The 55240-nt window shown below is 56.3% G+C and carries 58 protein-coding genes and 1 pseudogene (2 of these 59 running past the window's edge); 27 read left to right on the top strand and 32 right to left on the bottom strand.

Annotated elements, in window-relative coordinates; translation table 11 throughout:
- Both dgcA and dgcN read right to left on the bottom strand, forming a co-directional pair.
- A protein-coding gene (gene dgcA / locus MHM86_RS13645; RefSeq protein ID WP_239200559.1) for an N-acetyl-D-Glu racemase DgcA crosses the window boundary here: on the bottom strand, positions 1–580 show its 5' portion. Its footprint begins 386 nt before the window's first position; only the first 580 of its 966 coding nucleotides appear in the window; its start codon is at positions 578–580; the stop codon falls past the left edge of the window.
- Between the two features lie 85 nt (positions 581–665).
- Entirely contained in the window at positions 666–1667 is a 1002-nt protein-coding gene (gene dgcN / locus MHM86_RS13640; protein ID WP_239200558.1) for an N-acetyltransferase DgcN, read from the bottom strand.
- 275 nt (positions 1668–1942) lie between these two features.
- Between dgcN and MHM86_RS13635 the strand changes: the two genes are divergently transcribed.
- On the top strand, positions 1943–2902 hold the full coding sequence (locus MHM86_RS13635) for an L-malyl-CoA/beta-methylmalyl-CoA lyase (RefSeq protein ID WP_239200557.1): 960 nt from the start codon (positions 1943–1945) through the stop codon (positions 2900–2902).
- A gap of 104 nt (positions 2903–3006) precedes the next feature.
- On the opposite strand, the gene MHM86_RS13630 is transcribed toward MHM86_RS13635, so the two are convergent.
- Together MHM86_RS13630 and MHM86_RS13625 are read right to left on the bottom strand one after the other, a co-directional pair.
- Entirely contained in the window at positions 3007–4119 is a 1113-nt protein-coding gene (locus MHM86_RS13630) for an S-(hydroxymethyl)glutathione dehydrogenase/class III alcohol dehydrogenase (RefSeq protein WP_239200556.1), read from the bottom strand.
- A 66-nt stretch (positions 4120–4185) separates the two neighbouring features.
- Positions 4186–4620 carry a cytochrome c gene (locus tag MHM86_RS13625; RefSeq protein WP_239200555.1) on the bottom strand — a complete coding sequence of 145 codons (435 nt, stop codon included), beginning with the start codon at positions 4618–4620 and terminating at the stop codon, positions 4186–4188.
- 127 nt (positions 4621–4747) lie between these two features.
- On the opposite strand from MHM86_RS13625, the gene MHM86_RS13620 reads away from it, so the two are divergent.
- Positions 4748–5092, top strand: a complete 345-nt coding sequence (locus MHM86_RS13620; RefSeq protein ID WP_239200554.1) for a DUF2794 domain-containing protein — start codon at positions 4748–4750, stop codon at positions 5090–5092.
- 1 nt (position 5093) lies between these two features.
- Here the strand turns inward: MHM86_RS13620 and MHM86_RS13615 are convergent, their stop codons facing one another.
- The 3 genes from MHM86_RS13615 to MHM86_RS13605 form a co-directional block, all read right to left on the bottom strand.
- Positions 5094–5951: an NlpC/P60 family protein gene (locus tag MHM86_RS13615; protein ID WP_239200552.1), complete on the bottom strand. Its 858-nt coding sequence runs from the start codon at positions 5949–5951 to the stop codon at positions 5094–5096.
- A 10-nt stretch (positions 5952–5961) separates the two neighbouring features.
- Positions 5962–7347 carry a M17 family metallopeptidase gene (locus tag MHM86_RS13610; RefSeq protein WP_239200551.1) on the bottom strand — a complete coding sequence of 462 codons (1386 nt, stop codon included), beginning with the start codon at positions 7345–7347 and terminating at the stop codon, positions 5962–5964.
- A gap of 137 nt (positions 7348–7484) precedes the next feature.
- Positions 7485–7907, bottom strand: coding sequence for a hypothetical protein (locus MHM86_RS13605; protein ID WP_239200550.1), 423 nt, complete (start codon positions 7905–7907; stop codon positions 7485–7487).
- A gap of 168 nt (positions 7908–8075) precedes the next feature.
- On the opposite strand from MHM86_RS13605, the gene MHM86_RS13600 reads away from it, so the two are divergent.
- The 3 genes and pseudogenes from MHM86_RS13600 (at position 8076) to MHM86_RS17170 (ending at position 13425) form a co-directional block, all read left to right on the top strand.
- Positions 8076–8726, top strand: coding sequence for a carbonic anhydrase (locus MHM86_RS13600; RefSeq protein ID WP_239200549.1), 651 nt, complete (start codon positions 8076–8078; stop codon positions 8724–8726).
- Between the two features lie 367 nt (positions 8727–9093).
- Positions 9094–11279, top strand: a pseudogene (locus MHM86_RS17115) (TonB-dependent receptor domain-containing protein).
- A 616-nt stretch (positions 11280–11895) separates the two neighbouring features.
- The gene (locus MHM86_RS17170; RefSeq protein WP_239200548.1) at positions 11896–13425 is read left to right on the top strand and encodes a tyrosine-type recombinase/integrase; all 1530 of its coding nucleotides are present in this window, start codon (positions 11896–11898) and stop codon (positions 13423–13425) included.
- Positions 13426–13467: 42 nt separating this feature from the next.
- On the opposite strand, the gene MHM86_RS13585 is transcribed toward MHM86_RS17170, so the two are convergent.
- From MHM86_RS13585 to MHM86_RS13575, 3 genes are all read right to left on the bottom strand, one after another.
- Positions 13468–14415: a hypothetical protein gene (locus tag MHM86_RS13585; protein WP_239200547.1), complete on the bottom strand. Its 948-nt coding sequence runs from the start codon at positions 14413–14415 to the stop codon at positions 13468–13470.
- The gene (locus tag MHM86_RS13580) at positions 14412–15314 is read right to left on the bottom strand and encodes an ion channel (protein ID WP_239200546.1); all 903 of its coding nucleotides are present in this window, start codon (positions 15312–15314) and stop codon (positions 14412–14414) included. Before MHM86_RS13580 ends, MHM86_RS13585 begins: the two co-directional genes overlap by 4 nt.
- Positions 15315–15616: 302 nt before the next feature.
- The gene (locus MHM86_RS13575; protein WP_370644160.1) at positions 15617–16201 is read right to left on the bottom strand and encodes a recombinase family protein; all 585 of its coding nucleotides are present in this window, start codon (positions 16199–16201) and stop codon (positions 15617–15619) included.
- Positions 16202–16428: 227 nt separating this feature from the next.
- Between MHM86_RS13575 and MHM86_RS13570 the strand changes: the two genes are divergently transcribed.
- On the top strand, positions 16429–17157 hold the full coding sequence (locus MHM86_RS13570; protein ID WP_239200545.1) for a hypothetical protein: 729 nt from the start codon (positions 16429–16431) through the stop codon (positions 17155–17157).
- Here MHM86_RS13570 and MHM86_RS13565 read toward each other — a convergent pair whose 3' ends face one another.
- A complete protein-coding gene (locus MHM86_RS13565; RefSeq protein ID WP_239200544.1) occupies positions 17158–18177 on the bottom strand; it encodes a recombinase family protein in 1020 nt (339 codons plus the stop codon).
- 250 nt (positions 18178–18427) lie between these two features.
- On the opposite strand from MHM86_RS13565, the gene MHM86_RS13560 reads away from it, so the two are divergent.
- Positions 18428–18613: a hypothetical protein gene (locus tag MHM86_RS13560; RefSeq protein ID WP_239197424.1), complete on the top strand. Its 186-nt coding sequence runs from the start codon at positions 18428–18430 to the stop codon at positions 18611–18613.
- Between the two features lie 636 nt (positions 18614–19249).
- Here the strand turns inward: MHM86_RS13560 and MHM86_RS13555 are convergent.
- The 3 genes from MHM86_RS13555 to MHM86_RS13545 form a co-directional block, all read right to left on the bottom strand.
- Positions 19250–19648, bottom strand: a complete 399-nt coding sequence (locus MHM86_RS13555) for a hypothetical protein (RefSeq protein ID WP_239200543.1) — start codon at positions 19646–19648, stop codon at positions 19250–19252.
- Positions 19649–19953: 305 nt separating this feature from the next.
- Positions 19954–20238 (bottom strand): hypothetical protein, encoded by a 285-nt coding sequence (locus MHM86_RS13550; RefSeq protein WP_239200542.1) that lies wholly within the window; start codon positions 20236–20238, stop codon positions 19954–19956.
- Between the two features lie 316 nt (positions 20239–20554).
- Positions 20555–20851, bottom strand: a complete 297-nt coding sequence (locus MHM86_RS13545; protein WP_239200541.1) for a hypothetical protein — start codon at positions 20849–20851, stop codon at positions 20555–20557.
- Between the two features lie 171 nt (positions 20852–21022).
- Between MHM86_RS13545 and MHM86_RS13540 the strand changes: the two genes are divergently transcribed.
- Positions 21023–21445 carry a helix-turn-helix domain-containing protein gene (locus tag MHM86_RS13540; protein WP_239200540.1) on the top strand — a complete coding sequence of 141 codons (423 nt, stop codon included), beginning with the start codon at positions 21023–21025 and terminating at the stop codon, positions 21443–21445.
- A gap of 149 nt (positions 21446–21594) precedes the next feature.
- On the opposite strand, the gene MHM86_RS13535 is transcribed toward MHM86_RS13540, so the two are convergent.
- Positions 21595–23076 (bottom strand): NAD-dependent succinate-semialdehyde dehydrogenase, encoded by a 1482-nt coding sequence (locus tag MHM86_RS13535; RefSeq protein WP_239200539.1) that lies wholly within the window; start codon positions 23074–23076, stop codon positions 21595–21597.
- A gap of 113 nt (positions 23077–23189) precedes the next feature.
- Between MHM86_RS13535 and MHM86_RS13530 the strand changes: the two genes are divergently transcribed.
- A complete protein-coding gene (locus MHM86_RS13530) occupies positions 23190–23981 on the top strand; it encodes an alpha/beta hydrolase (protein ID WP_239200702.1) in 792 nt (263 codons plus the stop codon).
- Positions 23982–24054: 73 nt separating this feature from the next.
- Here MHM86_RS13530 and MHM86_RS13525 read toward each other — a convergent pair whose 3' ends face one another.
- A complete protein-coding gene (locus MHM86_RS13525) occupies positions 24055–25056 on the bottom strand; it encodes a P1 family peptidase (RefSeq protein WP_239200538.1) in 1002 nt (333 codons plus the stop codon).
- Positions 25057–25259: 203 nt separating this feature from the next.
- On the opposite strand from MHM86_RS13525, the gene MHM86_RS13520 reads away from it, so the two are divergent.
- From MHM86_RS13520 to MHM86_RS13505, 4 genes are all read left to right on the top strand, one after another.
- On the top strand, positions 25260–26468 hold the full coding sequence (locus tag MHM86_RS13520; protein WP_239200536.1) for an aminopeptidase P family protein: 1209 nt from the start codon (positions 25260–25262) through the stop codon (positions 26466–26468).
- Between the two features lie 170 nt (positions 26469–26638).
- On the top strand, positions 26639–27160 hold the full coding sequence (locus MHM86_RS13515) for a hypothetical protein (RefSeq protein ID WP_239200535.1): 522 nt from the start codon (positions 26639–26641) through the stop codon (positions 27158–27160).
- Between the two features lie 14 nt (positions 27161–27174).
- Positions 27175–28263, top strand: a complete 1089-nt coding sequence (locus tag MHM86_RS13510) for a sirohydrochlorin chelatase (RefSeq protein WP_239200534.1) — start codon at positions 27175–27177, stop codon at positions 28261–28263.
- A gap of 161 nt (positions 28264–28424) precedes the next feature.
- On the top strand, positions 28425–29033 hold the full coding sequence (locus MHM86_RS13505; RefSeq protein ID WP_239200533.1) for a LysE family translocator: 609 nt from the start codon (positions 28425–28427) through the stop codon (positions 29031–29033).
- Between the two features lie 97 nt (positions 29034–29130).
- Here MHM86_RS13505 and MHM86_RS13500 read toward each other — a convergent pair whose 3' ends face one another.
- Positions 29131–29556, bottom strand: coding sequence for an organic hydroperoxide resistance protein (locus MHM86_RS13500; RefSeq protein ID WP_239200532.1), 426 nt, complete (start codon positions 29554–29556; stop codon positions 29131–29133).
- A 116-nt stretch (positions 29557–29672) separates the two neighbouring features.
- On the opposite strand from MHM86_RS13500, the gene MHM86_RS13495 reads away from it, so the two are divergent.
- The 3 genes from MHM86_RS13495 to MHM86_RS13485 all read left to right on the top strand — a co-directional run bounded on the left by MHM86_RS13495 (position 29673) and on the right by MHM86_RS13485 (position 31318).
- Entirely contained in the window at positions 29673–30122 is a 450-nt protein-coding gene (locus tag MHM86_RS13495) for a MarR family winged helix-turn-helix transcriptional regulator (RefSeq protein WP_239200531.1), read from the top strand.
- A 72-nt stretch (positions 30123–30194) separates the two neighbouring features.
- Positions 30195–30509, top strand: a complete 315-nt coding sequence (locus tag MHM86_RS13490; RefSeq protein WP_239200530.1) for a hypothetical protein — start codon at positions 30195–30197, stop codon at positions 30507–30509.
- A 164-nt stretch (positions 30510–30673) separates the two neighbouring features.
- Positions 30674–31318, top strand: a complete 645-nt coding sequence (locus tag MHM86_RS13485) for a DUF1523 family protein (protein ID WP_239200529.1) — start codon at positions 30674–30676, stop codon at positions 31316–31318.
- 91 nt (positions 31319–31409) lie between these two features.
- Here the strand turns inward: MHM86_RS13485 and MHM86_RS13480 are convergent, their stop codons facing one another.
- Positions 31410–32879 (bottom strand): PLP-dependent aminotransferase family protein, encoded by a 1470-nt coding sequence (locus MHM86_RS13480; RefSeq protein WP_239200528.1) that lies wholly within the window; start codon positions 32877–32879, stop codon positions 31410–31412.
- Positions 32880–32993: 114 nt separating this feature from the next.
- On the opposite strand from MHM86_RS13480, the gene MHM86_RS13475 reads away from it, so the two are divergent.
- The gene (locus MHM86_RS13475) at positions 32994–33305 is read left to right on the top strand and encodes a helix-turn-helix transcriptional regulator (RefSeq protein WP_239200526.1); all 312 of its coding nucleotides are present in this window, start codon (positions 32994–32996) and stop codon (positions 33303–33305) included.
- Positions 33298–34332, top strand: a complete 1035-nt coding sequence (locus MHM86_RS13470; RefSeq protein ID WP_239200524.1) for a permease — start codon at positions 33298–33300, stop codon at positions 34330–34332. The genes MHM86_RS13475 and MHM86_RS13470 overlap by 8 nt, the downstream gene beginning before the upstream one ends.
- Before the next feature lie 45 nt (positions 34333–34377).
- On the opposite strand, the gene MHM86_RS13465 is transcribed toward MHM86_RS13470, so the two are convergent.
- The 3 genes from MHM86_RS13465 to MHM86_RS13455 form a co-directional block, all read right to left on the bottom strand.
- Positions 34378–34938: a HupE/UreJ family protein gene (locus MHM86_RS13465; protein WP_239200522.1), complete on the bottom strand. Its 561-nt coding sequence runs from the start codon at positions 34936–34938 to the stop codon at positions 34378–34380.
- A gap of 129 nt (positions 34939–35067) precedes the next feature.
- Positions 35068–35658 (bottom strand): GNAT family N-acetyltransferase, encoded by a 591-nt coding sequence (locus tag MHM86_RS13460; RefSeq protein ID WP_239200521.1) that lies wholly within the window; start codon positions 35656–35658, stop codon positions 35068–35070.
- Positions 35658–37052 carry an aspartate aminotransferase family protein gene (locus MHM86_RS13455; RefSeq protein ID WP_239200520.1) on the bottom strand — a complete coding sequence of 465 codons (1395 nt, stop codon included), beginning with the start codon at positions 37050–37052 and terminating at the stop codon, positions 35658–35660. Before MHM86_RS13455 ends, MHM86_RS13460 begins: the two co-directional genes overlap by 1 nt.
- Positions 37053–37292: 240 nt before the next feature.
- On the opposite strand from MHM86_RS13455, the gene MHM86_RS13450 reads away from it, so the two are divergent.
- The gene (locus MHM86_RS13450; protein ID WP_239200519.1) at positions 37293–38567 is read left to right on the top strand and encodes a glycerate kinase; all 1275 of its coding nucleotides are present in this window, start codon (positions 37293–37295) and stop codon (positions 38565–38567) included.
- A gap of 15 nt (positions 38568–38582) precedes the next feature.
- On the opposite strand, the gene MHM86_RS13445 is transcribed toward MHM86_RS13450, so the two are convergent.
- The 4 genes from MHM86_RS13445 to MHM86_RS13430 form a co-directional block, all read right to left on the bottom strand.
- On the bottom strand, positions 38583–39566 hold the full coding sequence (locus tag MHM86_RS13445) for an OmpA family protein (protein ID WP_239200518.1): 984 nt from the start codon (positions 39564–39566) through the stop codon (positions 38583–38585).
- Between the two features lie 7 nt (positions 39567–39573).
- Entirely contained in the window at positions 39574–40110 is a 537-nt protein-coding gene (locus MHM86_RS13440) for a peroxidase-related enzyme (protein WP_239200701.1), read from the bottom strand.
- Positions 40111–40189: 79 nt separating this feature from the next.
- On the bottom strand, positions 40190–40918 hold the full coding sequence (locus MHM86_RS13435) for a GNAT family N-acetyltransferase (protein WP_370644150.1): 729 nt from the start codon (positions 40916–40918) through the stop codon (positions 40190–40192).
- Positions 40915–41637 carry a molybdopterin-binding protein gene (locus MHM86_RS13430; protein ID WP_239200517.1) on the bottom strand — a complete coding sequence of 241 codons (723 nt, stop codon included), beginning with the start codon at positions 41635–41637 and terminating at the stop codon, positions 40915–40917. The genes MHM86_RS13435 and MHM86_RS13430 overlap by 4 nt, the downstream gene beginning before the upstream one ends.
- Positions 41638–41687: 50 nt before the next feature.
- On the opposite strand from MHM86_RS13430, the gene sfsA reads away from it, so the two are divergent.
- Positions 41688–42389, top strand: coding sequence for a DNA/RNA nuclease SfsA (gene sfsA / locus MHM86_RS13425; protein ID WP_239200516.1), 702 nt, complete (start codon positions 41688–41690; stop codon positions 42387–42389).
- Positions 42390–42475: 86 nt separating this feature from the next.
- Positions 42476–43288 carry a type I methionyl aminopeptidase gene (gene map, locus MHM86_RS13420; protein WP_239200515.1) on the top strand — a complete coding sequence of 271 codons (813 nt, stop codon included), beginning with the start codon at positions 42476–42478 and terminating at the stop codon, positions 43286–43288.
- Between the two features lie 81 nt (positions 43289–43369).
- Here the strand turns inward: map and dapA are convergent, their stop codons facing one another.
- Positions 43370–44242: a 4-hydroxy-tetrahydrodipicolinate synthase gene (gene dapA, locus MHM86_RS13415; protein WP_239200514.1), complete on the bottom strand. Its 873-nt coding sequence runs from the start codon at positions 44240–44242 to the stop codon at positions 43370–43372.
- Positions 44243–44412: 170 nt separating this feature from the next.
- Here dapA and MHM86_RS13410 point away from each other — a divergent pair, with 170 nt between their 5' ends.
- A complete protein-coding gene (locus MHM86_RS13410; protein ID WP_239200513.1) occupies positions 44413–46395 on the top strand; it encodes a lytic transglycosylase domain-containing protein in 1983 nt (660 codons plus the stop codon).
- On the opposite strand, the gene MHM86_RS13405 is transcribed toward MHM86_RS13410, so the two are convergent.
- The gene (locus MHM86_RS13405; protein ID WP_239200511.1) at positions 46369–47241 is read right to left on the bottom strand and encodes a DMT family transporter; all 873 of its coding nucleotides are present in this window, start codon (positions 47239–47241) and stop codon (positions 46369–46371) included. The genes MHM86_RS13410 and MHM86_RS13405 overlap by 27 nt on opposite strands.
- A complete protein-coding gene (gene mnmD, locus MHM86_RS13400) occupies positions 47238–47927 on the bottom strand; it encodes a tRNA (5-methylaminomethyl-2-thiouridine)(34)-methyltransferase MnmD (RefSeq protein WP_239200509.1) in 690 nt (229 codons plus the stop codon). Before mnmD ends, MHM86_RS13405 begins: the two co-directional genes overlap by 4 nt.
- A gap of 63 nt (positions 47928–47990) precedes the next feature.
- Between mnmD and MHM86_RS13395 the strand changes: the two genes are divergently transcribed.
- A complete protein-coding gene (locus MHM86_RS13395; RefSeq protein WP_239200699.1) occupies positions 47991–49031 on the top strand; it encodes an FAD-binding oxidoreductase in 1041 nt (346 codons plus the stop codon).
- Positions 49032–49100: 69 nt separating this feature from the next.
- Here the strand turns inward: MHM86_RS13395 and MHM86_RS13390 are convergent, their stop codons facing one another.
- From MHM86_RS13390 to MHM86_RS13380, 3 genes are all read right to left on the bottom strand, one after another.
- Positions 49101–50087, bottom strand: a complete 987-nt coding sequence (locus MHM86_RS13390) for an adenosine kinase (RefSeq protein WP_239200508.1) — start codon at positions 50085–50087, stop codon at positions 49101–49103.
- Positions 50084–50728, bottom strand: coding sequence for an endonuclease III (gene nth, locus MHM86_RS13385; protein ID WP_239200507.1), 645 nt, complete (start codon positions 50726–50728; stop codon positions 50084–50086). The genes MHM86_RS13390 and nth overlap by 4 nt, the downstream gene beginning before the upstream one ends.
- 78 nt (positions 50729–50806) lie before the next feature.
- Positions 50807–51685: a serine hydrolase gene (locus MHM86_RS13380; protein WP_239200506.1), complete on the bottom strand. Its 879-nt coding sequence runs from the start codon at positions 51683–51685 to the stop codon at positions 50807–50809.
- Between the two features lie 95 nt (positions 51686–51780).
- On the opposite strand from MHM86_RS13380, the gene MHM86_RS13375 reads away from it, so the two are divergent.
- The 3 genes from MHM86_RS13375 (at position 51781) to MHM86_RS13365 (ending at position 54171) form a co-directional block, all read left to right on the top strand.
- Complete coding sequence (locus MHM86_RS13375) at positions 51781–52635, top strand: bifunctional helix-turn-helix domain-containing protein/methylated-DNA--[protein]-cysteine S-methyltransferase (protein WP_239200505.1); 855 nt, start codon at positions 51781–51783, stop codon at positions 52633–52635.
- Between the two features lie 150 nt (positions 52636–52785).
- Positions 52786–53442 (top strand): OmpA family protein, encoded by a 657-nt coding sequence (locus tag MHM86_RS13370; RefSeq protein WP_239200504.1) that lies wholly within the window; start codon positions 52786–52788, stop codon positions 53440–53442.
- 198 nt (positions 53443–53640) lie between these two features.
- Positions 53641–54171 carry an NADPH-dependent FMN reductase gene (locus MHM86_RS13365; protein ID WP_239200503.1) on the top strand — a complete coding sequence of 177 codons (531 nt, stop codon included), beginning with the start codon at positions 53641–53643 and terminating at the stop codon, positions 54169–54171.
- 90 nt (positions 54172–54261) lie between these two features.
- On the opposite strand, the gene MHM86_RS13360 is transcribed toward MHM86_RS13365, so the two are convergent.
- Entirely contained in the window at positions 54262–55080 is an 819-nt protein-coding gene (locus tag MHM86_RS13360; protein ID WP_239200502.1) for a sulfotransferase family protein, read from the bottom strand.
- Between the two features lie 148 nt (positions 55081–55228).
- Here MHM86_RS13360 and MHM86_RS13355 point away from each other — a divergent pair, with 148 nt between their 5' ends.
- Positions 55229–55240: the 5' end (the start) of a DUF5928 domain-containing protein gene (locus MHM86_RS13355; RefSeq protein ID WP_239200501.1), read on the top strand. It continues 1566 nt past the right edge of the window; only the first 12 of its 1578 coding nucleotides appear in the window; its start codon is at positions 55229–55231; the stop codon falls past the right edge of the window.

Raw genomic sequence — 55240 nt, 5'->3', positions numbered from 1 at the left:
CCAGATCCACCCCCAAACGCACCAGATGCGGTGCCAGATCGGCGTAAATATCCGCACTCCACCCTTCATTGGCATCTACAATGATCCGAGCCTCCGGCGCGCCGGCGCGCACGGCCTCAAGGCGCGCCATATCGTCGGGGGTGCCCAGCTTGATCTTCAGCAATGGGCGATGGGCGTTTTTCACCGCCTGTTCGCGCATTTCGCCAGGTTCGGCCAACGACAAGGTGTAGGCTGTGATCTCTGGGGTTGGCGCGGGCAAGCCGGCCAGTTCCCAAACACGTTTACCGGCCTGTTTCGCCTCCAGATCCCACAGCGCGCAATCAACCGCATTGCGCGCCGCACCTGCGGGCAGCAGATCCTGTAGCGCTGCGCGGGTGACATCCGCAGGCAAAGCTTTGATTTCAGCAGTCACCGAGTCCAGCGTTTCATCATAGCGGGCATAGGGCACGCATTCGCCCCAACCGACATGACCGTCCCTTTCCACACGCACCGTAAGCACCTGCGCTTCGGTCCGGCTGCCCCGACTGATGGTAAAAACCTGCGCCAGTTTAAAGACGTCTTTCTGGACGGTGATGGTCACGCGCCATCCTCCCACTTTCAATGCTCTTCAAATACTCAAAAGGCCGGAGGGTTTCGCCCGCTCCGGCCTCTCAGAAAGGATTAGATCAGATCGCGTCCAACGCATCCACCAGCTTGCCCGCCCCAAAGCGGAACGGATCAGTGGCAGGCAGGCCCAGATCTGCTTCGACCTTGGCACAGTAGGCGCGTGCTTCATCCTCAGGCATGTTCTGGGTGTTGATCGAATATCCGACAACCTTGCAGGCGGGGTTCGCCACCTTGGCCAGCGACAGCGCCATATCGCGTACAGCCTCCAGCGTCGGCAGCTGGTAATCCGGCAGACCGCGCATATGCTCGCGGGTTGGTTCGTGGCACACCACCAGCGCATCCGGCTGACCACCGTGGATCAGCGCCATGGTCACGCCCGAATAGGATACGTGGAACAGGCTGCCCTGACCTTCGATGATGTCCCAGTGATCAGCATCATTGTCGGGAGTGATGTATTCAACAGACCCTGCCATGAAATCGGCAATCACTGCGTCCAGCGGCACACCGTCGCCGGTGATCAGGATGCCTGTCTGGCCCGTGGCACGGAAGGATGCCTTCATCCCGCGTTCACGCATTTCCTTTTCCATGCAGAGCGCAGTGTACATTTTGCCCACGGAACAGTCGGTGCCGACTGCCAACAGGCGTTTACCGGTACGTGTCTTGCCATTGGCAATCGGATAATCCACCTCAGGCACACGAACGTCATGCAGATCCTGACCGGTGGCTTTGGCCACGGCGACCAGATCCTCTTCGTCCTGCAGCAGATTGTGCAGGCCGGATGCCAGATCAAAACCCTCTTCCAGCGCGGTAACCAAAACCTTTTTCCATGCCTGGCTGATCACGCCGCCACGGTTGGCAACGCCGATCACCAGTGTTTTGGCGCCAGCTGCTTTGGCCTCCTCCAGGGTCATGTCGGGCAGACCCATATCGGCCTTACAACCATCCATACGGAACTGGCCAACGGCAAATTCTGGACGCCAGTCCTTGATACCTTGGGCAACTTTGGCCGCCAGTTGGTCGGGCGCGTCGCCCAGGAACAGCAGATAGGGTGTCTTGATCATGGTCGCGCCTTTCCTTCATGTAGCCGACGCAGTTTTCCGGCTTTCGCACGGGATTGTTTTGCGAATTTGAGCAGATTCTGCGGCGCTACGCAAAATTTAATCCCATTGACGCATAATATCGGGATATTCTTCGAAGTTTTCACACTGCTGCAGAATTAATCACCGTCACGCGTCGTAAAATGCCGCAGCTGCAAAATAAACTTGCGAGGAGGCGCGCAATTTAATAACCCTTTCCCGAACCAATCTGTAATTTCGTTACTCAGAGGAATCGCAATATGAGCTTCCGCATTCAGCCTGCCGCACCTGCGCGCCCCAACCGTTGCCAGTTGTTTGGCCCAGCTTCGAACACCAAACTGTTCGCCAAAATGGCGGCGTCTGCTGCGGATGTGATTAACATCGACCTCGAAGATTCTGTGGCCCCTACCGACAAGGACATGGCTCGCGCCAACGCGATTGAAGCGATCAACACCATTGACTGGGGCACCAAGACCATTTCGGTGCGGATCAACGGCCTCGACACCCCCTACTGGTACCGCGACGTTGTGGACGTGATGGAACAGACCGGCGACCGTTTGGATCAGATCATGATCCCCAAAGTAGGCTGCGCTGCCGACATCTACGCGGTTGACGCGCTGGTCACCGCAATTGAAACCGCCAAAGGCCGTACCAAACGGATCGACTTTGAGGTGATCATCGAATCCGCCGCCGGTATCGCCCACGTCGAAGAGATCGCCGCCGCCTCTCCCCGTATGGCCGCGATGAGCCTCGGCGCCGCGGACTTCGCTGCCTCCATGGGGATGCAGACCACTGGCATCGGTGGCACGCAGGAAAACTACTATATGCTGCACGAAGGCCAGAAGCATTGGTCCGATCCGTGGCACTGGGCACAGACTGCCATCGTTGCGGCCTGCCGTACCCACGGCGTTCTGCCAGTTGATGGCCCCTTTGGCGACTTCTCTGATGATGAAGGCTACATCGCGCAGGCGAAACGTTCCGCGACGCTGGGCATGGTCGGCAAATGGGCCATCCACCCTAAACAGATCGCTTTGGCGAACGACGTGTTCACCCCATCTGAGGAAGCGGTGAACGAAGCGCGCGAAATTCTGGCGGCGATGGAGCAGGCCAAAGCCAACGGCGAAGGCGCCACTGTTTACAAAGGCCGCCTAGTGGACATCGCGTCGATCAAGCAAGCCGAAGTAATCGTTGCGCAGGCCGAGCTGATCGCAAACAGCTAATCCGCTGACGGACAGTGGAAACAAAAGGGGCGCCCGGATCAGGGCGCCCCTTTGCATGTAAGGTGGCCAAACATACGCAACCGTATGTCAGGCCAAAGATGGGTTTAGTACACCACCACAGAACGGATCGATTCACCGGCGTGCATAAGATCGAAACCTTTGTTGATGTCATCCAGACCCATAGTGTGGGTGATCATTGGATCGATCTCGATCTTGCCGTCCATATACCAATCAACGATCTGCGGCACATCGGTGCGGCCGCGGGCGCCACCAAAGGCGGTGCCGCGCCAGCTGCGGCCAGTGACCAGCTGGAAGGGGCGGGTCGAAATCTCGGCACCTGCGGGGGCAACGCCAATGATGATCGATTCCCCCCAGCCTTTGTGGGCCGCTTCCAGCGCAGTGCGCATCACCTGCACGTTGCCGGTGGCGTCAAAGGTGTAGTCCGCACCGCCACCGGTCAGTTCGACCAGATGCCCCACCAGATCGCCTTCAACGTCGGTCGGGTTGACGAAATCGGTCATGCCGAAACGTTTGGCCATCTCAACCTTCGCCGGGTTCAGGTCAACGCCAACAATCTGATCCGCACCGGCCATACGCAGGCCCTGAATAACGTTCAGGCCGATACCGCCCAGACCGAAGACGATCGAACGGTTACCAATTTCTGCCTTGGCGGTGTTGATCACCGCGCCGATGCCGGTGGTGACGCCGCAACCGATGTAGCAGATCTTGTCAAAAGGCGCGTCCTTACGCACCTTCGCCAGTGCAATTTCCGGCAGGACAGTGTGGTTCGCGAAGGTCGAGCAGCCCATATAGTGCAGGATCGGCGTGCCATCCAGCATCGAAAAACGGCTGGTGCCATCGGGCATCAGGCCCTGGCCTTGGGTCGAACGGATCGACTGACACAGGTTGGTTTTGGGGTTCAGACAGTATTCACACTCACGGCACTCAGGGGTGTAGAGTGGGATAACGTGATCACCCGGCTTCAGGCTGGTCACGCCCGGCCCCACTTCCAGCACCACACCAGCGCCCTCATGGCCCAGAATGGCGGGGAACATGCCCTCGGGGTCGGCGCCCGACAGGGTAAATTCATCGGTATGGCAAATACCGGTGGCTTTGATTTCCACCAGAACCTCACCCGCCTTCGGGCCTTCCAGGTTCACTTCCATAATCTCAAGTGGCTTGCCTGCCTCAACGGCGACGGCTGCTCTGGTACGCATCGTTTATCCTCCGACAACAATATCGGGATGCGAAATCGCACCCCGTTCAAGTGCCCGTTTACAGGGTCACTTCTTGATCCGATAGGCCTTATGACAGGAACGACAGGTTTGCCCGACACCGCCCAGACCGGCCCTTAGTGCCTCTAAGGATGACGTATCCAAAGCGGCAATGGCTGCGTTCATTGCGACAGATTCGGTCGTAAATCCGTCCCACTGCTCCCAGATTGCGGGGCGGGCTTCACTGTGGGGGTCGGTGGCGGGTGGTTCAAACGTCGGCAGCACCTGCGCCGAGCTCTTTTCAAGCGTGAGCTTGGCCGCTGCAGCAGCGTCGGCGTCAAAGGCGATCTTGCCCTTGGCCATACCGCCGAGCGTTCCCATTTGCTTGCCGATCGTTTCCATCACATTCATACGGGCCAGAACCTGCGGGTCCTTTACCCCTTCATGGGCAACGGCGGGCAAGGCGATCAGGGTCAAAATTAAGGGAAGCGTGCTACGTTTCATGAGATATCCTGCTGGCTGTTTTGCGTGCCATCTCAGCCTAACGGAAAGCCCCCCGCCTAGCAGTGACTTTTTCGTCAAATCATCCACGACCTTGATTTCGACGCCAATCAGGGCGACCTTAGGGGGTATGAGCATTCAACACACGACGCCCTTTCCGCGCCCCGCGTTGCCAGAACAGGTTTCTTTTCACCGCACAGAATTGGCTGTGATCCTATCGCTTTACGGCCGCATGGTCGCGGCGGGCGAATGGCGCGACTATGGGATTTCAGCGCTAAAGGACCACGCGGTCTTTTCTATCTTTCGCCGAACGGCAGAAAACCCGCTTTACCGCATCGAAAAACACCCGAAACTGCGCCTGAAACAAGGCCAGTATTGCGTGATCTCGATGGAGGGCCAGATGCTGAAACGCGGCAATGATCTGAAAACGGTGCTGCGTGTGCTGGAGCGAAAACTGATCCGGTCGGTCGACTGAGTTAAGCTGTTTTTCCGGGTCGCGGCAGGCGCTTGTGCGCGGTCACCGGTCCGTCACCAGCGGCGGCGATACGGGCAATCGCGGCATCCATATCCTCATAACAGGTGGTCATCGAATGGGCGTTGGCGTGCAGGATACGGTTCTTGCCCGCAACCAGCGCCACGTGGCCTTTCCAGAACAACACATCCCCTTTGCGCGGTTTAGTCCCCGTTGGCAGCAGGCGCCCCAGAAGCGCCTGCTGCTGATCACTGTCCCCGGGACATGGGATGCCGCAGGAAAGACACGCCGCCTGCACGAGGCCCGAACAGTCGATTCCCCAGATCGAGTTTCCACCCCAGAGGTACGGCACGCCCAAGTACCGCTCTGCGGCCGCCAGTATATCCTCGTCGCGCACCGTCGCGTCGCGCAGATGGATCATCGGGACATAGCCGTCGGCAACGACCAGAAACCCGTCTTCTTCGCCGCGTGAACACAGGCCGGCGCCAAGGCTCAGCGCCAAGCGCTCTGGCGCTTTGAAGTTGGGCTCATAGTAAATGTGGGTGGACCGTGCGATCACCCGATGGCTGGGTTCGCGACGATCTTCCAGATCCTCGGCACGTATGTAGCCGACGTATCCGTCCCGCTTGGCCTGCACAAAACACCAGCCACCGCGGGTTTCAAAGCTCAGCACCGGCTCACCCAGTACCAGCTGACGCTCGCGCCTCCCCAATGGTTCGTGCAGCAGGTCAACCACCGGGCGGGCCACGATGCGCAGATCGCCATCCACAAATGCGGGCGCATCCACTTTGCCCTCCAGACTGCGCGCCGCGACGCGCGTGTTGGCGGGGATCTGACGGCGGTCTAACGTATCGGTCGTCATCGGGCTGGCCTCAGATGTCCAACAGATCCGGCAAAGCCTGCAGCAGGGCGCGGGCGCCCATACCAACGCCGCCCTTGGGCCGTGCTGGCGCGCTAACCGGTTGCCAGCCGTAGATATCGAAATGGCTATAACGCACCCCCTCACCGGCAAAGCGGCGCAGGAACAGCGCGGCGGTGATCGCGCCACCAAAGCCGCCCTTGGGCGCGTTGTCCAGATCGGCAATGCCCGGTTCGATCTGTCCCTCATACGGGTCCCAAAATGGCAGGCGCCACAAAGGGTCCGACACGTCGCGTGACGCCTGCATCAGGCGGTCGGCAATTCCATCCTCGTCACAGAAGAACGGCGCGAGATCGGCGCCAACAGCCACGCGCGCCGCGCCCGTCAGGGTCGCCATCGACAGCATCATGTCGGGTCTTTCTTCGGCACCGTATGCCAGCGCATCGGCCAACACCAGACGACCTTCGGCATCCGTATTGTTGATCTCTACCGTTAGACCCTTGCGCGACGGCAGAATGTCACCGGGGCGAAAGGCATTGGCCGACACTGCGTTTTCTACCGCTGGCACCAACACCCGCAGTTGCAGCGGCAGGCCCAGCGCCATGATCATATGCGCTAGCCCCAGAACGGTGGCCGCGCCGCCCATATCCTTTTTCATCAAACCCATGCTGGCGCCGGGTTTCAGATTCAGACCGCCCGTGTCAAAGCACACGCCCTTGCCCACCAGTGTCAGTTTCGGCCCTGTGCTCCCCCAACGCACATCAATCAACCGCGGTGCGCGATCACTTGCGCGCCCCACCGTGTGGATCAAAGGAAAGTTCTGATCGAGGAGGTCATCGCCCGTCGTCACCGCGATCTGCGCCTGGTGCTGATCTGCCAGCCTGCGTGCCGCCGCTTCCAGAGAGTCAGGCCCCATGTCATTGGCGGGGGTGTTGATCAAATCGCGGATCAGAAACTCGCCCGCAGCGATCGCTTCCACCTTGGCGGCGTCCACTCCTGCGGGCGCAACCAACGTAACAGGCTTAGGCTGACCACCTGCGTAGCGATCAAATTTATAAGACGCCAGCAACCAGCCCAGCGCCTCAACCTCTGCTACATCAGCGGGCAGGCCAGAGGCGATCTGATACGCCCCTTCGGGCAACGCAGGCACCGCAGCAGCCAAATGGAAACGGGTGCGTTTGCGCTGTGCCGGGGTGCCGTACCCCACCAGCACCTCTTCAATCGCGCCGCTGGCGCCGGGGATCAGCAGCACCTTGCCCAATGCAGGTTTGTATTCAGACCCACGTACCCAAGTCTGAATACGGGCGGGTTGTTGATCCAGCCAATTTTGCAGGCTCTCTGCATCGACCAGATGCATGGCGATGGGGGCATCGGCGGAGCTGGCAAAACGTGGGGGCATGCGGCGAACCTTTCTGGCAGAGGTGTTTCACCCTTAGCCTAAGCCCTCCATCCGCAGCTGCAAGCCCCCTTTGCACCGCCGCATCCCAACCCTAAGCAACCGAAATAGCGTATCCCCCGCGACGCAAGCGCAGCACACTAAACGTTGACACTGGCCTGTGCATACTCTGTTGCCGCAGCCCCCTGCGCCACAAGGCGGTGCAACCGCGCCATCAGGGCCGCCGCAGCCACAGTATCCCCTTGATCCAAAACCGTTTCCATCTGCGCCACGGACACCCGCAGGGATGCCAGTCCCACCTGCATTGATACCACACTGATATCGCGCAGATTTGCCCGCACCACCGCAAGGTTTCCCTGCGCCAGCAGCATATCACAATCCGCGACCCGTTCCGCGATATCAGCCAACGCACGCCCCACCAAACGATCCGCACAATGGCGCCCCAGATCATGGTAAAGCTGTGCCAGTTGCACGACGTTCACATGTATGCGTTCGACCGGCACCAGCCGGACAACCTCGCAGGCATCAGAATCAACAGTATGAGAATGATAAGTCAATTTCATTTCAACACCTTATCAACCCGAATAGCCGGTCATATTTCGCAGCAGGCGCAGACAAAATGGCACCAATTCCTTCCCAAATCGTTTAACAGACGCGCGCGCCCCATCAAAAAGGTTTCAAATACCGTAGTTTTGCCCTTAGAACGTTGCAAACATCGAGAAGGACCAGACATGAAGCACGCCAAGCCCCTGCCCGGTTATCTGGTGCATCGTTACCAAGGCTGGAAAGCAACCACCCACGCCGAGAGCCAGAACTGGTTCCGCCGCCTAGGTACCGAAGCCCAACGCCCCCGCGCTATGGTGATTTCTTGCTGCGACAGCCGGGTGCACGTTACCTCGCTGTTTGGCGCTGATCAGGGCGAAATTTTTGCCCACCGCAACATCGCCAACCTTGTTCCGCCCTGTGAGTTAGACGGCGGGCGCCACGGCACCTCGGCCGCGCTGGAATATGGCGTGACAGCACTGAAGGTTTCGCACCTTGTGGTCGTCGGCCATTCGGCCTGTGGCGGCATCAAAGGCTGCCACGACATGTGCGCCGGTCATGCGCCGGAACTGGAACAGGAAACCTCTTTCGTTGGCCACTGGATCGACGCCCTGCGCCCCGCCTATGACGCCACCACCGGCATCGAAAACGAACAAGAGCGTCTGCGCGCGATGGAACAGCGAGGCGTTGTCACCTCGCTGGAGAATCTGATGAGCTTTGACTTCGTCAAATCGGCCGTCGATGCAGGGGATCTGACCATCCACGGCCTGTGGTACGACATTTCCGAAGGTGTACTGGAAGAATACAACGCCGAAGAGGATGCGTTCCGCGCGTTGTGACTGCCAAAACAACATCAACACCCTAAGGACGGCCCCTAACGGGGCCGTTTTTGCATGTGCATAATTTAATACGACGTCGCAATCATCACCCTGATGGTGAAAAATCAAGCGTAAACCACTGTATTTTGAAAAGATTCCTTTACCTCAGGCATGCTGCACCTCACGCATTTGTCTGAAAACTTTTGTTGATGGTAAAACCACGGTCTATCGCCTGATTGAAACGCCTGTTAACCGTTCGCTCAGGAATACCCACGCCAGTCGCATCTAGCGTTTCTGCCAGAACAAATCTCAAGCCAAGTTTCCAAATAACCCTTTGATGTCATTCACATCAAAGACGTGAAACCTGAAACTTATCTTGAGTGTCACCATGACAAATTCTCGACGCAGCACCGCGTGGCTGCTGTCTACCTGCGCACTTGCGCTGCTGCCCGCTCACGCCTTTTCTCAGGAACAGGATTGTTCCGCCAAAGACCAGATCGACACCCCCGCCCAGTGCCAGGCTTCCGAGGCAAGCGGCGATGATACAGCCGTCATGCTGGAAGAAATTACCCTGCTGGGCAACAAAGCCCCAGTGGAGGTTCTGAAATATCCCGGGTCCGTCACAATCGTCGATTTTGACGAGGAAACTCAAGCCTCCACCGCGATCGAGGCGCTGAAAAACGTGCCTGGCTTCGGCTCTGGCGGGGACCGTGGCCGGTCAGCGGGCCAGCAATATACGGTCCGAGGCTTCGGCTATCAGTCCGAACAACGGGTCATCGTCAAAGTGGACGGCGTCAAACGATCACCCAGCCTATTTTCCAACCACGTCTCCAGTTTCCGCACTGATCCGACCATCGTAAAGCGGGCCGAGGTCGCCAAAGGCGGATCGACCATGCTGCACGGCTCTGGCGCGATTGGCGGCGTAGTCGCCATGCAGACGAAAGACGCCTATGACTATCTGTCGGACGGCCAAAACGTCAGCCTGACCACCTCTCTGCGCTATGAAACAAACAACGAGCGGTCGGGCACACTGACTTGGGCTGGGGCTTCGAAAACCCTGCCGATTGATTTCATATTGCATGGCCGTGTTGTCGGCGCAGGCGACGTCAAACTGGCGGACGGCGGTGCCAATGGCACCACCAAAACAGACAACGATTCCACCACCTATAACGGGTTCGCCAAACTGGGCATTGATCTCAGCGATGATCAACGACTGGTCTTCTCGCTGCAGAGCTACACACAGGACCTGAACACCGTGTGGCAAACGCTGTATCACAGCGAAATCGATCTGGATGATCCGGTAGTCGGCGAGTTGGTGCAACGCGAAGCTGTGGCTCACTACAGCTATGATCCGACTGGCAACGATCTGATCGACTTTGAAGGACGTGCTTATGCATCAACCGGCTACTATGATCGCGGTTATGAGATCTACGACCTGCAATACAAGAACGAGAACACCCGTTGGGGCACCGCGCTGAAAAACATCGCCCGCTTCAACACCGGTTCGTTCAGCCACCGCCTGACCACCGGTCTGGACTATGAACATCTGGAAGAGGATTCCTCCTACGTCCGTCAGGGTGTTGTTTCGCCCTTCGCGATGCATCCGGCAACATCGACAGATCTGGGTATCTATATTCAGGATGAGATCAGCACAGCTGACGAACGGTTCACTCTGACCCTTGGCGGTCGCTTCGATAAATTCACCCGTCAGGTCGATGGCGGCAGAGAGTTCAGCGGCGAAAACTTTGCCCCGCGCATCGGTGCCGCCTATGAAGTGGCCGATGGCATCACACTGTTGGCCAACTATGCTAAACCTTCCGTGCGCCGCTGGTCACGGAATACGCCGCCGAAGGACCGCAAAACCCGCATTACTGGTACATCCCGAATGCGGATCTGGAACCAGAAAAGGCGAAAGAATACGAAATCGGCTTCTCCGTCGACAAGGATGGCCTGCTGAACGACGCCGACTCGCTGCGGTTCAAGGCGATGTATTTTGAAGGCGATATCGAGGATATGATCTCCTTCGAGGCGCTGGGGCGCGACCCGATCCCCGGTTACGGCCCGCTGAGCCCTGATTACAACAACCACCAGCAATTCGGTCAGTATCAGAACATCGAAGCCGCCAAACGCCGTGGTCTGGAATTGGGTGCAGATTACTGGGTCAACGACTGGCATCTGGAAATGTCGTTCGAACATCTGGACATCTATAACAAAAAAACCCGCGAAAAGACCCCGCAGGGTTTTGCCGACAAGTTGCACCTTGCCGCCGCCTATACCTATCAGCCGTGGGATTTGACGCTGGGCGCTGAGGTGAACCATTGGTTCAAACCTGACCAGAACCCCGACAGCTATGTGTCGCGCGGCACCACCTACTACCGCGTGCGTGATGATTACACGCTGGCCAACATCAAAGGCACATGGAAACCCAAGACAGGCAAATACGCTGGTGTGGAGCTGGTTGCCGGTGTGAATAACGTCTTTGACAAACAGTATATCAACGCGCGGTATTCTGAGACCACGTCAATGGTTGGCAATGAACGAAACTACTTCGTACAGTTCAAGAAAACCTTCTGAACTTTACAAACGCGGCGCTTAGGTGCCGCGTTTTCCGCCCCCGCTGGCAACACAGGATCAGTATTTCAGCACTCCTAGCTCACAGCGCGCATCTGCTTCCTTCTGGTCGATACCATCAGGATGTGTTCTCCGCCGACCGATATAGGCCAGATGGCCGCGCTGATTGACCACGGCCATACGTAAACGGACACCGTTCTATACTCTCCGACAGTGCATCAGGCAGAAAGCCCAACTTGACCTCAATATAAAACGCAGCGAGGGTCTCAATTGCCCACAGGAGTTGGCCAAAGGCCGCTAGTCCGCCGGAGCTAACGATTAAATCACCATTCCCATCATGCACAGCGGCCGGACAGACCACCATATACACAATACAAAAGAGTCCTGCATGATCGCAGAACCCTTTCGATACATGGCAGAGGAACCGCGGTCAGACTGACATGCAGACGTATTTCATTTTTTCTCGCGGACGAAGGGCGAATGATCGATCACATCACATATCCATTAGGTATCTGATACTTATAGTGTTTTCCCTTGTGTCAGGTTCAGTAATGCTCTTTACAGCTATGGGAAATGTTCCAATAGTGGGGTTAAAATGTCCCAATAAGAGGTGTCGTTCGTGTCTAATTTTAGTCCACGCAGTGGTAAGGCCAACTACATAAAACCCCGTGGGAAGAGCTTCTATTATCGTCGTGCGATACCACCTGAGTTTCGATGGATGTTTGGTGGTAAATCTGAATGGAACATCAAGCTTGAAGGGCCTACGGATGCCAGCCGTCGTGCTGAAGCAGCAGCACTTGCCCATCAGCACAACAAAGCCATGATGTATGATGTCATGGAAGACGTGAAGGTTACTGATGATGATATCGCAATGCGGCTTGATTTCACACCAATGACTACCCGACCATTTAAATTTCGACGGGATGGTCAGGTGGTTGAGACCTTCAAGATCGCGATATCTGATGATCCCGATTATCTCAGGCAAGCTGAGAGGGATGGCTATTTTGGAATGCGGCAAGAAGAAGGGCTTGTGCAGGTAGGGTTGGCGCAGATCAATCAAGCTATACCCCGTTCTGAGGGTACCGAACTGGAACTGAATGAACTCAAGGCTGCGAACTACACACGGCAGATTGACGAAATGGTGCCAGCTAGTGGTGATACACTTCGGTCAATTCTGCCTAAGATGCATAGCCAGAACAATCCACGTGCATCTACAAGGGCCAGTCATCTGCGTGCCGTTGAGGAGTTCATTGCTTTGCATGGTGACTTGCAACTGGCTGCAATCACTAAACAACATTTGAACGACTATGTTGAGCATCTATGTGGTGTGCGTAACAAGGGTAAGCCTCTGGCACCAACGACCGTCCAGCAGCGTTTAGAGAAGATGTCAGCCATCCTTGAGTTTGCGACCAGTGTTGATGCTGTTGAATATAATGTCGCCAAGGCAGTCAAAGCACCTAAGGATAAACGTCCTATAGGTGATCAGACTTATAAACCGTTTACCAAGGCCGAAATCCGTAAGCTGGTTGAAGTGGCAACACAGATTTGGACCGAACGGAAGTACCAGGCGCATCGTACACGGATGTCACGTGTGACGGATTCGATCACTGCATTGCATATGCTGATCTGGACTGGTGCAAGGCCCGAAGAGATTTGTCAGCTTCGGCTGGCTGATGTTGATTTGGAACGTCGTGGTATCATCATCACGAATGAAAGTGATGACCTTGGGGTACGAAGGCGGATTTTGAAGAATGAAGAGTCAGTACGTGGCATCCCGATTCACCATCGACTGCTTCCGAGTCTTGAAGAGCATATCGAATACATCAGGTCGGTTAGTAACTCAGGTCTACTATTCCCGTCATTCGTACCAGGTACGGAAAAAGGAAGGTACGCCAGCCCGATAGGATTGGACTGGAGTGCGCATTTCCGTCCGCATGTATCCACTGATCCTCAGAAGGTGTTGTATAGCCTGCGTCATAGCTGGGCAGGTGCATCGAAGGATGTAGGTATGAGTGAAACCATGCGCAATGCCATCATGGGACACACGTCAGACTCCAAATCAGCTTCGGCGAAAAGGTATACGCACCACTTTGATGACCTGCACAACCAGTTGGAGTGGGTTGATAAAATGGACTGTATTGGCGGGTGAAGATCAAGGTGGTGAGACTTTGAAGAGTCTTAATGTTGCACGTCACCCAAGAGTTCTACCCAGTCCATATCGTATTACCTGGTGCTGAGCATGAGGTAAGTTGAGTCTGCCTATTGCAGCGTTAATTTTTGACACCCAAACGTCATCTACTTTGGATAGATGCCAACTGTAGTCTTTTGGGCTTTCTATCATCTTCCAAGCCATCTTGAGATGAGTGAAAAGTGGATCACTGTTGTGAGGAGAGATGCCTAACACCTTTAGGGCTGCTTCACAGTCGCGCAATGTAGCATAAGGTGTAGATAGAGAACGAATTGGTGTGCCGACTGCAATTTCTTTAAGATGTAAATTGGAACAGGCTTCTTCAATCCAATCAGTTGCACATCTTAGGTGAGACATGTCCCGCAGGGCTGCGTATCCAGAACGGAATATATGCTTGCCTATACGAAGACTTAAAAGTTGCTCTCTGCATTTATTGCTAAAGCCTTCAATGGCCTGCAATTCTTCTAATAAAGATGCATAATCGAATACGTAAAGCATTTCTTGGGCGCATCGGTAGATGGCGTAGTTTCTTAGAAATACGTAGCCGATGTCCGCCACCAATGCTGGTTCTGCTAGTGCATTGCTGCCCATTAACCTTTCAAGTGGCAATGACAGGTCCAAAGCTTCTGACAGTTCTTTCGTGTAAGATCGCTTTGGATTATATTGTGCCAACGATGCGGCCAACCATCCAGATTGGTCAACTACTATTCGTCCCTCAAGTTGCAAGTGCTTTACAAAGAGGCTTCCAGCATTTGCAACATTCTGAAATCGTGTGCGTGAATAACAAGATACAGACCATCCAGATTCAGTCCATTTAGAAATAATTGGCCTGATTTCTGACAAGTCTTCCGCAACGATCAGTACGTCTCGGTCGCTTAAGGCATCATCGGTTGCTCTTGCAGATGAACCAAAGATACAGATGCTGACATTTTGATTTACATCGTGTGTCATGGACCTATCCGTCTAAAGATTGTTGACGCTGCCAAAGCAAACATGAAAAAACCGATCAAGCCTTGAAGAGCCATGATCATTTTTCCAGCCGTACAATTTGGGGTGATGTCGCCGTAGCCTATAGTCGTGAGGGTGATGACGGTGAAATAAAGGGCATCCCAGTATGATTCAATTTTGGGCAATCCCATAAAGTCACGAAGCATAAAGTTCAAAAGACTAAAGATCGCAATTACGAACGCAACGCCGAGCATGAAATTTTTCAGTTTCACGCCAGCCCCCCAAAGCCCCCAAAGTTGACGGCCTCTATATCTCATATGAATATTTAATGATTTTCTCTTATCTTTCTTCCATGCGCGTTTTGCTTCATATTTAAATTGATATCCCTTCCAAAGGTTGAACTTAAATGTGGCATCAATTGTGAAGTCGGGCTGGTGTTCATCATTGGAATTGTTCATCAGCCTTTGATAAAGGTGAACGCCTATATTTTGATGTGAGGTCTTTGATAGGCAGCCATCAAAACTTGCAGGATCAATGTAAACGTTTTTGAACTCAATCTTGTAAGGATTTGTATCTATGAAAGCGCAGTCGTGAAACTCACACCCTTCAATTGTGCTGCTAACGAATAAGCATTTCTGAAATGTGCAATTATGAAAGTCGATGTTTTTTATGACGGTGCGCGTAAAGCTAACGTTTACAAACTTTTTATCTCGGACTTGCTTGCGGTATGCGGAGTCCGTTCCAGATAACTTGTCTGGTCGAAACAAAATATTTTCAATAGTATCCTGGTCACCTTCTAAGATGCTGAACATGTCTTCAGAGCTTTCGACCTCATTATAAGGTTCAGAAAGTCTGAAAAAATTACGTGATTCTGCTGTGGTTGAAGGTGAATCGTTCTCCATGCGCGAGACCATACAGCGTTGTTACAAATAGCTACAGATCATAAAGGCCGTTCTCTCAAATGGTCGTTTTCAACTTCTTGGTTGCGGTTCATCAGCATACACGCACTCGGTCTTACCTTCACTGGTACTGGTTGTCTTGATGCCTCATCTCTAAACCTGACCCGCAGCCCGATATTCTGTTGATGGATTGCACGAAGGAGGATGCATGAAGGTAAGATATCAGCTTCAGCTTTCTAATGGTGCTCCACCCAGTGAAAGATGCACATTTCTGGTTCTGGATGATGTGGTGGACTTCAGGTGATCTACATCCCCCACCTTGCCAATGCAGCCTCAGCCTTGTGTGGTGCGTCTCTGATCCGCAGAACCGTTTGACGGGTTAAATCATGGTTCTTCGCAACTTGGCCCACACTCATGAACTTCAGGTCACTAGTGACAGCATCAAACTGCTTACGGTCATAGCCAGGTTTTCTTCCACGGTACTTCTTTGCATCAGATTTGGCAGCAGCAATACCAGCGGTTTGTGCTTCCTTTTGCACTTCAGCCTGCGCCTGTGCTGTTGCTGCCATGAAAGATATCAAGGCATCACGTACTGCACATTGCATGGGGTCTTTGGTGGAGCCATCAAAACGCATACGGTTGATGATGGTTTCGATCACCACACCTTCACGCATGAAGTGTCGGATCGTATCCGTAACATCCTCGTAGTTTCTGCCAAGCCTATCGACCCAGCGTACAACAAGCGTATCACCTTCCCGCAACATATCGAACAGACGCTGGCCGTTTGGGCGGTCTTGAAGTTTGGTGGCGATACCAGAAACACCATCATCACAAATGACTTTGTCAAATTTGAATCCAGCTTCCTCAGCCTGGACTTTCTGGTGTTCGATGTTCTGTTCTGATGTGGATACACGGGCGTAGAATACAGTGGCTATGACATTGCTCCATTTTTACGTAAGGGTGGTGTCCGTATATGTGTTTGTCCGTATGGATAAATCAACCCTTATGGACGCGATAACGTCGGAAATCTCGGATACCTTTAGGGTATACCCTTACGGTCATCGTCCCTGCTCTGAATGTGGTTGCGAAGCGGGATATCAACCACTAACCGTAACGCATGAATGCATCAAAAATCGTTACGGCTTGTAGGCATTGCAATGCTGAACTGTCACCAGAAACACATCGCTCTGATCGGAAGTTTTGTTCTGACAGGTGCAAGCAAGCTGACTATCGACGCAGACGGAAGGTCAAAGATAATCCCGTTGAAGCATTGGTACGTGGTAACAATGCCGATCTGATCAGAGAAGTGGCAAGGCTCTATGCTGATACTGGTGTTACCATTGCGGATGTCACTTATGGCAAAGGCGCATTCTGGCGTAAGACTCCGCATCTAAACGTCACGGGATCAGATTTGTTGACCGTACCAGAACGGCCATATGACTTTCGCAACCTTCCTTATCACGACAGTTCTTTTGATATTGTCGTTCTTGATCCACCGTATCTTGTATGGCCTGGCAACCATATGTCTGATGACCGCTACCGTAACGCTGAGACCACCAAGGGCATCGACTACAAGGGCATTCGTCAATTGTACCATGATGGCCTTAAGGAAGCTGCACGGGTCGCCAGGCGGCAAATCTGGGTCAAGTGTAAGGATACAGTAGAAGGACCACGACAGCGTTTCTTACACGTCCACCTATTGCAAGATGCTGAGGCTTTAGGGCTACGCGGTCGTGACCTGTTCATTCTGGATGCAACCAGCAGGATGCCAAACAATCATTGGTCCACTCAGAAACATGCACGGAAAACCATGTCGTATCTTTGGGTCTTTGATGTCATCAGTTGATCATCTGACGCTCCACTGAACCCCTCTCAGGCGCGGCCAAATGGTAGGAGGACCACGACAACCATCTTCACCTGCCTGCGTTCTGATTTGATCACACAGGTGATTATCACCGACGATCAGTGATCGTAGGTCACGCCATGTCAGACCATATAGCAACGCATCAATGATGGTCTTACTGGACAGCCATATCTTACGTCTGCGATGTATCCGCTTGGTGGAGACTTCCGTCTTGGCAGCTTGTACCAGTTCACGAATACGCCGTCGTGGTCTATGGTATGTGTCAAAGGCGTAGTCCCACTTCTCTGGTGATCTTTTCCTAAGCTGACAAAGACGTTTCGGTGTCAGAAAACGGTTTTGCCCAGTACGGATACCCTGAAGGTCTAACTCATCGCTTATCTCTTCATATGAAGGTTTCTGACCACCACCACGATAGGTCATGTTGGCTATGACGGATAGAACCTGTGCTTCTCTTTCATCAGCCAAGCGTGTCTTCGTGATTGATCCTTTCTTTGAATGTTTGGCGATGTCAGGAGAACCAAATGCCTGTCCATCCGCCATAAGTCGTGCGATTGCTTTGAACTGCGCTTCACGTTTGGCGTTTGTCAGTTCTTCCACCTTGTGGTGATGATTTAGTTCGATGATGTCATCCACGTTCATCCCAGTGGATGCGTCATAGATACGCTTACCTAAGCCTTGCTTCTGTATGAGTTCAAATACTTCAGCCCGTCTGGAAATGCGATCATCACTGGATACCAGAAGAATTTCGGATTGATGACGCTTCAGGTGTCGAAGGCATTTACGCAGACCTGTGGCCATTCGGACTTCTGTATCACAACGACCAGATATGACTTCCTTAACGCTGATGTTGGTAGAATTGGATATGGTAAATTCTGGATAGTGATCCTTAATGCACTCCAGTTGATATTTATAACCATCCTCAGCCTGCTTAGGTGTGCTTACCCTTCGATATAGATTGGCTTTCCCTGCTATGATGGCCTTTCGAATAACGTCTGAGTGCATCACACCACCATATGTAAAACCTTGACTATAGGTAGGGTCACCTCAGCGCATATGGCGCTGGAATTACATGTATCGGTGGCCTTCAGTCTGGTGGTCATTGGGCAAGGATTCGTTGGTCTGGTACGTCATGACGCACCACGGTGAACTGGTATTTATGTGATCCGACGATGACATTGCCCACTTGGATGCAAGGTAAGTCCAGAACGGCGTGTGAGACTAAATATGGGTGTAATCCATCAGGAGAAAAACCATGTCAGGAACCCGAAATACCATCCGTAATCTGGACCCCGATCTTGTGACCGAAGCCAAGGTGCATGTCCTTCAGACAGGCCGTCGTACACTTGGGGAATTGGTCACAGATGCAATTGAACTGTTGATAGATCACGAGACCAGTGACGATACTTCCATGGCTGATCCTCACACACCATCGGCGTGATTATGTGTAAGGCAATAGTATGCCATGGGGGTGGAATGCCCCCTGTGACGAGTTTTGACATCGCATAAATCCCTGTGTGGACACTATCTGGAATCGGACCAGATGGATGGCATCAGTGAATGTGCACCGCGCAGCATCAAGGTAGGAATATAGGTGCTTCCATTCAAGGAAAATGCGAGGCTATTTTGATTTCGTGATCGAACTTATGTTCCTGAAGAATAAACACTTTTCATTCGTCATGAATGAAGTTTCATTCCTCAAGAACGGTTTTGTAAAGCACAGAAATCCCAATAAAATATGGCCTTCTGGATTCACCCATTCGGCCACTTTCTTGTGGGTTTTTTTATTCGTCACAAATGAAAACTGCTCAGCCCATTGAAAACTGTAACATTTGCATCTCGTACCAGTACTTCTGGTATACGGCTGAAGTTGAGCGTCACACAAATCTGATCGAACTGCGCTTTGTGGCTAAGATAGAGGAACGGCTAACAAAGGATACGCATTATTTTATACCGCAGCTTAGGTCTAGTTTAGGTTCAAGATTTACCGATGCTGCGATGCGTTTGAAAGGTCGGTTTGACCATTGATGTCAAATACTAGTAGGTTGAAGACCTTTAAGTGGTCCCTATTTCGGCGTCATTTGCTCTCAAACTTGGAGAAGTCTGGCTGCAAAAATTCCTTGGATTGTGGATACCTTGAGTCCCAACCGAACCAAGGTTCATCATCGGTTGTAGACAGACGTTTTTGCATGAGTCTAGTGACAAGGCCGCCTTCGTCAAAATCATCACGTGGTATGTAGTACGGCTCAATTCCGCGTCGGCAGAAAAGCGTGCGGAATATGTACATGCGGTCACTTGCCTCTGGTTTGGTTTTATAAAGCGTGTAGCCCACCCGATGAAAATTCAGGAATCCATCCCTGTAGAAAATAACCCACTTCTGCTCCATGGATTGCGGACGAAAACCACGCTTGAGAAGTTCCAATTCGCATTCTGTGACTTCCAAATTCAAAGGCTTTTCTATGAACTTCGCTTGCATTCTAAGTAACTTGGCCTTCTAAAACAGACAGATTAACAAAGGTGGAACTTCGTATCTCGCATGCCTGAAGTTACCATTCATGGACAGAACATCAATGTCCGCTTTGTGCGCAGAACGGCCATCGGGTCAGAAATGCGTGACGTTGCACAACATGCGTGATGCTCCAAAGTTGATGTTCAATCTGCACCTTGTAAATGAGAACGCATCAACCAGATTGTGATGATTGCGGCACCAGGCGATCAATGACGGCAATAATGTCGGGCTGACGATTTCTTGGATCGACCACACCATGATCAATATGAACCTTATCCACACTTTTTTTTGTACAGACGAACTGCTATGAGTATACGGCCTGTCAAACTGTCTGGCCAAGCGATGTCGGCAAAGGCGTCAATCAGATAGGGTTCGAGTAAGCCTTCATATTCTGCGATCTCTATGGCCTGAACCTTTCTGTGGTGCATCTTGGTGATATCAATCGGCCTCATCCCCATCTGAAAGCGGATGTGGTTGCGATGAAGAAGACGTTCATAAACCTGCTGACGCTGGTTGCTGGTCGTAAGGGTAATGGTGGTGCTAACGATCAATGTCACCCAAAGCTTCACACAGCCCTTCTCGAAGCCCCTGTAGGCCCTCTGGTCCACCACGAACCCATATGATCATCATTGACGCTTTACGACGCTGTACCCATGCTGTCCGTTCATCAGCATCCATACGGCACCAGGAATAATAGAAGCTACCACGATACTCATCACGCAAGTTGTTCAGGGCTATGTTGATTTCCTGTACCCAGCATTCTGTGGTGAAACTGGGTATGGTGTCAGGTGGTAATTTCGGATGCAGGAACGAACCACCATAGCGGTGCATGATCCGTTGTATCCAGTTATGCCTGATACGGACATTCCGCACTTAGCTACCTGATGTTGATAGCTGGTGATGTGCTTCTGCTTCCATCTCTGAAACCAGTGTCGGGTTCGCAGCCCGCCATGCCAAATAAGCCGCATAACCACGCTGGTTAACTTCAGCCCGTTCCACTGCTGTCATTGTCGCATAGTCGGTTGCATCAACATCAGGAAGAAAGCTGAGTTTCACCGCAGTATATGTACTGGTACAGGCTTCGACTTCAGCACGATCCAATAGGCGTGTTTCAGCAGCTTCACTGCACAAAAAGTATGATGCGATCAGGGCAAGGGTTTCGGCAGTCATTCAGGCTCCTTAGATGACGGATTTTCCAAAACACGCCATCACAGGACTATTTTGGAATCATATACATCATTATATGACGGATACAATCCTTATCCGCCATATCAATTGACTGCACAGGGAGATGAATTTCGGTGATGATGACGATCAAGCAACATCCTGAGGCTGATACCTATGGACACCAAGGTCCCCAACAACATTGCCAAACTCCGCAAACAGATGGAGTTATCACAGGATACTTTGGCAGGCCGTCTGGGAATTTCGGTGACCCAACTCTCCAGATTGGAGCGTGGCCTATCATCTCTGACGCAGGCGCGGATGAACCAGTTGGCAGAAGTGTTCGCAGTAGAACCACACGATCTGTACCGCAACGCAACATCCAAGGAGCGGCTTGAGTTGAACGTGATGCGTGATGTGATCGTCCAACTGGACGAAATGATAAGCCGCTTGGATGTCAGCCTCACACCACAACAGCGTGGTGATCTAACAGTGGAGTTGTACCGACTGGAAGTGGACGGGCTTACAGATGAAGCCCTGACCGATCATGTGGTAAATCTCAAACGCTTTGAAGGTATGGTACGGGCATTGGGTTCGTAAAATTTCACCCGAGAGTGTCGGTGAAAGCTACAGGACCATGGGGACCATTTTAGTGGTTATGCACTGCTTACTTTGTCCCAATAGTGAGGTGCTTCTGTCCCAATAAGGGGTTTCGATTTTTCACAAAACCCCTTATTTTTATGGTGTATTTATACGGACATGCAGATGTATTTCAGTTCCATGTAGTCTTCCATCCCATGATGGCTGCCTTCGCGGCCAAGTCCGGATTGTTTGACGCCACCAAAGGGCGCCATTTCGGTGGAGATGATACCTGTGTTCACACCGACGATGCCGTACTCCAGTGCCTCAGCCACTTTGTAGACGCGACTTAGATCCTTGGCGTAAAAATAGCTGGCGAGGCCAAAGATCGTGTCATTGGCCAGTTCGACCACTTCATCCTCATCCTTGAAACGGAACAGCGGTGCCAGCGGGCCGAAGGTTTCATCGGTGGCAAACTGCATGTCCTTGGTGGCGCCGGTCACAATGGTCGGCGGCAGGAAGTATCCGGCCTCTTGCGTCGCGTCAGTGTCACCCAGTATCACGGTCGCGCCTTTGGCTTTTGCATCCGCGATATGGTCCTGTACCTTGGCAATGGCCTTGTCGCTGATCAGCGGCCCCAAATCGGTGCCTGCCTCCAGACCGTCGCCGACCTTCATCCGTTCAACCGCTGCCTTGAGTTTGGCGGCAAAGGCGTCATATACACCGTCCTGCACATAAATGCGGTTGGCGCAAACGCAGGTCTGACCATTGTTGCGGAATTTGCACATGATCGCGCCCGCGACTGCCTCGTCCAGATCAGCGTCATCAAAGACGATAAAGGGCGCGTTGCCGCCCAACTCCATCGAACATTTCATCACCTGATCGGCAGCCTGACGCAGCAAGATCCGCCCCACATTGGTGGAGCCGGTAAAGGTCAGCTTGCGCACCGCGTGGTTTTCGCAGAATTCCTGCCCCGTTCCCGCCGCATCAGTGGTCGGCAGAATCGACAGAACGCCCTTGGGAATGCCCGCACGATCGGCCAGAACGCCCAGCGCCAGCGCCGACAACGGCGTCAGTTCTGATGGACGCGCCACAAAGGCGCAGCCCGCCGCCAGCGCCGGAGCAGCCTTGCGGGTGATCATCGCATTGGGGAAGTTCCACGGCGTGATCGAAGCGGCAACACCGATGGGCTGTTTCATCACCAGGATGCGCTTGTCACGCTGGTGGCCGGGGATGGTCTCGCCATAGACACGCTTGGCCTCTTCGGCAAAAAACTCGATAAAAGAGGCGCCATAGGCAATCTCGCCCTTTGCCTCAGCCAATGGCTTGCCCTGTTCGGCGGTCAGAATGGTGCCCAGATCGTCCTGATGTTCCATCATAAGATCGAACCAGCGGCGCAAAACGGCACCGCGCTCCTTACCAGTCCAGCTGGCCCAGTCCTTTTGCGCGGCTTCAGCCTTGGCGATCGCCTCTGCCACCTGTGCGCGACTGGGATCAGTCACCATGGCAATCACATCCCCCCGCGCCGGATTGGTCACAGCAAAGGTAGCACCATTGTCACTGTCGACCCATTCGCCCGCTATGTAGGCCTTGGTCGCCAGCAGCTCAGGATCCTTCAGCAGTGATTTCAGATCGGTGGTTGACTGTGTCATTGGCGGCTCCTCCCAGCGTGTCTTTGCGATATCTCTGGCATAGGTGGATCATCTGGCGCTAGGATTGTCCAGAAAAAGTGATCAAATTTTTGGAGTGCCCGATGAAACCAGCGATGGAACTGGACGACGCCTATAGCAACGGTGCCTATATCGACGGCGCAGAACACTATCCGCCCCGTTGGACAAAGGCGGCGGCAGGCTTTCGCGAAGGCATGCTGGAGGCTGGTTTAGCGGAGCTGGAAGTCCCCTATGGCGACAGTGCGCGCCAGTGTTTCGATCTGTTCAAACCGGAGGACGCCCCAAAGGGACTGCTGGTCTTCGTGCATGGGGGCTACTGGCTGGCCTTTGACAAATCCACATGGTCGCATCTGGCCCAGGGCGCGGTGGCGGCAGGTTGGGCGGTGGCAATGCCCTCCTATGACCTATGCCCGCAGGTATCAATTTCCGAAATCACCCATCAGATCGCTCGCATGATCCCTGTTGCGGCCGCGATGATCGGCGGCCCGATCCATCTGGCGGGTCATTCTGCCGGGGGCCATCTGGTGGCCCGTATGGCGGTGCCGGGGCTGTTGCCGGATCAAGTCGCGGCGCGAGTGAAACGGGTGATGCCAATTTCACCCGTGGCGGATCTGCGCCCATTGCTGAAAACCTCAATGAACGACAAGTTCAAGATGGATGCAGTCGACGCCCGCGCTGAAAGCCCTGTGTTGCAGGGTCTTCTGGAGGGCGTCGACGTGACCGTTTGGGTCGGCGGCGAAGAGCGCCCTGCCTTTCTGGAACAGGCCACCGCATTAGCCGAAGCCTGGTCTTGTGACTGCGTGATTGACGCAGGCCGTCACCATTTCGATGTGATCGACGGCTTGATGGAACGTGACGGGCGGATGTTGGCACGGTTGCTCGGTTAACCATGCCAAGGCGCTGGTTGAGATACCCCGTCGCCTCCGGCGAAAGTATTTTTAGAACATTAAATGGGGCGGTTTAGCTGAATTGCGCCGCCCATGTGGGTTGGACGTCATTTGGCTGCGCCGTCGCGGAATAGATCGCGCGGGCAATCGCGCGCGCCATTGCTGTTGCGGCAGCATGACCAAGGTAGAGCGTGTCGGCTATCGGATCGCTTAGCGATTTTTCGGAGGTGGCGGCGGCGAAGATCAGATCCCCATCCATTGGCGTATGCGCCGGGAACAGCGCACGGGCATAACCATCATGGGCTGCAATGGCGAGGCGTGTGCATTGCGCCTGTGTCAGCATAGCATCTGTAGCAATGATGCCGATGGTGGTGTTGGCGTGCGCGGCCAGTTTGGTCGGTGGCACATGAAGTTCAGGGTAACTCTGCGCCACGCCCTTATGACCAAACTCAGCATTTTGTTCATAAGGGGCGGCCCAGAACTCCGGCCCATCGCCCACCACGACCGACCCCAGCGCGTTGACCGCCACCAGCGCGCCGACCGTATGGCCAGAGGGCAATCTGACAGAAGCGGAGCCAAGTCCGCCCTTCAAATTCGCCGTGGTTGCGCCAGTGCCCGCCCCGGTAGAGCCGAGGGTGAAGTCCACGTCTGCGTTTGCCAGCGCCGCCAAACCAAGTCGCTTATAAGGGTTTTCTGACCAGTTTTTGTCCCCGCCGTTGATCAAATCAAACAGGATCGCCCCCGGCACGATCGGCACCAACTGATCGCCCACCTTAAAGCCCCGCCCCTGCGCACGCAGCCCGTCGGCAATACCAGAGGCCGCATCGAGGCCGAAGGCCGATCCGCCGGACAAGACCAGCGCGTCCACCTGTTCCACCGTTTTATCCGGCGCCAACAGGTCAGTCTCGCGCGTCCCCGGCGCACCGCCCATCACATGTACGCCGCAGGTAAAGGGTTGATCACCCAAAAGAACCGTCGCGCCTGTCTTGATCCCCTGATCCTCAGCGTTTCCGACGCGCAGGCCTGCAACATCGGTGATCAGATTCCGGGCACCGGGCCGGGCAGAGGTGGTCATGGTGTGATTTTCCCAAAGGTTGTAGTCAAAATCATCTTGCCTGATTTCGCAGGATCGGCAAGGTGGGTTTACACGGGTCAGGCCTATCGGGGCCGGGCGATGGCGTCGCCGCAATGCTGCATGAGAATGTACAGCAGTATTGGGATCCCGTGAAAACCGTCCTGAACGCCGGGACCTTTCTTTTGATTAAGGAGGGTCAACAAATGACATCTCGTCCTGAATTCTATCGTTTCCACAATGGCGAAAAGGCTGCGCTGCAGTTTGCAGATGCCGAATATGCCGACCGCGTCGCCGGCCTGCGCAAGATCCTCGTCGACAATGGCGTGGATGCGGCGGTGTTTTCATCGATGCACAACATCTCTTACTACTCTGGCTTCACCTATTGCGCCTTTGGCCGCCCCTATGCGCTGGTGGTCACCGCAACGGAATGTGTGACTATTTCAGCCGGAATCGACGCAGGTCAGCCGTGGCGGCGGTGCTATGGTGACAACATCACTTACACCGACTGGCAGCGCGACAATTACTGGCGAGCGATCCTGTCCGTCACCGGCACGGGCAAGGTCATCGGCTATGAAAGCGATCACCTGAGCCTGCAGCAGAAGTCGAAACTGGACAGTTTCCTATCACCCTCTGCAACCAAGGACCTTTATGAGCCGACCATGCGCCAGCGCATGCACAAATCCGCAGCCGAGCTGGAGATGATCCGCGCGGGCGCCGCGGTGGCTGATGTGGGTGGCTATGCGATCCGCGATGCGGTCAAAGAAGGCGCGAGAGAGATTGATGTCGCTATGGCCGGTCGTGACGCGATGGAGCTGGAGATCGCCAAACGGTTCCCCGATGCGGAATATCGCGACACCTGGGTGTGGTTCCAATCCGGCATCAACACCGATGGCGCCCACAACCCTGTCACCGCACGGCGTTTACAGCGCGGCGATATCTTGTCGCTGAACACCTTCCCGATGATTTCGGGTTATTACACCGCGCTGGAACGTACTATGTTTGTGGGCGAGGTAGACGATGCCTCCCTCCAATACTGGGAAGCGAACGTTGGCGCCCATGAACTGGGCATTTCGCTGTTGCAACCCGGTGCCAGCTGCGCCGAGGTGACCGATCAGATCAACGCATTCTTCGCCGAACGCGACATGCTGCAATACCGTACGTTTGGCTATGGCCATTCCTTCGGTGTGCTGTCGCACTACTACGGGCGTGAGGCCGGTCTGGAATTGCGCGAGGATATCGATACGGTGCTGGAACCCGGCATGGTTATCTCGATGGAGCCGATGCTGACAATCGCTGACGGCCAACCAGGTGCGGGCGGCTACCGCGAACATGACATCCTGATCATCACTGAGGATGGCAATGAAAACATCACCGGCTATCCCTACGGACCGGATTTTAACGTGGTCGGCTAACTGACCATTCGGCGCGGCGTCCCCACTGGCGCCGTGCCCTCCCCACCCCACGCCGGTGAGCGCTTGCATTGGCCTGCCAGTGGAAATATCGTCTGCATAACACACCAAGCCCTGCGATCGACAGGAGCTAGGCAGTCTTTCCAGCCAATAGCAACATTGGACGGCATCGCATGCCTGGCCCATTCAAGCGCGCCGACTGCCCGACAGCAGGCGGCAGTACTTTCCCCAAGGATCCACTGATCGCCGATCAGCCCTTTGACGGCTTTGAAATTGGCGTCTTGCACATGCTGCGTCTGTTTTGGATGGCTTGGCAAATCCCGCAGTCACGGGCGTGGATCGACGCGTTTTCCTTCGCGGATCGTCAGTTCGGACCTGATCAGGGACCACTGATGGCGCGGGCCGTTCTGGATATCTCACTGGCATTGGGTGAAACCCGCCGCGCGCCGCTGCGGTTTTATGACCCTTATTGCAGAACCTGCAGCGCCTCCATAACCAAAGAAGAAAACCACCTGATTTCCAGCCTCTATCATTTTCGCCGCGGCACGCCGCAGGCGCGGGCGCACTCGATGATGCTGTGCGAAGGCGAGGATGAAATGGTGTTTCATCAGGCTCTTGCCCGGCTCCTGCGACGGGCAGGCTATCTTGATCCCAACCTTGCGCCAAAACACGCAAGCCAACCACCCACACATTGATGAAAGAGTAACCGATGGCAAAACAAGGCATCATGATCTGCGGCCACGGCAGCCGATCTAAATCAGCCGAAGAAGAGTTCGGCCTGCTGGCCAAGGGGCTGCGCAAACGCTACCCGAACACGCCGGTGGAATATGGCTTTCTGGAATATTCCGCACCCAATATTCACATGGGGTTGGATGCGTTGGTCGCTGCTGGCGTGACCGAAATTGCCGCGGTGCCCGGCATGCTGTTCGCGGCCACCCATGCTAAAAACGATATTCCCTCGGTTCTGACCACCTATCAGGAAAAACACCCCGGGCTGACCATCAGCTATGGTCGTGAGCTGGGCCTGCACGACCAGATGATCGCTGCGTTCGAGGCCCGGATCCTTGAGGCGTTGGGCGTGGATCATCTGCATGACGGTGATCTCTATGACACGATGCTGGTGGTGGTGGGGCGCGGCACCTCGGATACGATGGCCAATGCCGAAGCCGCACGCCTGACACGTATTGTGGCGGAAAACATGGGCTTTGGCTGGTCGGAAACCGTTTACTCCGGTGTGACCTTCCCCTCTGTCGGGCAGGGATTAGAGATGGCGCTAAAGCTGGGGTACAAGAAGATTGTGGTAGCACCTTACTTCCTGTTTTCGGGCCGTCTGATCGACCGGATCTACAACTATGTGGACCGGGTGGCAGCGGAGCATAGCGATGTCACCTTGCTAAAGGCGCATTACCTGTCCGATCAGGATCACGTCATCGACACCTTTGTCGAACGGATCCGCGAAGCGGCGGCGGGCAAGATGGATGAGCCGGAGGATCTGATGACCTCTTTCCAGAACCGGCTGGCACGTGGCGAGGTGGAGGTGCATCATCACCATGCGGAGTTTATTGATCCCCTGGATGATGAGGCGGGCGGTGGTCATGATCACGGGCATTCACACGACCATGAGCACCACCATCACGGCCACGATCATCATCACGGGCACAGCCACGGCGTTTATCGCCACATCGCCCACCCCAATGGCCCGCGCACCATGATCGACGAAGGGGTCTGTTGTTGTTTCATGAGTCAGTTCCCGCAAGAGGTGATTGACGCAGAACGTGCCGCGCGCGATCAGAACTGAATAAAGCCATTGGATCGTTGATCCAGTCTGTATCGCTGGCAAACCCCGTCATTTTTGGCGGGGTTTTCTGTTGGCATTTGCGACATGTGCTGGCGCAGTCAGGCGATGAGATTGACTGATCGCCTGCCGCATTGAATAGTCAACGTAATCAGGAGGATGGGATGTCTATTGAGTTTTTACTGACCGCATTTGTCGTTGTTTTGTTGCCGGGCACAGGGGTTATATACACGCTGGCGGTTGGTCTGGGCCGGGGATTTAAGGCCAGCGTGGCAGCGGCCTTTGGCTGTACCATTGGGATCGTTCCCGCCGCTGTGGCAAGCATTGTTGGCTTGGCGGCACTGCTGCACGCCAGCGCGCTTGCCTTTCAGGTCATCAAATATTTGGGCGTTCTTTATCTGTTTTACATGGCGTGGAACATCCTCAAAGATGGAAGTGCCATGGATGTCCGCGCAGAAAAACGTTCAGAGAACTACGCGGGAATCGCGGCCAAGGGCACGCTCATCAATATTTTAAACCCGAAACTTTCCCTGTTTTTCCTGTCATTCCTGCCGCAATTCGTTTCTGCCAGCTCTACGAATGTCACGGTTGAACTGATCACCTTGGCATCAACATTCATGATGATGACCTTTGCTGTTTTTGTGGGATACGGCGCGTTTGCCGCCGCTGCACGCGACTATGTTGTGACACGTCCCAGGGTGATGAACTGGATCAAAAGAGGCTTTGCTGGTGTTTTTGGTTTTCTGGGGCTGAAGCTGGCGTTTTCTGACTGAAATAAACGCATATGATCGCACCGCACCAGCAGCCTGATCAGGTTAGCCTAGGGTAGGATCGTAGCCAGCCCTAGGCTGTGGCTTGAAACCGGCGTTATCACCCCTTCAGGCGCGGGGTGATGTCGATGTTGCCACGGGTGGCGTTGGAATAGGGGCAAACCTGATGCGCGGTTTCGATCAGCGTTTCCGCTTGTGCCTGATCCATGCCCGGCAGGGTGACGTCAATTTCGACGTCGAGACCAAAACCGCCCCCCACACGCGGACCGATGGCAACGGCCACATCCGTGGTGGCATCTGCAGGCACGTCGATCTCTTGTTCGCCCGCTACATGTTTCAGCGCTGATAGGAAACAAGCCGCATAGCCCGCTGCAAACAATTGTTCGGGGTTCATGCCATTGCCGTTGCCGCCAAATTCCTTCGGCGGGGCAAGGCCAAGAGTTGCGTCAGAATCGGCAAAGCTGGCGGTGCCATCACGGCCCCCGCTGGCGGTTGCGGCGGTTTTGTAGATCACGCTTTCAAGCATCGTCGTTCCTTTGCTATTTACTGTAGCACGATTAAATCGTGTGCGATATAAATTGTCGCCCCGCCTTGCGCCTGTCAACCCTTGCGACTTAATCGTGCACGATTTAATTTGACCGCATGACACAGACAGCCGAATTCACCACCCTCGACCAGCAGCTTTGCTTTGAGATCTATGCCGCTTCACATGCGTTTAGCAAGTTCTACAAACCGCTCTTGGATCCGCTGGGCCTGACTTATCCGCAGTATCTGGTGATGTTGCTATTGTGGGAACGCGACGACCGCGCGGTTGGCGATCTGGGAGAGGCGCTGTCTCTGGAAAGCTCAACCCTGACGCCGCTATTGAAGCGGATGGAGGCATCAGGCCAGATCACTCGCCAGCGCGACCCGGAGGATGAGCGTCGCGTCCGCATTCGCCTGACCGACGCAGGCCGCGCCCTGCAGGTGCAGGCCGCTAGCATTCCCGCCTGCTTGGGGGAAGCTGCGGCAATGCCTGCTACAGAGGTGCAGGAATTGCGCGAAGAAGTGCATCGTTTACGTCTGCGACTAGAGACGGCTCTGGCGGGTTAACGGATGAGAAAAACAGCCGCAAATACCACCCTAAAGTAGTATTTTATTCCTGCATATGTTACCCAATCTTGTATGGGTATTGATTTTGCAGCTTTCATTGGCCTCGCCATAGGCTTGATCGGGTACCAGATCATCAAGGTCGGCGACATTTCTGCATACAGCGCAGATTTACGTTGCGGTCGCGGATTGCGCTCCCTTACTGTGATCTTGGTTGTGCTATCGCTTGCCGCGATAGGCGGTGGCATACTCACTGCTTATGGAATTGATCTGACCTTCGGTCCTATAGCTTCAGGAATTGTGCTTCTCTCTGCAATCGTTCTGACTGCAATTTGCAACCTGAGAGAGGAGCAGCGCGCGCAGGCAGCAGTGCGGGAGGCGCAGATATAACCGATACAATGACTGCCATCTTCCAAGCATATAGCCCTAACCGTTACGTCGTGGCGCTGACCTGTTCTTGAAACTTCGTCTCAAATACTCCAACTGTATTCTATAGATTTTAGGCGCTTGCTAACGTAGCAAGCCGCAGAGCGGATTTCAGAAAGGGGACCGTTATGGTCTATGTGAAATGGGCATTTCGGATTGTGGTGCTGACCCTATTGGTTGGTTTCTTCCACTACACCCTGCCGCAACACGACATTGTGCGGGTGACTGGCACCTATGAAGAACGGATTGATTTTGGCAATAACTCCCTCTTCTGGTCCAATGCAGGCAGCGGTAATGCGACGTCGCCGGTGAACCGTGACGTGTTCTTTATCCAGACCAAATCGCCCGCAGATGAGGTGATGGTTTACCGCAATGAAGACACCGGCTGGGGCTGGCCGCCCTACTTCAAGTTCGACACCTCCAACCTGCAGGCCGAGGTGGGGGATATGGAATCCACTATCGAGGCGCCGAAATGGGTGGTCATCACACACTATGGTTGGCGCAATGAACTGTTTTCGATCTACCCCAACGCGGTGGATGTACGCCCTGCCACGGGACCAGATGAACAAATCATTCCTTGGTTCAACATCGTCTTCCTCACCCTGCTTGCCGCGCTGTTCTGGGGGATGTACGTGCGCTGGCGCCGTTTCCGCGAGGCGCGGATTGATCCAGTGCTGGAAGATATCGAGGACGGGTATGACGCAGCCACTGACGCGATTGCCGATCGAAGTAGCCGTGCAAGTCGCTGGTTTAACAGATTGCGCGGCAAGTAGTCCAAGCCTCGCTTAATACGACGTTGGAATTTGGACATTTTGGGAACGGTAAAGGGCGCAGTGTTGCGCCCTTTTTTATTGTCCAGTGTGTTCATGAAGCAGTGTTTGCGGAAATTACCGCAGCGATGCGCGCGACACCTTCGGTGATGCGGTCCGACGGGATCGAGGAGTAGGCGAGGCGGTAGTGATTGCGCGGAACCTCTGGTCCGCTGAAGAACCGATCACCGCTTTCGATCAGCACGCTATCGTGCAAAAGTTGCTGGCGCACCGCCTCCATATCTACCCCCTCCGACGCCTGCATCCAGAAGCTGGAGCCGCCGAAACTACCGCTGCCAGCAATGTTCAACCCATGATCAAGGAGTGCGGCCTGCATCACCGCGCGGCGTTCGGCCAGCAGACGCGACATCCGTTTTATCTGCGCATCATAATGGCCAAGGCGTAGAAAATAGGCGGCCGTGCGCTGGATATGGCCGGGCGGGTGGCGCAACACCGTTGCGCGCAGTGCGCGGGCCTGCCGGATGAACGGTTCGGAGCCGACCAAATAGCCAAGGCGAAGCCCAGGGAAGAGCACCTTGGAAAAGCTGCCCACATAGATCACCCGCCCATCACCATCGAGGCTTTTGAGTGCAGGCAGAGCAGGTGACAGGAAGGACATCTCAAACTCATAATCATCTTCCACCACCAACGCACCGCGCGCACGTGCTGCCTCTAGCAGGCACGCGCGGCGGGCGGCAGGCATGGTGGCCGAGGTTGGGCATTGATGTGATGGTGTGGTGAAGATGACATCGCACTTATCCGGCAACGCCTCAGGCGGCAGACCGTCAGCGTCCACATCCACTGGCGTGACGCCACAGCCGATCTGCGCCAACGTATCCTTCAGCGGCGGGTAGCCCGGGTTTTCCACCACCGCGCGGCGGTTTCCGTCCAGCAGCACCTGCGCCGCCAACCACAGCGCGTTCTGCGCGCCCATAGTGATCAACACCTCTTGCGGGCGGGCGCTTATACCGCGACGAGGCAGGCTATGGCGCAGGATAAATTCGACAAGTTCGGGATCGTCCTGATCGTAATAGTCAGTGGTCAGCGCTGTGAAATCCTTTTGTCCAAGCGCCTGCAGGGCACAGAGCCGCCAATGCCCATGATCAAACAGTGCCGGATCCGCCTGCCCGTAGACAAATGGATAACGATAGCGCGCCCAATCCGACGGCCGACCCGGCACAACCGAGGAGGTCAGTTGCCGTGGCAGCGCTGCGTCCCAATCAACCTTTGACGCACCCTCTGGTGGGTTGGGATCAGGCAGCGGCTCGGGGGCATTGTCGCTGACATAGTAGCCGGACCGATCGCGCGACTGCAGGTAGTCGCTGACCTGCAATTCAGTATAGGCCAGCGTCACAGTCAGGCGGCTAACTCCGAGGTGCGTTGCAAGCTTGCGTGACGACGGCAACTTCTCCCCCCGCCGCAGACGGCCTGACAGGATCGCACTGGCGATCATCTGTTGGATCTGCGCCTGCAGCGTGCCCTGTGCATCGGGTGTAAGGAAAAAGGTTTCGACGGAAACAGCCATTTGCGGAGGGTAGACTGGACCTAAGGCGTGCGCAATCTGGATATGGATATCAGGCTTGCATTTCGGTATAAAACTACAAAACTAGTTTTATCGAATCATTCGGGGTTTGGACCAATGGAACTGGAATTGGCCGCAGGCGGGTTTGGCGCAATGGGATCAGAAGCACGGCTGGATGTGTTGCGCATCCTGATCCGTGCCGGCGACGCAGGATTAAGCGTGAGCGAGATACAAGAACGCTCTGGCATCGCGCCGTCAACGCTGGCACATCACCTGAAATTTCTGGCCGCAGGCAATGTGATCGCGCAGGAACGTCAGGGGCGCAGCACGATCACACGGGCGAACTTCGACCATCTGCGGCTGCTCGCAGATTATATCCTATGCGAATGCTGCATGGACGCCCCACAGGAGGTGGCGAACGATGACTGATATCTCTCATTCCGCGCGCGGCTTGTCCTCTGGGCTGCAGTATCTGAAAACACCTTGGGCTGTTGCGGCCGTGTTGCTCACAATGGTGGCGTTGCTGGATCCTGCAAACCTGCGGAACGTGGTGGAATTTTCACTCAGCGCCCTCCTCAACACGGCACGTTACATCGTCTTGGCAGTGTTCCTGCTGGCCTATCTGAAGGCCACAGGGGCTGAGGTCATGGTCGCCCGCGCCTTCGAGGGGCGTGAAAGCCGGATGATCCTCTTGGCTGCGCTGTTTGGTGGGCTGGCGCCATTTTGTTCCTGCGAAGTGATCCCGTTCATTGCTGGCCTCTTGGCTCTGGGCGCTCCCTTGCCCGCAGTAATGGCGTTCTGGCTGTCCTCGCCGTTGATTGACCCACCGACCCTTTTGATCACAGCCGGTGCACTTGGCTGGCCCTTTGCGATTGTCAAAGCGGTGGCTGCGGTGGCACTGGGCCTGCTCGGTGGCTTTGCCCTGCGTGGCCTGATGCGTTTGGGCGCGTTTCAATCGCCTTTGAAAAAGCAACAGTCATCGGGTTGTGGCAGCTGTTGCAGTGTGCCCAAGATGGACGGCAAACCGCAGTGGCGGTTCTGGCAAGAGGCAGAGCGGCGTCAGACATTCGGGCGCGAGTTTCGCGAAAACGCGTTGTTCCTGCTGAAATGGTTGGCCCTCGCCTATGTGCTGGAGGCACTGCTGGTGCACTATGTACCGGCGGATCTGATCGCCACGCTGGTGGGGGGCACCGGGGTGCTGCCAATCATCACCGCCGCCTTCGTCGGAATGCCTGCATACCTTAACAGTTATGTCGCGCCGCCACTCTTGGCCGGTTTGATGGATCAGGGGATGAGTGCAGGGGCCGCGATGTCCTTCATGATCGCTGGCGCGGTCAGTTCAATCCCCGCGATGGCCGCTGTGTGGTCGCTGGTAAAACCGCAGATCTTTGCCGCCTATCTGGGACTGGGGATCAGTGGCGCGATCCTGTCAGGGATTCTGTTCCAAATGTTTTGACAGGCTAAGGGGGCCACATGGCCCCCTCTTTTTATTATCCGATTATTATCCGACCGCAAGAATGGCACCAGCCAGTGCGGTGCCGCCCCCAAGGATGCGCAGGGGCAGTTGGAACCGGTGCAGGCTGGCACCAATCAGAGTGCCGAAGGCGTGCAGAACAATCGTCGCCATCAGGAAACCCGCACCATATGGCAGCGCCTCTGCCATACCCAGTTCCGACCCGTGGGCGTGACCGTGAAACAGGGCAAAGCTCGCCACCGTCAGCATCGCCCAATGCGTTTGTGGCTGCACCGCCAGTGCCACCAGCAGACCCAGAACGACAGACGAGGCAAGGATCACCGGCTCCACCACCGGCAGGGGCACACCAGCAAGCGAAGCAAGGAAGCCCGCCAGCATGGCCGACACAAATCCCAACGGCACTGACCAGATTGCCCAACCGCCGATCTGCGCCGCCCAGAGGCCGACAACAATCATCGCCAGTACATGATCAAGGCCGAACAGCGGATGGGTAAACCCCGCAGCAATAGAGCCATGTTCGGCAGGGTCCATATGAGCGAATGCGGGGGAGGCCAGCATCAGCGCGGCCAGAAGTGTGATATATTTCATCATCGGATCCTTAGTTAGGTCATCCGGCACCCCGAAATAGGTCGTGCCTGTGTTTGGTCTAAAACCACGCCCCGCGCGAAAGCGCAATACGCTGCCGTAGGGTGGACACTCTGCCCACCGTTCACGTGCTTAATCGCGGGGCTTTTCCAGCTGCCAGTTCAGATGCGCCTGTACCATCGGCCATTCATGCGACAGGATCGAATAGACAGCCGTATCCCGCAGGCTACCGTCCGCCATACGGGTATGACTGCGCAACACGCCGTCCAGTTTGGCGCCCAGCCGTTCAATCGCACGGCGGCTTTGATGGTTCATGAAGTGGGTGCGAAACTCCACCGCGACGCAATCGAGGTCATCGAAGGCATGCGACAACAGCAGACGCTTTGCCTCGGTGTTCAGCGGGCTGCGCTGCACCTCTGGCGCATACCAGGTGGACCCAATCTCAACCCGTTTGGTGGCGGCATCAATATTCATGTAGGTAGTCATCCCCACCGCACGCCCCGAGGGCAGCAAAACGGTGAAGGGCAGCATGGACCCCGCCTCTTGCAGGGTCAGGCGGCGGGCAATCTCTGCCTCCATCCCCTCTGCCGAGGGCACGGAGGTGTACCACAGTTTATGCATATCGCCGCTGGCACTGGCGGCCTGTAGATCCGCCAGATGGTCAAACGACAAAGGGGCCAGCATTACGTGCAGGCCCGTCAGTTCAATAGGGGTGGGCCACATCAGCCGAAAACCTCGCTCAACGCCTTGTCGACCGTATCGGTGATCAGATCGACATCTTCTGGCGTTACTATCAATGAGGGCGAGAAGCACAACACGTTGTTGCGCCCCGGCACTGACCGGTTGGAAGCACCGATAATAACGCCCATCGCGCCACAGGCCGCAACGACCGCGCCCACCTGCGCCTCCTCCACCGGTTCCTTGGTTTCGCGATCCTTGACCAGTTCGGCACCCAGAAACAGCCCCTTGCCGCGCACGTCACCAATGACGGCGTGTTTCTCTTTCAGCGCCTCAAGGTTGGCGAGGAAACGCTCACCCATCGCGGTGCAGTTTTCCAAAAGATCCTCATCCTCGATAATCCGCATATTTTCCAGCGCCGCCGCCTGACCGCTGGCGCAGCCCCCGAAGGTCGAGATGTCGCGGAAATGGTCCAGTTTGTCCGAGGGGTCCGATTTGAAGCAGTCAAAGACCTCTTCGGTCGCGACCATACAGGCAATCGCTGCGTAGCCCGAAGCCACGCCTTTGGCCATCGTCACAAAATCCGGTTTTACATCATACTGCTGATAGCCAAACCATGTGCCAGTACGCCCGATGCCACAGACCACCTCATCAATGTGCAAGAGGATATCGTATTTTTGGCAAATCTCCTGCACACGCGGCCAATAACCGGGGGGCGGAGTGATGACACCGCCGCCTGCTGTTACCGGCTCCAGACACAATAGGCCAATGCTCTCTGGGCCTTCGCGCAGAATCACATCCTCAATCAGGTTAGCGGCGGCGATGCCGAATGCTTCGCCTTCCAGATGGCCAAGGCCCAACTCGTCTTTGCGGTACTCCATGCAGTGTGGCACCCGCACGAACCCGGGGGCAAAGGGACCGTACTGCAGATTGCGTTCATCCTGGCCGCCCGCCGACATCGCCGCCAGCGTGCCGCCGTGATAGTCACGGTCGCGGTAAAGGATCTTGTTCTTCTTGCCACCGTATTTCTTGTGCGAAATCTGGCGCACCATCTTGAAGACTTTTTCATTCGCCTCAGAACCGGAGTTACAGTAGTAAACGCGGCTCATCCCCGGCATTTTAGAGATCAGTTTTTCCGCGTATTTCGATCCGGGAATCGACCCTGCGGCCTGAGCGAAATAGCACATCTTCATCAGTTGCTCATGCACCGCGTTGGCGATGCTTTCACGGCCATAGCCCACATTCACCGTCCACACCGCGCCAGAAACCGCATCAAGGTACTCTTTGCCGTTTTGGTCCCAGACGCGCATGCCCTTGCCTTCGATGATGATGCGCGGCTCCGCTTCCTCAAAAGGTTTGTGCTGGGTCAGGTGGTGCCAGACGTGGGCACGATCGGCGTCAACGACGGCCTGAATATCATTGTCACGGGTACCATCCATCGGGCTGTCCTTTCTACTGGATCCAAAGCGCAGTCCACACGGCTGCCTTGGCTTCATTCAACGCCGAATTGACGGGAGGGCGTAGGTCCAGATACCTACGCACGATATGTCCAGTATCCACTGCCACTTTTTCTTGCGCCACATCTGGCGGGAGTATGTCGCAGATCCTTGAAGGGGTACGTGGGGTTTTCTTGCAGTTAGGGATTGCCTAGGGTTTGGATCAGAAAAGAGGGGGATACTTTGGACAAACGGGCCTTTCTGAGCGAGTTGTTTGATGCTGCAATCGCAGCCGCAGATCCCAAGCAGGCATTGGCAGCACATCTGCCTTCACGTCCCAAGGGGCGCACGGTGGTGATCGGTGCCGGCAAAGGCGCAGCACAACTGGCCGCCGCGTTTGAGGATCTGTGGGACACTCCTGTCGAGGGTACGGTGGTCACCCGATACGGCTATAGTTGTCCGACACGCTACATTAAGGTGTTGGAGGCCGCGCATCCGGTGCCAGATGAGGCCTCACGCGCTGCGTCAAATGCACTGTTTCAGCAAGTTAAGGGGCTAAGCCCTGACGATCTGGTGGTGGCTCTGATCTGTGGCGGGGGATCTGCGTTGCTGGCAGCGCCTGCAGTGGGTTTGACACTGGCCGATGAGGTAGCGTTGAACGAGGCTTTGCTGGCCTCAGGCGCGCCGATCGGGGCGATGAATGCGCTACGCAAACAGATCAGCGCAGTCAAAGGCGGACGGCTGGCCGCTGCCTGCGCCCCTGCTCGCGTGGTGACCCTGGTGGTGTCGGACGTGCCCGGCGATGATCCGGCGCAGGTGGCATCCGGGCCAACAGTGCCAGACCACCGTGGCCGTAATGATGCGCTAAAGGCTGTGACAGATTACAACATCACCCTGCCCGATACCATCGCCCGCCAACTGGCCGAGGCACCAGAGGATGCCCCATCCCCGGAGGATCCCCGTTTTCAGCGCAATGAGGTGTATGTCATCGCCTCTGCCGCAATGTCGCTGGAGGCGGCGGCCAAACGGGCAGAAAAACTTGGCTGCACAGCGGTAATCCTATCTGATGCGATTGAGGGCGAAGCGCGTGAAGTCGCCAAGGTGCACGCCGCCATCGCGCGGCAGGTTGTGATGAGATCACAACCTTTCAAGCCGCCTGTTGTAATCCTTTCGGGTGGGGAAACAACCGTCACCCTGCGGGCCAGCGGCGGGCGTGGCGGGCGCAATAGCGAGTTTCTACTCTCCCTCGCGCTGGAACTAGACGGGAGCGTGCAGATCACTGCGTTGGCGGCGGACACGGACGGGATTGATGGGTCGGAAGATAACGCAGGCGCATTTGCCGACAGCCGCACCGTGCAACACATGAGACAAGTGGGCATGGATCCGGCCGCGGCCTTGGGGCAGCACGATTCCTATAGCGCCTTTGCAGCTGTGGGTGCGCTCTTTGTCACGGGTCCAACAGGCACCAATGTGAATGATTTCCGCGCTATTTTGATTGACGCCGCAGCCGACGAATGACGCAAGTTTTGCAACTTATTCCGCGGCCAGCAACACCGCCTCAACGCGGCGGTTTTCCTCACGGCCCTCAGGACTGAGGTTGCTGGCGCGCGGTGCCAGATAGCCCATGCCTGCGGCCTCCAACTGGGCGGCACTGACACCGTGATCCTTAACCATACGGCTGCGAACAGATCGGGCACGGCGACGGGACAGATCGATGTTTCCATCAAGCGCCCCCTGCGCATCCGTATGGCCAACCAACACCACGCGGCGGGCGGCGTTTTCCCGCAAGAACCCCGCCAGCGTTGCCAATGACGCAAAACGTTCTACTCCAAGGTCGGCAGATCCGGTGGCGAAGGCCAAATCGTCCAGCACCACATGCCCCTGTTCACGCAGAGTCGCGATCAAGGCGTCCTGTACGACATCGCCGTCCAGTTTCGGCATCGCCGGTTCAGGCGCTGCGCCATCTGCAACCGTTTCAACGCTCTCGTCGCCAGTCGGATCAGGCTGCAACGCAGCCAACTGCTCCTCCGGCATGGTGACGTGAATCATTTGAATAAACCCAGCGTTGGCAGAGCGCGAAACCATAAGCCCAACGTGATCCTCCCCCCCCTTTTGCAGCGACAAGAAATGATAGTCGCCAAGGTCCACATGCATCTGCGGGGCGGACAGCACCTCTGTCTCGAACCGGAAATCGAAACCGCCACAAGCCTGTGTGCTGCATTGAAACAGCACCTCATAGCCCATGCTGATCAGTTGTTCTTCCAGCGGAGTGCGCAGTTGCTGCGCACTCAACCCGCTGATCCCGACCCGCCAGCTGCTGCGTTGCACCTTACCGGTCAGCGATTTGACTGGCAGCGCACCGTCCTGAAACGGCCCCAGCGGCAGGGCGTAGCCGTCAAGCACCTGCACCTCATCGCTGAGCACCGTGGTATTGCCGGGCAAGGTCAGCGACAACGCCGATGCCGACGCGAAGGATGGCAACAGCAAAGTGGCGGCAAGCAAGGCAAAGAGGCGCATGGGCAAATTATCCGCGATGTTGGGCGTGGTATTCGGGATTAGGTCGCATATCCAATGAGGAGGCGACCCTGTTGGTCATATTGTAGAAGGCGGCGGTATTGGCAATATCCCAGATATCGCGGTCGCTGAAACCCGCCTGTCGCAGAACCTCGCGGTCGGATTCTTCAACTGTTGCGCTGGCCTTGGTCACTTGCACAGCGAAATCCAGCATGGCACGCTGGCGCATGCTCAGATCGGCAACGCGGTAGTTCATCACCAGCGCCTCGCCCAAGGCGGGATCACCAGACAGTTCGCGCACCGCCGCACCGTGGGCGGTGAGGCAGTAAAAACATTTGTTTTCAGAAGACACGGTGACGGCAATCATCTCTCGTTCCAGCTTGCTGAGACCGCTGTCCGCCAGCATGATGTTGTTATAAAGTGCGGAGAAGGCGTTAAGTTTCTCAATATCAAAGGCATGCGCCTTCAGCACATTGGGGATAAGACCCAGTTTTTCCTGACAGATGTCAAAATACTTCTGTGTTTGTTCCGGCAGCGGCTGCGCCATCGGCAGGTTCAGGGCTGTTGGGCTATTACTTTGGCGCTTTGCGTCTTGGGTCACGGTTTCCTCCTCCAGAAACGTGTGATTACAGGTCGCCGCCATGTTTGCGATAATGGTACTGTCCTGCAAGGGTCATTCCTAACCCTTGGTAGAGGGCATTGGCGGCTGTGTTCGCCTGAGTGCATAGAACGGCGATATGGCTGGCGCCGTTGTCACGCGCCCAGAAGGCAGCAAGCCGCATCAGGTATTGCGCCATGCCTTGTCTGCGCTGGGTCGGCACCACCTCTAACGCATGCACCATCGCAACGCCTTGATGGATGCCGACATAGCCGGCGCCTGCTGGGCTGTCATTGAGCCGACCCAGCAGTGCGGTTTTTACGCAATCGGCGCGGCGCATCACATCAAGGCGTGCGGGACCAATACCGCCTGCCGCCCAGATATCGATCTGGATCGCCAGCGGCTCCCAGACCTGAAAGGCAGTGACGGGGGGCGGAAACGCGGTCGCGATGTCGTTGATGTCCGCGACCAACAGGTTGACGGGATCAACGATTTGGTAGCCACGCTCGGCCAGCATCTGATCCAGTTCGGCATCATAGTCGCGGATCTGGAATAGGCGGTATTGGTTCAACGCCTGCATCTCAACCTCTGCAGCGGCGATATCATCCGCTGTTGGAGTATCCACCGCGACGGTGGCCGAAACACGCTGCCCCCCGCCCTGCCCGTCACGGATCAGCCAAGGCCCCAGCCGTGCCTCTGTCGCGGCAGGCCAAGTGGTGTCCGCCACATCATAAAGGATCCGCGCGTCGGGCATCATGTCTGCATCGCCTCGGCCAAGGCGGTCATCGCCTGATCCAGCTGTGCGCCATCCTGACCACGCACCACGATGTTTGTGCCGTAAATTCCATTCTGGCTAAACGGGTAGGATCCAAATGACAGATCTGGATAGGCCTCAGCCACTGCGGTCAGTGCGCTGGCGATCTCACCCTCGCCGCGTTCGACCCGCAAGGACTGGCTAAGCAGCGGCGCGCCTCCCGTCAGCGTTGGCAAGACAGAGGCCACCATCGTCTCAAAGATCACCGGAACACCGGCCATCACATGCACATTTTGCAGGATAAAGCCCGGCGCCGCCGAGATCGGATTATCAATCAGCGCAGCGCCATCAGGAATACGCGCCATACGCAGGCGAGCCTCATTCAGCTCTTGCCCCTGACGTTCATAATAGGTCTGCAGGATCGCACGCGCATCCTCACGCACACCGATGGGCGCATCAAAGGCGGCGGCGATACATTCGGCGGTGATATCGTCATGGGTTGGACCAATCCCGCCCGACGTAAAGACGTGATCGTAACCAGCCGACAAACTGCGCGCCGCCTCGGTGATCGCCTGCGCGTCATCAGATACAACCCGCGCCTCTTTCAGGTCTATGCCGTGTTTGGTCAGCTCCTTGGCAAGGTGGTTCATGTTGCTGTCGCGGGTGCGGCCGGACAGGATTTCATCGCCGATCACCAGCATGGCGGCTGTTGGATTTTGCATGCTCGCGCTCCTTCCTTGCGTCTTTACTACCAACGGTATAGGCGCGTGATATGCGCTTTCAAACCCTTCTTGTCCCCGCCCGGCTGATCCGTCGCTATAAACGCTTCCTTGCGGATGTTATTTTAGACGACGGACGCGAGGTGACCGCCCATTGCGCCAACCCCGGATCCATGATGGGACTGGCGGATGAAGGCATGAAGGTCTGGCTGGAACCAAATGATGACCCCAAGAAAAAACTGAAGTTCGGCTGGCGTCTGGTCGATCATGAAAATGGGCATTTCACCGGCGTGGACACGTCTGTCCCGAACCGCGCGCTGAAGGCTGCGTTGATGGCGGGTGAAGTACCGGGGCTGGTCGCGCCGCTGGTGCGCCCGGAGGTGAAATATGGGGAAAAGTCACGCATCGACTTCCTGTTGTCAGGCGATGGTCCCGATTGTTACGTCGAGGTGAAATCAGTGACGCTGTGCCGTCAGGCAGGGTTGGCGGAATTTCCCGACAGTGTGACCGCCCGTGGCCTGAAACATCTGGGGGAGTTGACCAAGATCGCTCAAGGCGGTGAGCGGGCAGTGATGCTGTATCTGGTGCAGCGCACCGATTGTGACCGCGTCAGCATCGCGGCCGACATTGATACCGCCTACGCCACAGGCCTGCAGGGTGCAATGGCGGCAGGGGTTGAAGTCATGTGCTTTGACTGCACAATCAGCCCTGAGGGGATTGATGTAGGCAAAGCATTGCCTTTTATCCCTGTCTGAGTTCTGTGACCGCACTCCCTCTGGCATCCGATCAGTAAACGCCTTACATACTGTGCCAAATGTAATCTGCACGAGAAGGTGATCCCGTGAACGACACGCATCAAGGCCGTATCACACGCGACGGCATCCGCATCCATCAGACTTCTGACTTTGCTGGTATGCACAAAGCGGGCGCGGTAACGGCCAAAATCCTTGATGAGATCGCCGAACACGTCTTTCCCGGTCAGACCACCGGGGAATTGGACCGCATCATCGAAGAAAAGGTGAAAGAAGCGGGCACCACCTCTGCCACCATCGGCTACAAGGGCTATCAGCACGCCAGCTGCATCTCGATCAACCATGTGGTCTGCCATGGCATCCCCGGCGATAAAAAGCTGAAGGATGGTGATATCCTGAACATCGATGTCACCGTGATTGCCGACGGTTGGTTCGGCGACAGCAGCCGTATGTATGTGGCGGGCAAGCTGAACCGCAAGGCTGAGCGCTTGATCCAGGTAACACATGATGCGCTGTTCAAAGGTATTGAGGCGGTGAAACCCGGCAACACCTTTGGTGATATCGGCCATGCGATCCAAACCTATGCCGAAGGCCACCGGATGAGCGTTGTGCGCGATTTCTGCGGTCACGGTCTGGGCCGTGTGTTCCACGCGCCGCCGAACGTATTGCATTATGGCCGCGCCGGCACTGGTCCGGTGCTGGAGGAAGGCATGTTCTTTACCATCGAGCCGATGATCAACCTCGGCCGTCCGGAAACCAAGGTACTGGCTGACGACTGGACCGCCGTGACACGCGATAAATCGCTGTCGGCGCAATTTGAACATTCGATCGGCGTGACCGCAGACGGGTTTGAGATTTTCACCCTGTCGCCCACTGGCCGGTTCCACCCGACCTACGGCTAAGGCAATCACCTGTCCCTTGAAATCAAAACACCCGCAGCCTCGCTGCGGGTGTTTTCGTTTGGTTGAGCGTCTAATGGCGGATTAGATCAAGCCCGCATGCGCCATCGCAGCGTCAAGCGCGGCTTTGGTGCTGTCGTTCAGACCGGTCAACGGCAAGCGAACCTCATCGCTGCACAGACCCAGTTTCGACATCGCGTATTTCGCACCCACCAGACCGGGCTCAAGGAAGATCGCTTCATGCAGCGGCATCAGTTTGTCCTGATACTCCAGCGCATTGGCGTAATCACCTGCCAGAGTGGCAGCCTGGAATTCGGCGCAGAGCTTCGGCGCGACGTTTGCAGTGACTGAAATACAGCCAGAACCACCATGCGCGTTAAAGCCCAGCGCCGTCGCATCCTCACCGGACAGCTGGCAGAACGCTGGTCCGCAGGTGGCGCGCTGCTGACTGATGCGGGCCAGATCACCCGTAGCATCCTTGACGCCGACAATGCGCGGTAGGTTGGACAGTTCCCCCATGGTTTCGGGTGTCATATCAACAACCGAACGGCCAGGGATGTTGTAGATGATGATCGGCAGTTCGCAACAATCATGCAGCGCGGTGTAATGGGCGATCAGACCACGCTGTGTCGGCTTGTTGTAATAGGGCGTCACAACCAACGCCGCATCCGCACCCACTTTTTCAGCATGCTTCATCAGGCGAATGCCTTCGAGTGTGTTGTTGCTACCGGCACCTGCGATCACCGGCACGCGGCCAGCGGCGGCTTTCACCACCTCTTCGATCACGGTTTCATGTTCTTCGTGGGTCAGGGTTGGGCTTTCACCGGTGGTGCCGACGGGAACGAAGCCATTGGTGCCTTCGCCGATGTGCCACTCTACCAATTTCTTGAGCGTCTCCAGATCCAACTCGCCGTTCTTGAACGGCGTGACCAAAGCAGGAAAAGATCCTTTGAACATGACACGCTCCTTCTACGTTTTGGTGGGCGACAGGCCCGGGAGATTCAACTGGCTTTGCCGTTGGTAACGCAAACTTGCGGCGAATTACCGCCCTCATGGTTTGTCCTGAGGCGTCACCTGACATAAGCTGAGGTTGTCTATCCTCGGTTCCTTTGGAAACGCAAGTCATCATGCGCCTCTTTCCTCTGCTTCTGTGCTTTTCACTCGGCTTTTCTGCCGCGCTGACCGCTTCTGCGCAGGATGCGCGTCCCGAATCGGCAGCTGCTGCAGGCCCGAAACCCCTGACCGCCGCGTTAACAGCCGCACGGGGCAAAGACTGGAGCAATGCCGAACGGTTGGCCACGCGCGCCGGCGGCTCGGTGGCAACCGATCTGGTCCTCTGGCACCAATTGCGGGCCGGCGACGGCAGCGCGACTGAGGTCAGTGCTTTTCTGAAACGCCGCGCCGACTGGCCAGGATTAAAATTACTGCGCAAACGCTCCGAAGAAGTGATGGTGAACGCCAGCCGTGATGCGATCCTGACGTTTTACGCGGAACAACCGCCACAAAGCGGCACCGGCCTGCGCAGTTATGTGCGGGCCTTAGAAGAAAGCGGACAGCGAAACGCAGCGCAGCAAGCCCTGATCGCTGGCTGGACCACGCTGGCGCTGGACACCGCAGACCACGCTGCCCTGATAAAACGTCACGGCGATACATTGCGCCCACATCACACCGCGCGCCTTGATATGGTGCTTTGGAAAGGCTGGCAGCAAAACAGCCGCGATATGCTGCCCCTCGTCAGCGCAAGCTGGCAAGCGCTGGCAAAGGCACGGCTAGGCCTGCGGGCGTCCGTTGATGGCGTGGATACCTTGATCGCGGCAGTGCCGCGGTCCTTGTCAGAAGATGCGGGGCTGGCCTATGAGCGGTTTCAATGGCGTCTGCGCAAGGGACGGCGCGAGGATGCGATTGCGCTAATGATGCAGCGCAGCCCGAAAGATCTGGGTCAGGCAGAAGAATGGGGGCGGGCGCGACGCGACCTGTCCCGCCGCCTGATGCGCGCTGGTGAGGCGCGGCAAGCGTATAGCCTCGCGTCAAACCACGGACTGTCAGAGGGCAGAAATTACGCTGATTTGGAATGGCTGTCTGGCTTCCTCGCCCTGCGGTTCCTGAAGGATGCTGACCGCGCAGTCACCCATTTTGAACGCTTCCGTGCGGCGGTATTCACCCCCATTTCACTGGGCCGCGCTGGTTACTGGCTGGGCCGCGCGCATGACGCACGAGGCGACAAACACGCCGCGCTGACCGCCTATGCCTTTGGTGCTGATTATCAAACCAGTTTCTATGGCCTCTTGGCGGCGGAAAAGGCAGGGCTGACGTTGGACCCAGCACTGGGCAATCCGCGCCGATATCCCGGCTGGCGGCAGGCGGACTTTGCCCGTGACAGCAATTTTGAGGCTGCACTGTTACTGATCAACGCAGGTGATCTGACACTGGCAGAACGGTTCTTGCGTCATATGGCCGAAACCCTGCCAGAGGCAGAGCTGAACCAGTTGGGCACCTTGCTAACCGACCTGAACCAGCCTCATCTGGGCGTCATGGTCGGCAAACAGGCCGCGCAACGCGGGCTGACCATCGCGGCCCCCTATTACGCGCTGCACCCCTTGCGGGACATGAAACTGGCTGCACGCCCCGAACTTTCGCTGGCCATCGCAAGACGGGAGAGTGAGTTTGACCCAAAAGTCGTCTCTCACGCAGGGGCCGAAGGCTTGATGCAAGTGATGCCAGCCACCGCGCGTCTGGTTGCCAGACGCCTTGGGGTCGACCATGATCCCGCTGCGATGCTAAACAACTGGCAATATAACGCCCTGTTGGGGTCGGCCTATCTGGCGCAATTGGGGGATCAATTTGACGGTAACATCCTCCTTGTTTCGGCAGGCTATAACGCTGGCCCAAAACGCCCTGAACGCTGGATGCAGGTCAATGGCGATCCGCGCCGCAGCAACGTTGATGTCATCGACTGGATCGAGCTGATCCCCTTCAATGAGACCCGAAACTACGTAATGCGCGTGGCCGAAAGCCTGCCCGTCTACCGCGCCAGATTGGGGCAGGAAGCGCTGCCGCAGCCGTTCTCGGCCGAACTGAAAGGATCAAGCGTTCGCCCGCTCCCGCGCTAAGGTAAAAAGACCCGCCGCCACAACTATGCCCGCGCCCACGGCCACGTTCCAACGGATCACCTCGCCAAAAACGGTGACGCCAAGGATCGCGGCAAAAACCAGATGCAGGTAGGCGAAAGGCTGCACTGCGCTGGCCTCAGCCACCTCATAGCATTTGATCAGCAGGAAATGCCCCAGCGCGCCCATGACACACAAAACCGCCATCCAACCCCAGTCGGCCCCCACCATCGGCTGCCAGAACCATACGCCTGCGATAGTCATCGCCAGCGCGCCCACCGTGCCCGTCCAGAAAAAGGACGTGCCCGCGCTATCCTGGCGCGCCGCGTAACGGGTCAGCAGGCCATAGACGGCGAACAAAAGAGCCGAGGCAAAAGGTACCAAAGCCGCCGTTTGAAACACGCCACTGCCCGGTTGCAGAATGATCAGAATGCCCGCCATCCCGGTGCCAATCGCTGCCCAGCGTCGCCAACCAACACGTTCGCCAAGGACGGGCCCGCTGAGCGCCGCGACCAGCAGCGGATAGACTGCAAAAACCGCCTGACTTTCCACAAGGCCCAGCAGGGTAAAGCCATAGACAGCGACACATATCTCCGTCACCAAGAGAAGCGCGCGGATGCTTTGCAGCACCGGCTGACGGGTGCGCGCCGCCTGACGGATGCCACCCGATTGTCGCACAGCCAAAGCGATCACGAAGATGGCAAAGAACCAGTAGCGCACCATGATCACCATCATGGTGTTATATTCTGCCGCCAAATGTTTCGAGATGCCGTCCTGCAACGCAAACACCAGCGTTGCTGCGGCCATCAGCATGATGCCAAGACGGGTGTTGTGACCCTGTGCACTCATGCGGTATCTTTGCGCGCGACGGTCATATGCCGCTTACGCCCATATCCCGGAACCCGCTCCACAATAAACCCTGCATCAGCCAGACCACGGCGCACGAAGCCTGCTGCCGTGTAAGTCGCCGCCGTGCCATTCGCAGCCGTATGGTCACCCACTGCCGCCATCAGTTCTGGCGACCACAACTCGGGGTTCTTGGCCGGCGAAAATCCGTCCAGGAACCACGCATCCGCTGCGCCTTGCCATTTCGGCAAGGTCTCGCGCGCATCCCCGTGCACCATCTCAAACTCCAGGTCCGGCAGGCTGATCCGGCACAGATCGTCTGACCAATGCGGCGCCAGATCCGCCGCCACCTCTGCAATCTCTGGAAACGCCGCCTGAGCGCGCAACATCTCTGCTGGCCGCATTGGGAAAGCTTCAAAAGTTGTGAAGTGCAACTTGCCCGCCGCGCCAGAAGCCCGCCACAGTTTCAGCGCAGCCAGCAAATTCAAACCGGTGCCAAATCCCAGCTCCGCCACATGGAAACCATCGCGGAACCGCTCCGGCAGGCCGTTGCCCGCCAGAAACACATGCCCCGTTTCCGCCAGCCCGTTTTCCAGCGAAAAATAGGGATCATCAAACTGGGTCGAGACGGGGATTGCATCCTCGCGCCACGCCAGCTGAGCATGAGGCTGGGGTTGCTGGTCTTGCATCAAAGATTGCCTTATGGAAACGGAAAGTCTGACCGACAATGCAGAGGGAACGGCGCAATGGCAATGGCAGATGTAACGATACGTGGTGCGGGAATCTTTGGCCTGTCAATCGCATGGGCCTGCCTGTCGCGCGGTGCCAAGGTGCGGGTGGTGGATCCCTATGGCCCAGGGGCCGGATCAAGCGGAGGTGTCGTCGGCGCTCTGGCCCCGCATGTACCGGAAAACTGGAATAGCAAGAAGGCGTTTCAGTTCGACAGCCTTATCATGGCGGAAGGTTTCTGGCGAGGGGTGGAGGCCGCAGGCGGCATCTCGTCTGGCTATGGGCGCACTGGACGGCTGCAGCCCATCGCCGATGCACATGCACTGGAACTGGCTCAGGGTCGGGCGGAAACCGCTGTCGACCTTTGGCAGGGGCACGCGACATGGGAGGTGATCCCTGCGGCCAAGGCAGGCGGTTGGGCACCGCATAGTCCCAGCGGCTTCCTGATTCATGACACACTGACCGCGCGTCTGCATCCCCGCCGCGCCTGCGCCGCACTGGTGGCTGCGATCACCGCCAAGGGGGGGGAGATTGTGCCCGAGGCCACAGATGAGGGGCGCATGCTATGGGCCACCGGCATTGCGGATCTGGAGACGATCAACACCATACGCCCCCGTATGTTTGGCGCGGGAGTAAAGGGCCAAGGCGCATCCCTAAAGGTGGATATGGAGCTAACATTCGCACCGCAGCTTTTTGCTGACACGGTGCATATCGTGCCTCATGCGGATGGCACGATCGCCATTGGATCAACCAGTGAGCGCGACTACGACGACCCGAAATCCACGGATAACCAACTGGACATCGTGATTGAGCGTGCCCTCGCTGCGGTGCCTGCCTTGAAGGGGGCCGAGGTCGTCGACCGCTGGGCCGGTGTGCGCCCGCGCAGCCGCTCACGCGCGCCGGTGCTTGGGGACCACCCGATCCACCGGGGGCAGTATATCGCCAACGGTGGGTTCAAGATCGGCTTCGGCATGGCCCCCAAGGTGGCCGAGGTGATGACCGATCTACTGCTGGAAGATGTGGATCAAATCCCAGAGGATTTTCGCCCAGAGGCCAGCTTTTAAGCACGCAACACACAATGAAAAAGGGACGCCACAACGTCCCTTTCCAAAACCTCAAAGATTCTAGCAAAATCAGTCGATCAGACCTGCCTCACGGAACAGCGCGGGCAGGTTTGCCTCTGGTCGCGCACCATAATGGCCGATCACCTCTGCGGCAGCGACGATCCCCATGCGGCCCGCCACTTCAAGCGAGGCGCCGGTTGCGTAGCCATAGAGAAAACCCGCTGCAAACTGATCGCCTGCGCCTGTCGCATCAACCGGCGTCACCTCGGTGACGGGCACAGATACCTGTTCGTCCCCGCGTAACAGCACGACGTCATGGCCGCCACGCGTACAGACCACCATGCCCGCGTCCTGCGCCGCCAGTTCCAGCGCGGTCGACAGATCAGTTTCGTAGAGCGAGGCCCATTCGTGTTCGTTGCCGATCACGTAGTCCAGCTCCTTCACCAAGCGGCGGAAATCGTCGCGATGACGGTCCACACAGAAGGGGTCAGACAGCGCGATGCCTGCCTTGCCGCCTGCGGCCTGACAAAGCTTGGCCGCGCGTTCAAACGCCTCTTTGCCCTTGGGCTTATCGTAAAGGTAGCCTTCAAGGAACAAGATCTCTGCCTCACCGGCCACATCGTCGGACACATCCTCCGGCCCCAATTCGGACGAGATGCCGAGGTACGTGTTCATCGACCGTTCCCCATCCGGCGACACAAAGATCATCGAACGCGAGGTGGGCAGTTCACCACCCGCAACCGGCGGGTTCACAAAGGTCGATCCACCCTTCGCCATTTCATCCGCGTAAAACCGGCCCAACGCGTCATCATGTACACGACCGATAAAGCCGGTGGTCAGACCCAGGTTTCCCAGACCCGCCAGCGTGTTGGCGACCGATCCACCAGGCACCTGCTTGCGGTTCTCCATCGCACCATAGAGCAGCTCACCGCGCTCACGCTCGACAAGTTGCATGATGCCTTTCTGGATGCCCATCAGATCCAGAAAGCTGTCATCAGACTGGCTGATCACATCAACGATGGCGTTGCCGATGCCGACAACCTGATATTTCTTCATGGGGTTTTTTCCTCAAATTGGCACAGGTCACGGACGTGGCATGCGTTGCATTTGGGCTTGCGTGCTGTGCAGATGTAGCGCCCGTGCAGGATCATCCAGTGATGGGCGTGTTGTTGAAAATCGACGGGTATGTGATCCTCGATCGCGCGTTCGACCGCAACCACATCCTTGCCCGGGCAAACGCCTGAGCGGTTGCCGAACCGAAAGATATGAGTGTCCACCGCCTGTGCGGGATATTGCCACCACATGTTCAGAACCACATTGGCGGTTTTGCGGCCCACGCCCGGCAGACTTTCTAATGCGGCGCGGCTGCAAGGCACCTCTCCACCATAGTTATCGACCAGAATGCGCGACATCTTGATCACGTTCTTTGCCTTATTGCGGAAAAGGCCGATTGTTTTGATGTGTTCGATCAGTTGCTCTTCGCCCAGATCCAGCATCTTTTGCGGGGTGTCAGCGATTTTGAACAGCGCGGCGGTCGCCTTGTTCACACCCTTATCGGTGGCCTGCGCGGACAGTGCGACGGCAACCACCAGCGTATAGGCGTTTACATGGTCCAGTTCGCCCTTCGGTTCCGGCTCTGACGCCTGAAAACGGGTAAAAATTTCGCGGATCGTGTGATAGTCGAGCTGTTTGGCCATGGCGGTATCCAATGCGGTTGGCGTGTGGCTGGCTGGATCAGTGGTGAGGTTCCCCAGTAACCCCTTGGCCCCTGTTTTTCAACGGGCAGACAGCACGCGCAAGGCCTCCCATTCCGCAGGCGTTTCATCTCCCCCTTTGGCGAAGCTGGCAACGATTTTACCCGCAGCGGGGAAATACGCCACCAGATTGCCAGAAAACGGCCCCGCACCGGCGTGACCAATCGCCAAACCATGCGCCTGTGTATGGCCAATCATCAGACCCAGACCGTAGCCCGTAGTCTGCCAAATCCGGCCTTGGATCGCTTTTCCATTCAGCGACAGTTCCATCATTTGCTGCCGCTCCGCAGCTGTCAGCAGATCGCCCTGTAGCAGCGCGTGTAGCAGCCGCGCCGCATCTGCAGCAGATCCCATCATGCAGCCGTGATAAACCCAACCGGGGTGATACCCGCCCGCATCCCAATGCAGATCCGCGAAGTCTCCGCGCGCAATCGCCAGACGCGGCGTGCGCAGGTCAAGCGGCGCGATCAGGCGACGGTGGATAATGTCGCCCAAAGGAGCCCCTTCACTCACCTCCAACGCGAAACGCAGAAACATATAGCCGATGTTGGAATAACTCCATTTCGTCCCCGGGGCGCCAAATAGATCGTCGGCGCGCGACGCTTCCAGCAATTTTGCCACCGGCCACGGGTTCTCCCCCGCCGCAACCGCCTGATGATAGGGGCCGACCGTGCCGTAATCGCGCAGCCCAGCGGTGTGAGCCATCAACTGGCGCAGACTATAGGCCCGCCCTGGCAGGGTAGCATCCAGATCCATGAAACCGTCGCGGGCGCGGATCATCACGCAGGCGGCAATCAGGGTTTTGGTAAAACTCCACCACGGCAGCAGCGCATCCGGCGCGTCGTCGCGGATCAGCGTGCCGTTCACGTCCAGCGCGGCAGAGAGAAAACGATCAGTCATATGACAGTCATGCGAAGTTTGTGCCACTTGCGCAAGTTTCGGGTCGTCTGTCGATCCGGGCCGCACTAGTGTCAATGCAACGAAAGGGACCACCAATGTCTGACGCCGATCAAAGTTATCACTATCAGGTCATGCGCCGCGCCATCTCGCTGATTGACGAAGGCGGCAGCCAGCAGAGCCTTGGCGATCTGGCAGCACAGTTGGATATGAGCCCGGCTCATTTCCAACGGCTGTTTTCCCGTTGGGTTGGCGTGTCCCCCAAACGCTATCAACAATACCTGACGCTGGATCACGCCAAATCCCTGCTGCGCAACCACATGACCACGCTTGATGTGAGCCAAGAGGTGGGCCTGTCCGGCACCGGCCGTCTGCACGATCTGTTTGTCCGCTGGGAAGCGATGAGCCCCGGTGAGTATGCCAAGGGTGGCGAGGGCCTGACCATCTATCAGCATTGGTTTGACAGTCCCTTTGGCCCTGCCCTGGTTATGGGAACCGACCGTGGCATGTGCGGCCTAGGCTTTGGTGCGGAAATGGGGGTGGAGGCGTCAATCGCGGACCTGCAAGGGCGCTGGCCCAAGGCACGTTTTGTGGAGGATGCGGCGCCGTTGCAGCCGTGGGTCGATACCGCCTTTGCCGAACGGGGGGAAACCCGTCTACATATGATCGGCAGCCCGCTGCAGATCAAAGTGTGGGAGGCACTCTTGCGCGTGCCAGCGGGACAAGTCACCACCTATTCCGAAATTGCGCAATCCATCGGCAGCCCCCGTGCGGTGCGGGCCGTGGGCACTGCGGTGGGGCGCAATCCGGTCAGTTGGCTGATTCCCTGCCATCGCGCCCTGCGCAAATCGGGCGCATTAGGCGGCTATCACTGGGGATTGCCAGTCAAACGTGCCCTTCTGGCCTATGAAGGCGCGCGCGCAGAGGCACAGCCGTCCGAAAGCGCCGCCTGAGCCAATGTTCATAAGGCATTTCACGCAGATTTGCGCGGAATACTGCCGAGTTTTTCCCCCTGATCTGGTCAATTCCTTATATTACACGTCTATGATACCGCCGTCCCGCTTGGGCTAAGACCCGCGGCGGATAACAATGAGGCATAGACTATGATGAGAGCATCGAAATTGGCGCTGCTGACAGCTGGCGCATCCCTTCTGACCGTAACCGCCTGTGTGGACGCGCGTTACTTGGGCGAAGAAGATCCCAACAAAAACACCCGCGAAGCGGCCATCATTGGCGGTCTGGTTGGGGCAGTGTCGGGCGCAATCGTTGCTGACGACAACAAAAAAGGGGCCATCATCGGTGGCATCGTTGGCGCAACCGCTGGCGGCCTGATCGGCCAGCGTCTGGACGCCCAAGAGGCAGAATTGCGTCAGAGCCTTGATAACCGCGTCAGCATTACGAATACCGGCGAACGCCTGATCGTGACCATGCCGCAGGACATCCTGTTTGCCGTGGACAGCACCTTTGTGTCGGGTGCTTTGCGCGACGATCTAGCCGCTGTGGCGACCAGCCTGAACCGCTACCCCGAAAGCACCGTGCAGGTACTGGGCCACACCGACAACACCGGTTCGGCGGAATATAACCTGGACCTCAGCCAGCGCCGTGCTAATTCGGTCGCGGCGATTCTGGTCGACAGCGGTGTCAGCGACCGCCGGATCCGTCCCATCGGTCGCGGTGAGGACCAGCCTGTGGCATCGAACCTAACACCCGAAGGCCGTGCACAGAACCGTCGCGTGGATATCGTAATCCTGCCGAACTAAGGCAGAGACATCTGGCGAGGAAGGGGGCAGCCCCCCCTTCTTTGCCAACGCACCATTCCAGCCCTCAGGATACTTTGGGAACAATAAAATGGCCTGTCTGTGCATATAAGCACAGCAATACTGCGATCACCTCTATTTCTTTTCAATTACGAACAGGTCATCTTCCCCTCAACGCGAATAGTTTTGTAGGAGAATTCGATGACCGTCCTGACCATTTCCGGCGCCCTGCGCCGCGACAGTGTGAACCGCAAACTGGTGACCGAAGCGGCTGCGCTTTACGGCGGCGACGTCGTCGAAGCGGACCTGAACCTGCCGCTTTATGATGGCGACCTAGAGGCCGCAGAGGGCCTGCCGCAATCAGTTGTCACGCTGGCCGATCAGATTCTGGCGGCAGAGGCCATCCTGATCTCCACCCCTGAATACAACAAGGCGCCTCCCGGGGTTCTGAAGAACGCGCTGGACTGGATCAGCCGTGACAGCCGCGGTGTTATGGCGGGCAAGCCCGTTGCTGTAATGTCTGCAGCAGCAGGGCGCACTGGCGGCGAGACCGCGATGTTCATCCTGCGCCAATTCCTGACCCCGCTGCGCGCCAATGTGGTTACCGGCCCTGCGGTCAATGTGTCTGGCGCGTACCATGAGTTTGATGAATCCGGCAAGCTGACCAACGATCGCTACCGCGCCGGTCTGGAAGAGTTGACAGCACTGCTCAAGGCAACTGCCACCGCCTGACACACAGGTAAACGCATCACCTGAAACGCCAACGGCCGCAGAGTTTCCTGCGGCCGTTTTAATATTCATGTCGATCAGCCAAAGAGGCGATCAGTCGCCAAGTTTGGCGTGCACCTCATCCAGATCAATCTCGCCAATAGGCATCTTGTTACCCGGATTTTCGAAATCGTATTTAAAAAGATCGAAATCACGTTTGTAGATTTCGTAAACCAGATGCATCGACAGATCATCGAAGTAATCTGCCACCGGATGGGCGCGTTTGGGGCCGTGACCTTCGGATTCATTGAACCGCGGGATCTGGGCCAGGTCCACCGCATGCGGGGTTTCGATACTGTCCAGCACCTCTTGCATGCCGCCATTGAAATCCTCAGTCCAAAAGATCTTATCGTAGCGCCCACCATTGGCGATAAAGGTCGACACATGGCCCGACATTGCTGACCAGTGAATGTCAGGATCCATCGGTTTGCGCCAACGGATGGTATCGCGTGCAAACAGCAGGAAGCGGCGGAAACTAGCGATCTGGTCAAATTCTTGCTTGCCATCATCACCACCGACCTCAATGCCATACTTCTGAATAAGCAAAGGCACCAGATTGCCGCGATAACGACGGCCATTCCGCTGAATACCGCAGATCTTGTCAAAGAAACTCGACAAAATGCGGGTGTAAGGATTGCGCACGCAGGTAAAGGCGTAGGAACGCTGGTGCTCTATGTTGTCGATGATCGGCGCCTGACTTTCCGGCAGGGCCCACTTGTGCATGCCAGCCTTGGCGTCGTGAATATCGCCATCAAAAAATTCACCATGATCCGAATAGAACATGATCTGTCCGATGGTCGAACAGGCGCATTTGGGAACCACGCGGTAAACAACACTCTCGCTCTCGGTCATCCAGGTGCCGGGAAACCCCATTTCGCTCTTGCCTCCTTGGCCATGCCCCGCTGAGGGGGCGGAACTTTATGCTTTTGTTCACAAAAGCAAAGTTAACAGGTTTATTCAATCGTCGTTCCGCCGTATCTATGTAAACAATCAAGATAAAAAGAGGCGATCGTTTCCACAAATGGCAAGAATT

It is taken from the genome of Thalassobius sp. Cn5-15 (genome assembly GCF_022347685.1).
Taxonomy (GTDB): domain Bacteria; phylum Pseudomonadota; class Alphaproteobacteria; order Rhodobacterales; family Rhodobacteraceae; genus Thalassobius.
This window is presented reverse-complemented; position numbering and strand designations above follow the sequence as displayed.

Bases quoted from the DNA above. Each gene is read 5' to 3' on its own strand.
- dgcN (WP_239200558.1), bottom strand. From the start codon at position 1,667: ATGATCAAGACACCCTATCTGCTGTTCCTGGGCGACGCGCCCGACCAA.
- MHM86_RS13635 (WP_239200557.1), top strand. From the start codon at position 1,943: ATGAGCTTCCGCATTCAGCCTGCCGCACCTGCGCGCCCCAACCGTTGC.
- MHM86_RS13630 (WP_239200556.1), bottom strand. From the start codon at position 4,119: ATGCGTACCAGAGCAGCCGTCGCCGTTGAGGCAGGCAAGCCACTTGAG.
- MHM86_RS13625 (WP_239200555.1), bottom strand. From the start codon at position 4,620: ATGAAACGTAGCACGCTTCCCTTAATTTTGACCCTGATCGCCTTGCCC.
- MHM86_RS13620 (WP_239200554.1), top strand. From the start codon at position 4,748: ATGAGCATTCAACACACGACGCCCTTTCCGCGCCCCGCGTTGCCAGAA.
- MHM86_RS13615 (WP_239200552.1), bottom strand. From the start codon at position 5,951: ATGACGACCGATACGTTAGACCGCCGTCAGATCCCCGCCAACACGCGC.
- MHM86_RS13610 (WP_239200551.1), bottom strand. From the start codon at position 7,347: ATGCCCCCACGTTTTGCCAGCTCCGCCGATGCCCCCATCGCCATGCAT.
- MHM86_RS13605 (WP_239200550.1), bottom strand. From the start codon at position 7,907: ATGAAATTGACTTATCATTCTCATACTGTTGATTCTGATGCCTGCGAG.
- MHM86_RS13600 (WP_239200549.1), top strand. From the start codon at position 8,076: ATGAAGCACGCCAAGCCCCTGCCCGGTTATCTGGTGCATCGTTACCAA.
- MHM86_RS13585 (WP_239200547.1), bottom strand. From the start codon at position 14,415: ATGACACACGATGTAAATCAAAATGTCAGCATCTGTATCTTTGGTTCA.
- MHM86_RS13580 (WP_239200546.1), bottom strand. From the start codon at position 15,314: ATGGAGAACGATTCACCTTCAACCACAGCAGAATCACGTAATTTTTTC.
- MHM86_RS13570 (WP_239200545.1), top strand. From the start codon at position 16,429: ATGAATGCATCAAAAATCGTTACGGCTTGTAGGCATTGCAATGCTGAA.
- MHM86_RS13565 (WP_239200544.1), bottom strand. From the start codon at position 18,177: ATGCACTCAGACGTTATTCGAAAGGCCATCATAGCAGGGAAAGCCAAT.
- MHM86_RS13560 (WP_239197424.1), top strand. From the start codon at position 18,428: ATGTCAGGAACCCGAAATACCATCCGTAATCTGGACCCCGATCTTGTG.
- MHM86_RS13555 (WP_239200543.1), bottom strand. From the start codon at position 19,648: ATGCAAGCGAAGTTCATAGAAAAGCCTTTGAATTTGGAAGTCACAGAA.
- MHM86_RS13545 (WP_239200541.1), bottom strand. From the start codon at position 20,851: ATGACTGCCGAAACCCTTGCCCTGATCGCATCATACTTTTTGTGCAGT.
- MHM86_RS13540 (WP_239200540.1), top strand. From the start codon at position 21,023: ATGGACACCAAGGTCCCCAACAACATTGCCAAACTCCGCAAACAGATG.
- MHM86_RS13535 (WP_239200539.1), bottom strand. From the start codon at position 23,076: ATGACACAGTCAACCACCGATCTGAAATCACTGCTGAAGGATCCTGAG.
- MHM86_RS13530 (WP_239200702.1), top strand. From the start codon at position 23,190: ATGGAACTGGACGACGCCTATAGCAACGGTGCCTATATCGACGGCGCA.
- MHM86_RS13525 (WP_239200538.1), bottom strand. From the start codon at position 25,056: ATGACCACCTCTGCCCGGCCCGGTGCCCGGAATCTGATCACCGATGTT.
- MHM86_RS13520 (WP_239200536.1), top strand. From the start codon at position 25,260: ATGACATCTCGTCCTGAATTCTATCGTTTCCACAATGGCGAAAAGGCT.
- MHM86_RS13515 (WP_239200535.1), top strand. From the start codon at position 26,639: ATGCCTGGCCCATTCAAGCGCGCCGACTGCCCGACAGCAGGCGGCAGT.
- MHM86_RS13510 (WP_239200534.1), top strand. From the start codon at position 27,175: ATGGCAAAACAAGGCATCATGATCTGCGGCCACGGCAGCCGATCTAAA.
- MHM86_RS13505 (WP_239200533.1), top strand. From the start codon at position 28,425: ATGTCTATTGAGTTTTTACTGACCGCATTTGTCGTTGTTTTGTTGCCG.
- MHM86_RS13500 (WP_239200532.1), bottom strand. From the start codon at position 29,556: ATGCTTGAAAGCGTGATCTACAAAACCGCCGCAACCGCCAGCGGGGGC.
- MHM86_RS13495 (WP_239200531.1), top strand. From the start codon at position 29,673: ATGACACAGACAGCCGAATTCACCACCCTCGACCAGCAGCTTTGCTTT.
- MHM86_RS13490 (WP_239200530.1), top strand. From the start codon at position 30,195: ATGGGTATTGATTTTGCAGCTTTCATTGGCCTCGCCATAGGCTTGATC.
- MHM86_RS13485 (WP_239200529.1), top strand. From the start codon at position 30,674: ATGGTCTATGTGAAATGGGCATTTCGGATTGTGGTGCTGACCCTATTG.
- MHM86_RS13480 (WP_239200528.1), bottom strand. From the start codon at position 32,879: ATGGCTGTTTCCGTCGAAACCTTTTTCCTTACACCCGATGCACAGGGC.
- MHM86_RS13475 (WP_239200526.1), top strand. From the start codon at position 32,994: ATGGAACTGGAATTGGCCGCAGGCGGGTTTGGCGCAATGGGATCAGAA.
- MHM86_RS13470 (WP_239200524.1), top strand. From the start codon at position 33,298: ATGACTGATATCTCTCATTCCGCGCGCGGCTTGTCCTCTGGGCTGCAG.
- MHM86_RS13465 (WP_239200522.1), bottom strand. From the start codon at position 34,938: ATGAAATATATCACACTTCTGGCCGCGCTGATGCTGGCCTCCCCCGCA.
- MHM86_RS13460 (WP_239200521.1), bottom strand. From the start codon at position 35,658: ATGTGGCCCACCCCTATTGAACTGACGGGCCTGCACGTAATGCTGGCC.
- MHM86_RS13455 (WP_239200520.1), bottom strand. From the start codon at position 37,052: ATGGATGGTACCCGTGACAATGATATTCAGGCCGTCGTTGACGCCGAT.
- MHM86_RS13445 (WP_239200518.1), bottom strand. From the start codon at position 39,566: ATGCGCCTCTTTGCCTTGCTTGCCGCCACTTTGCTGTTGCCATCCTTC.
- MHM86_RS13440 (WP_239200701.1), bottom strand. From the start codon at position 40,110: ATGGCGCAGCCGCTGCCGGAACAAACACAGAAGTATTTTGACATCTGT.
- MHM86_RS13435 (WP_370644150.1), bottom strand. From the start codon at position 40,918: ATGATGCCCGACGCGCGGATCCTTTATGATGTGGCGGACACCACTTGG.
- MHM86_RS13430 (WP_239200517.1), bottom strand. From the start codon at position 41,637: ATGCAAAATCCAACAGCCGCCATGCTGGTGATCGGCGATGAAATCCTG.
- sfsA (WP_239200516.1), top strand. From the start codon at position 41,688: ATGCGCTTTCAAACCCTTCTTGTCCCCGCCCGGCTGATCCGTCGCTAT.
- dapA (WP_239200514.1), bottom strand. From the start codon at position 44,242: ATGTTCAAAGGATCTTTTCCTGCTTTGGTCACGCCGTTCAAGAACGGC.
- MHM86_RS13410 (WP_239200513.1), top strand. From the start codon at position 44,413: ATGCGCCTCTTTCCTCTGCTTCTGTGCTTTTCACTCGGCTTTTCTGCC.
- MHM86_RS13405 (WP_239200511.1), bottom strand. From the start codon at position 47,241: ATGAGTGCACAGGGTCACAACACCCGTCTTGGCATCATGCTGATGGCC.
- mnmD (WP_239200509.1), bottom strand. From the start codon at position 47,927: ATGCAAGACCAGCAACCCCAGCCTCATGCTCAGCTGGCGTGGCGCGAG.
- MHM86_RS13395 (WP_239200699.1), top strand. From the start codon at position 47,991: ATGGCAGATGTAACGATACGTGGTGCGGGAATCTTTGGCCTGTCAATC.
- MHM86_RS13390 (WP_239200508.1), bottom strand. From the start codon at position 50,087: ATGAAGAAATATCAGGTTGTCGGCATCGGCAACGCCATCGTTGATGTG.
- nth (WP_239200507.1), bottom strand. From the start codon at position 50,728: ATGGCCAAACAGCTCGACTATCACACGATCCGCGAAATTTTTACCCGT.
- MHM86_RS13380 (WP_239200506.1), bottom strand. From the start codon at position 51,685: ATGACTGATCGTTTTCTCTCTGCCGCGCTGGACGTGAACGGCACGCTG.
- MHM86_RS13375 (WP_239200505.1), top strand. From the start codon at position 51,781: ATGTCTGACGCCGATCAAAGTTATCACTATCAGGTCATGCGCCGCGCC.
- MHM86_RS13370 (WP_239200504.1), top strand. From the start codon at position 52,786: ATGATGAGAGCATCGAAATTGGCGCTGCTGACAGCTGGCGCATCCCTT.
- MHM86_RS13365 (WP_239200503.1), top strand. From the start codon at position 53,641: ATGACCGTCCTGACCATTTCCGGCGCCCTGCGCCGCGACAGTGTGAAC.
- MHM86_RS13360 (WP_239200502.1), bottom strand. From the start codon at position 55,080: ATGGGGTTTCCCGGCACCTGGATGACCGAGAGCGAGAGTGTTGTTTAC.